The organism is Streptomyces sp. NPDC021356 (assembly GCF_040641015.1).
Lineage (GTDB): Bacteria > Actinomycetota > Actinomycetes > Streptomycetales > Streptomycetaceae > Streptomyces.
The window spans coordinates 1-57,671 of sequence record NZ_JBFACU010000005.1 but is presented as its reverse complement, the minus strand read 5'-3'; the positions used below and the strand labels follow the sequence as shown (position 1 = coordinate 57,671).

The 57,671-nt window shown below is 71.6% G+C and carries 53 protein-coding genes (1 of these 53 running past the window's edge); 46 read left to right on the top strand and 7 right to left on the bottom strand.

The genetic code is table 11. The features are described 5' to 3' along the window. Together AB0G56_RS08015 and AB0G56_RS08010 are read right to left on the bottom strand one after the other, a co-directional pair. On the bottom strand, window positions 1–903 hold the 5' portion of the coding sequence (locus tag AB0G56_RS08015; protein ID WP_360965374.1) for a hypothetical protein. 753 nt of this gene lie to the left of the window's left edge; the window shows 903 of its 1,656 coding nt (coding positions 1–903); its start codon is at window positions 901–903; the stop codon falls past the left edge of the window. Between the two features lie 195 nt (window positions 904–1,098). After that, a complete protein-coding gene (locus AB0G56_RS08010) occupies window positions 1,099–3,297 on the bottom strand; it encodes an elongation factor G-like protein EF-G2 (RefSeq protein WP_360965371.1) in 2,199 nt (732 codons plus the stop codon). Between the two features lie 228 nt (window positions 3,298–3,525). Here AB0G56_RS08010 and pgsA point away from each other — a divergent pair, with 228 nt between their 5' ends. The 15 genes from pgsA (at window position 3,526) to AB0G56_RS07935 (ending at window position 19,359) form a co-directional block, all read left to right on the top strand. After that, a complete protein-coding gene (gene pgsA, locus AB0G56_RS08005) occupies window positions 3,526–4,257 on the top strand; it encodes a phosphatidylinositol phosphate synthase (RefSeq protein WP_360966035.1) in 732 nt (243 codons plus the stop codon). Next, window positions 4,254–5,171 carry a phosphatidylinositol mannoside acyltransferase gene (locus AB0G56_RS08000; protein WP_360965368.1) on the top strand — a complete coding sequence of 306 codons (918 nt, stop codon included), beginning with the start codon at window positions 4,254–4,256 and terminating at the stop codon, window positions 5,169–5,171. The genes pgsA and AB0G56_RS08000 overlap by 4 nt, the downstream gene beginning before the upstream one ends. Further along, window positions 5,168–6,331: a glycosyltransferase family 4 protein gene (locus tag AB0G56_RS07995; RefSeq protein ID WP_360965365.1), complete on the top strand. Its 1,164-nt coding sequence runs from the start codon at window positions 5,168–5,170 to the stop codon at window positions 6,329–6,331. Before AB0G56_RS08000 ends, AB0G56_RS07995 begins: the two co-directional genes overlap by 4 nt. A gap of 516 nt (window positions 6,332–6,847) precedes the next feature. Further along, the gene (locus AB0G56_RS07990; RefSeq protein ID WP_360965362.1) at window positions 6,848–7,390 is read left to right on the top strand and encodes a hypothetical protein; all 543 of its coding nucleotides are present in this window, start codon (window positions 6,848–6,850) and stop codon (window positions 7,388–7,390) included. Between the two features lie 141 nt (window positions 7,391–7,531). Further along, window positions 7,532–8,446, top strand: coding sequence for a pyridoxal 5'-phosphate synthase lyase subunit PdxS (gene pdxS / locus AB0G56_RS07985; RefSeq protein WP_360965359.1), 915 nt, complete (start codon window positions 7,532–7,534; stop codon window positions 8,444–8,446). Between the two features lie 7 nt (window positions 8,447–8,453). Beyond that, window positions 8,454–9,065: a pyridoxal 5'-phosphate synthase glutaminase subunit PdxT gene (gene pdxT / locus AB0G56_RS07980; RefSeq protein ID WP_360965357.1), complete on the top strand. Its 612-nt coding sequence runs from the start codon at window positions 8,454–8,456 to the stop codon at window positions 9,063–9,065. Window positions 9,066–9,144: 79 nt separating this feature from the next. Further along, on the top strand, window positions 9,145–9,897 hold the full coding sequence (locus AB0G56_RS07975; protein ID WP_360965355.1) for a YebC/PmpR family DNA-binding transcriptional regulator: 753 nt from the start codon (window positions 9,145–9,147) through the stop codon (window positions 9,895–9,897). Window positions 9,898–10,011: 114 nt separating this feature from the next. After that, a complete protein-coding gene (gene ruvC / locus AB0G56_RS07970; RefSeq protein ID WP_360965352.1) occupies window positions 10,012–10,605 on the top strand; it encodes a crossover junction endodeoxyribonuclease RuvC in 594 nt (197 codons plus the stop codon). Beyond that, complete coding sequence (ruvA, locus tag AB0G56_RS07965; RefSeq protein ID WP_360965350.1) at window positions 10,602–11,207, top strand: Holliday junction branch migration protein RuvA; 606 nt, start codon at window positions 10,602–10,604, stop codon at window positions 11,205–11,207. Before ruvC ends, ruvA begins: the two co-directional genes overlap by 4 nt. A 31-nt stretch (window positions 11,208–11,238) precedes the next feature. Further along, window positions 11,239–12,333, top strand: coding sequence for a Holliday junction branch migration DNA helicase RuvB (gene ruvB, locus AB0G56_RS07960; protein ID WP_360965347.1), 1,095 nt, complete (start codon window positions 11,239–11,241; stop codon window positions 12,331–12,333). Between the two features lie 163 nt (window positions 12,334–12,496). Continuing rightward, window positions 12,497–13,000 (top strand): preprotein translocase subunit YajC, encoded by a 504-nt coding sequence (gene yajC / locus AB0G56_RS07955; protein ID WP_360965344.1) that lies wholly within the window; start codon window positions 12,497–12,499, stop codon window positions 12,998–13,000. 131 nt (window positions 13,001–13,131) lie between these two features. Beyond that, window positions 13,132–14,949 (top strand): protein translocase subunit SecD, encoded by a 1,818-nt coding sequence (gene secD / locus AB0G56_RS07950; RefSeq protein WP_360965341.1) that lies wholly within the window; start codon window positions 13,132–13,134, stop codon window positions 14,947–14,949. A gap of 1 nt (window position 14,950) precedes the next feature. Then, entirely contained in the window at window positions 14,951–16,072 is a 1,122-nt protein-coding gene (gene secF, locus AB0G56_RS07945) for a protein translocase subunit SecF (RefSeq protein WP_360965339.1), read from the top strand. A 5-nt stretch (window positions 16,073–16,077) separates the two neighbouring features. Then, entirely contained in the window at window positions 16,078–16,617 is a 540-nt protein-coding gene (locus tag AB0G56_RS07940; RefSeq protein ID WP_360965336.1) for an adenine phosphoribosyltransferase, read from the top strand. A gap of 195 nt (window positions 16,618–16,812) precedes the next feature. Then, on the top strand, window positions 16,813–19,359 hold the full coding sequence (locus AB0G56_RS07935) for a bifunctional (p)ppGpp synthetase/guanosine-3',5'-bis(diphosphate) 3'-pyrophosphohydrolase (RefSeq protein WP_360965333.1): 2,547 nt from the start codon (window positions 16,813–16,815) through the stop codon (window positions 19,357–19,359). Between the two features lie 82 nt (window positions 19,360–19,441). Here the strand turns inward: AB0G56_RS07935 and AB0G56_RS07930 are convergent, their stop codons facing one another. Then, complete coding sequence (locus AB0G56_RS07930; protein WP_360965330.1) at window positions 19,442–20,671, bottom strand: DUF349 domain-containing protein; 1,230 nt, start codon at window positions 20,669–20,671, stop codon at window positions 19,442–19,444. A gap of 138 nt (window positions 20,672–20,809) precedes the next feature. Further along, window positions 20,810–21,637 (bottom strand): peptidylprolyl isomerase, encoded by an 828-nt coding sequence (locus AB0G56_RS07925; protein WP_360965328.1) that lies wholly within the window; start codon window positions 21,635–21,637, stop codon window positions 20,810–20,812. Window positions 21,638–21,815: 178 nt separating this feature from the next. On the opposite strand from AB0G56_RS07925, the gene AB0G56_RS07920 reads away from it, so the two are divergent. After that, window positions 21,816–22,532, top strand: coding sequence for an MBL fold metallo-hydrolase (locus AB0G56_RS07920; RefSeq protein ID WP_360965326.1), 717 nt, complete (start codon window positions 21,816–21,818; stop codon window positions 22,530–22,532). Window positions 22,533–22,543: 11 nt separating this feature from the next. Then, window positions 22,544–23,806: a histidine--tRNA ligase gene (gene hisS, locus AB0G56_RS07915; RefSeq protein ID WP_360965324.1), complete on the top strand. Its 1,263-nt coding sequence runs from the start codon at window positions 22,544–22,546 to the stop codon at window positions 23,804–23,806. 193 nt (window positions 23,807–23,999) lie between these two features. On the opposite strand, the gene AB0G56_RS07910 is transcribed toward hisS, so the two are convergent. Beyond that, a complete protein-coding gene (locus AB0G56_RS07910) occupies window positions 24,000–24,212 on the bottom strand; it encodes an ATP-binding cassette domain-containing protein (protein ID WP_360965321.1) in 213 nt (70 codons plus the stop codon). 163 nt (window positions 24,213–24,375) lie between these two features. Here AB0G56_RS07910 and AB0G56_RS07905 point away from each other — a divergent pair, with 163 nt between their 5' ends. The 3 genes from AB0G56_RS07905 to rpsD all read left to right on the top strand — a co-directional run bounded on the left by AB0G56_RS07905 (window position 24,376) and on the right by rpsD (window position 27,369). Next, a complete protein-coding gene (locus tag AB0G56_RS07905; protein WP_360965318.1) occupies window positions 24,376–25,032 on the top strand; it encodes a vitamin K epoxide reductase family protein in 657 nt (218 codons plus the stop codon). 70 nt (window positions 25,033–25,102) lie between these two features. Further along, entirely contained in the window at window positions 25,103–26,458 is a 1,356-nt protein-coding gene (locus AB0G56_RS07900) for a replication-associated recombination protein A (protein ID WP_360965316.1), read from the top strand. 296 nt (window positions 26,459–26,754) lie between these two features. Continuing rightward, window positions 26,755–27,369 carry a 30S ribosomal protein S4 gene (gene rpsD, locus AB0G56_RS07895; RefSeq protein ID WP_018570215.1) on the top strand — a complete coding sequence of 205 codons (615 nt, stop codon included), beginning with the start codon at window positions 26,755–26,757 and terminating at the stop codon, window positions 27,367–27,369. Between the two features lie 21 nt (window positions 27,370–27,390). Here rpsD and AB0G56_RS07890 read toward each other — a convergent pair whose 3' ends face one another. Further along, entirely contained in the window at window positions 27,391–29,655 is a 2,265-nt protein-coding gene (locus tag AB0G56_RS07890; RefSeq protein WP_360965313.1) for an AAA family ATPase, read from the bottom strand. A gap of 173 nt (window positions 29,656–29,828) precedes the next feature. Here AB0G56_RS07890 and AB0G56_RS07885 point away from each other — a divergent pair, with 173 nt between their 5' ends. The 13 genes from AB0G56_RS07885 (at window position 29,829) to nusB (ending at window position 43,111) form a co-directional block, all read left to right on the top strand. Further along, window positions 29,829–30,278 carry a DUF948 domain-containing protein gene (locus tag AB0G56_RS07885; RefSeq protein ID WP_360965310.1) on the top strand — a complete coding sequence of 150 codons (450 nt, stop codon included), beginning with the start codon at window positions 29,829–29,831 and terminating at the stop codon, window positions 30,276–30,278. Between the two features lie 9 nt (window positions 30,279–30,287). Further along, entirely contained in the window at window positions 30,288–30,647 is a 360-nt protein-coding gene (locus tag AB0G56_RS07880; protein ID WP_360965307.1) for a hypothetical protein, read from the top strand. Beyond that, entirely contained in the window at window positions 30,647–33,319 is a 2,673-nt protein-coding gene (gene alaS, locus AB0G56_RS07875) for an alanine--tRNA ligase (protein ID WP_360965304.1), read from the top strand. The genes AB0G56_RS07880 and alaS overlap by 1 nt, the downstream gene beginning before the upstream one ends. 14 nt (window positions 33,320–33,333) lie before the next feature. Then, the gene (gene ruvX, locus AB0G56_RS07870) at window positions 33,334–33,798 is read left to right on the top strand and encodes a Holliday junction resolvase RuvX (protein ID WP_360965301.1); all 465 of its coding nucleotides are present in this window, start codon (window positions 33,334–33,336) and stop codon (window positions 33,796–33,798) included. Between the two features lie 120 nt (window positions 33,799–33,918). After that, complete coding sequence (gene mltG, locus AB0G56_RS07865; RefSeq protein WP_360965298.1) at window positions 33,919–35,712, top strand: endolytic transglycosylase MltG; 1,794 nt, start codon at window positions 33,919–33,921, stop codon at window positions 35,710–35,712. Then, the gene (locus AB0G56_RS07860; RefSeq protein ID WP_360965295.1) at window positions 35,712–36,539 is read left to right on the top strand and encodes a shikimate dehydrogenase; all 828 of its coding nucleotides are present in this window, start codon (window positions 35,712–35,714) and stop codon (window positions 36,537–36,539) included. The genes mltG and AB0G56_RS07860 overlap by 1 nt, the downstream gene beginning before the upstream one ends. A gap of 257 nt (window positions 36,540–36,796) precedes the next feature. Next, on the top strand, window positions 36,797–37,981 hold the full coding sequence (aroC, locus tag AB0G56_RS07855; RefSeq protein WP_360965292.1) for a chorismate synthase: 1,185 nt from the start codon (window positions 36,797–36,799) through the stop codon (window positions 37,979–37,981). Beyond that, window positions 37,978–38,496, top strand: coding sequence for a shikimate kinase (locus AB0G56_RS07850; protein ID WP_360965289.1), 519 nt, complete (start codon window positions 37,978–37,980; stop codon window positions 38,494–38,496). Before aroC ends, AB0G56_RS07850 begins: the two co-directional genes overlap by 4 nt. Continuing rightward, window positions 38,493–39,584: a 3-dehydroquinate synthase gene (gene aroB, locus AB0G56_RS07845; protein ID WP_360965286.1), complete on the top strand. Its 1,092-nt coding sequence runs from the start codon at window positions 38,493–38,495 to the stop codon at window positions 39,582–39,584. Before AB0G56_RS07850 ends, aroB begins: the two co-directional genes overlap by 4 nt. A gap of 329 nt (window positions 39,585–39,913) precedes the next feature. Further along, the gene (locus tag AB0G56_RS07840; RefSeq protein WP_360965283.1) at window positions 39,914–40,798 is read left to right on the top strand and encodes a Pro-rich N-terminal domain-containing protein; all 885 of its coding nucleotides are present in this window, start codon (window positions 39,914–39,916) and stop codon (window positions 40,796–40,798) included. Between the two features lie 146 nt (window positions 40,799–40,944). Then, a complete protein-coding gene (locus tag AB0G56_RS07835; protein ID WP_360965280.1) occupies window positions 40,945–42,051 on the top strand; it encodes an aminopeptidase P family protein in 1,107 nt (368 codons plus the stop codon). Window positions 42,052–42,098: 47 nt separating this feature from the next. Then, entirely contained in the window at window positions 42,099–42,665 is a 567-nt protein-coding gene (gene efp, locus AB0G56_RS07830) for an elongation factor P (RefSeq protein ID WP_018570203.1), read from the top strand. Between the two features lie 2 nt (window positions 42,666–42,667). Continuing rightward, on the top strand, window positions 42,668–43,111 hold the full coding sequence (gene nusB / locus AB0G56_RS07825; protein WP_360965277.1) for a transcription antitermination factor NusB: 444 nt from the start codon (window positions 42,668–42,670) through the stop codon (window positions 43,109–43,111). Window positions 43,112–43,333: 222 nt separating this feature from the next. On the opposite strand, the gene bldD is transcribed toward nusB, so the two are convergent. Then, window positions 43,334–43,837: a transcriptional regulator BldD gene (gene bldD / locus AB0G56_RS07820; RefSeq protein ID WP_006131213.1), complete on the bottom strand. Its 504-nt coding sequence runs from the start codon at window positions 43,835–43,837 to the stop codon at window positions 43,334–43,336. Between the two features lie 276 nt (window positions 43,838–44,113). On the opposite strand from bldD, the gene pyrR reads away from it, so the two are divergent. From pyrR to AB0G56_RS07755, 13 genes are all read left to right on the top strand, one after another. Beyond that, window positions 44,114–44,710 carry a bifunctional pyr operon transcriptional regulator/uracil phosphoribosyltransferase PyrR gene (pyrR, locus tag AB0G56_RS07815; protein ID WP_360965274.1) on the top strand — a complete coding sequence of 199 codons (597 nt, stop codon included), beginning with the start codon at window positions 44,114–44,116 and terminating at the stop codon, window positions 44,708–44,710. 135 nt (window positions 44,711–44,845) lie between these two features. Then, complete coding sequence (locus AB0G56_RS07810; protein WP_360965271.1) at window positions 44,846–45,880, top strand: aspartate carbamoyltransferase catalytic subunit; 1,035 nt, start codon at window positions 44,846–44,848, stop codon at window positions 45,878–45,880. A gap of 6 nt (window positions 45,881–45,886) precedes the next feature. Next, window positions 45,887–47,200, top strand: coding sequence for a dihydroorotase (locus AB0G56_RS07805; protein WP_360965268.1), 1,314 nt, complete (start codon window positions 45,887–45,889; stop codon window positions 47,198–47,200). Continuing rightward, a complete protein-coding gene (locus tag AB0G56_RS07800) occupies window positions 47,197–47,802 on the top strand; it encodes a hypothetical protein (RefSeq protein ID WP_360965265.1) in 606 nt (201 codons plus the stop codon). The genes AB0G56_RS07805 and AB0G56_RS07800 overlap by 4 nt, the downstream gene beginning before the upstream one ends. After that, window positions 47,799–48,971 carry a glutamine-hydrolyzing carbamoyl-phosphate synthase small subunit gene (carA, locus tag AB0G56_RS07795; RefSeq protein WP_360965262.1) on the top strand — a complete coding sequence of 391 codons (1,173 nt, stop codon included), beginning with the start codon at window positions 47,799–47,801 and terminating at the stop codon, window positions 48,969–48,971. Before AB0G56_RS07800 ends, carA begins: the two co-directional genes overlap by 4 nt. Beyond that, on the top strand, window positions 48,964–52,272 hold the full coding sequence (gene carB, locus AB0G56_RS07790; protein WP_360965259.1) for a carbamoyl-phosphate synthase large subunit: 3,309 nt from the start codon (window positions 48,964–48,966) through the stop codon (window positions 52,270–52,272). The genes carA and carB overlap by 8 nt, the downstream gene beginning before the upstream one ends. A 102-nt stretch (window positions 52,273–52,374) precedes the next feature. Continuing rightward, entirely contained in the window at window positions 52,375–53,481 is a 1,107-nt protein-coding gene (locus AB0G56_RS07785; RefSeq protein ID WP_360966032.1) for a quinone-dependent dihydroorotate dehydrogenase, read from the top strand. Next, complete coding sequence (gene pyrF, locus AB0G56_RS07780) at window positions 53,478–54,323, top strand: orotidine-5'-phosphate decarboxylase (RefSeq protein ID WP_360965256.1); 846 nt, start codon at window positions 53,478–53,480, stop codon at window positions 54,321–54,323. Before AB0G56_RS07785 ends, pyrF begins: the two co-directional genes overlap by 4 nt. A 288-nt stretch (window positions 54,324–54,611) precedes the next feature. Beyond that, the gene (locus AB0G56_RS07775) at window positions 54,612–54,935 is read left to right on the top strand and encodes an integration host factor (RefSeq protein ID WP_003977346.1); all 324 of its coding nucleotides are present in this window, start codon (window positions 54,612–54,614) and stop codon (window positions 54,933–54,935) included. A 59-nt stretch (window positions 54,936–54,994) separates the two neighbouring features. Then, the gene (gmk, locus tag AB0G56_RS07770) at window positions 54,995–55,588 is read left to right on the top strand and encodes a guanylate kinase (RefSeq protein ID WP_360965253.1); all 594 of its coding nucleotides are present in this window, start codon (window positions 54,995–54,997) and stop codon (window positions 55,586–55,588) included. A 51-nt stretch (window positions 55,589–55,639) separates the two neighbouring features. Beyond that, a complete protein-coding gene (rpoZ, locus tag AB0G56_RS07765; protein WP_067025681.1) occupies window positions 55,640–55,912 on the top strand; it encodes a DNA-directed RNA polymerase subunit omega in 273 nt (90 codons plus the stop codon). Between the two features lie 140 nt (window positions 55,913–56,052). After that, window positions 56,053–57,255, top strand: coding sequence for a bifunctional phosphopantothenoylcysteine decarboxylase/phosphopantothenate--cysteine ligase CoaBC (gene coaBC, locus AB0G56_RS07760; RefSeq protein WP_360965250.1), 1,203 nt, complete (start codon window positions 56,053–56,055; stop codon window positions 57,253–57,255). A gap of 240 nt (window positions 57,256–57,495) precedes the next feature. Further along, window positions 57,496–57,671, top strand: a 176-nt coding sequence (locus AB0G56_RS07755; RefSeq protein ID WP_360966029.1) for an S-adenosylmethionine synthetase N-terminal domain-containing protein, incomplete at its 3' end; no start/stop codon positions are given.

Genomic DNA, 57,671 nt, shown 5'->3' with positions numbered 1-57,671 from the left:
GGCGGTGATCACGTCCCAGCTGCGGAACGGGTGGAACTCCTTGCCCGGTTCGGCCGACACCAGGTCTTCGGCCAGCTGCCAGCTGCCCCAGCGGGTGCCCATGCCGAGTATGCCCTTGGGGCCGGCGTAGAAGACGGAGTTGGACCGCTGCTCGGCGCTGAGCCGGGCGAGTTCCTTGCGCACCTGCTCGGCGGCGTCGCCCGGGTTGCCGGGGACCGCCTCCGGGATCTTGGCGCCGACGCCGCCGCCGGAGAGCAGGCCCTCCCAGCGCTCGCGCAGGTCGCGCGCGGTGCGTTCACAGATCTGCTTGGCCCAGAACCAGCCGACGACCGGCATGACGACGGCCGCGCGGGCGTACCACGCCCAGAAGCCGTGGAACGGCATCTTGACCACGAAGAGCACGGCGAGCGCGCCCATGGCGACCAGCAGGGTGGTGGCGAGCACCCCGGCGCGCCTGTCCTCCCGGCGGCTCATCGTGGTGCGCAGCACGAACACCAGCAGCCACACCAGGAAGCCGGGCAGGAACAGCACCCCGCACAGCACGGTCACCGCCGCGAGCCAGTTGTCGCGCTCGCGGCGGATGCGGTGGGCCGCCAGGCAGTGCTCCACGACCACCTGGGGCTCCAGGCCGAAGGACTGGATCAGCGGCTTGCGGCCGGCGCCGAGCATGCGGTCGATGACCGCCCGGGAGAACGCCTCGCCGAGCCGCGGCCGCAAGATCCTCGCCCACCGGCGGGGCGGCTTGACCGTGGACTGGTGCCACTCGTTGTCGGCTTCCTTGATCTTGTCCACTTCGTCGTCCCGGTAGGCCGCGGCGGCCAGCGCGAACGTCGCCGCCGTCTGCCCCGCCGCACCCGACAGGGGAATCTGAGCCCCTGGACTGAAATCGAATCCGTCCGTCACCGCCGCCCCCACTGCCGCCGCCTCTGCACCTGCGGCCTTCCCGACTTCCCTGCCCCGCACACCTGTTGATCAGGTCATCAGCGTATCGGCACCCGCCGGCGCGCGGAGGTGGACGGCCGAAGCCGTCCACCTGTTCGGAGCGAAGCGTCCCGTACGAGCCTGTGGCGTCGCTCCGTTGTGCGCCCGGCGCGCCGACTAGGAGGCCTCACGCTCCTGTTGGCGCCACCGGTCGGCGACCTGCGGCGGCATCGGCTCGTGCCGGGCGTAGCGGCGGTCGAAACGGGCCGTGCCGTGCGACAGGGACCGCAGGTCGATCGCGTACCGGCCGATCTCGATCTCCGGCACCTCGGCCCGCACCAGCGTGCGCCCGCCGCTGACCTGCTCGGTGCCCAGCACCCGGCCGCGCCGTCCGGACAGGTCGCTCATCACGGCGCCCACGTAGTCGTCGCCGACCAGGACGCTCACCTCGGCCACCGGTTCCAGCAGATGGATCTTCGCGTCGGCCGCCGCCTCCCGCAGCGCCAGCGCGCCCGCCGTCTGGAACGCGGCGTCCGAGGAGTCCACCGAGTGCGCCTTGCCGTCCAGGAGCGTGACCCGGACGTCGATCAGCGGATGGCCGGCGGCCACCCCCTTGGCGGCCTGGGCCCGTACGCCCTTCTCCACGGAGGGGATGAACTGCCGGGGCACGGCGCCGCCGACGACCTTGTCGACGAACTCGATGCCCGAGCCGCCCGGCAGCGGCTCCACCTCGATCTCGCAGATCGCGTACTGTCCGTGGCCGCCGGACTGCTTGACGTGCCGGCCCCGGCCCGCCGACCGGTTCGCGAACGTCTCCCGCAGGGAGACCCGGTGCGGGACGACGTCGACCTGGACGCCGTAGCGGCTGCGCAGCCGTTCCAGGGCGACGTCGGCGTGGGCCTCGCCCAGGCACCACAGCACCACCTGGTGAGTGTCCTGGTTCTGCTCCAGGCGCATCGTCGGGTCCTCGGCGACCAGCCGGGCCAGGCCCTGGGAGAGCTTGTCCTCGTCCGCCTTGCTGTGCGCCTGGATGGCGAGGGGCAGCAGCGGGTCGGGCATCTCCCACGGGGCCATCAGCAGCGGGTCGCCCTTGGCGGAGAGCGTGTCGCCGGTCTCGGCACGGCTCAGCCTGGCCACGGAGACCAGGTCGCCCGCGACGGCGTGGGACACGGGGCGCTGCTGTTTGCCGAACGGCGTGGACAGGGCGCCGATCCGCTCGTCGACGTCGTGGTCCTCGTGTCCCCGGTCGGCCAGGCCGTGCCCGGAGACGTGCACCGTCTCGTCCGGGCGCAGGGTGCCGGAGAAGACGCGCACCAAGGAGACCCGGCCGACGTACGGGTCGGAGGAGGTCTTCACGACCTCCGCGACCAGTGGCCCGTCCGGGGCGCACGGCGTCAGCTCGCGCGGGCGGCCGTCGACCGTGGTCACCCCGGGCGCCTCGCGCTCCAGGGGCGTGGGGAAGCCGCGGACGATCAGCTCCAGCAGTTCCACCGTGCCGATGCCCTGCCGGGCGCCCTCCGCGGCCGGGGCGGCGGCGAGCACGGGGAAGAACACCCCGCGTGCGACGGCCCGCTCCAGGTCCTTGATCAGGGTCTCGACGTCGACCGGCTCGCCGCCGAGGTAGCGGTCCATGAGGGTCTCGTCCTCGCTCTCGGCGATGATCCCCTCGATGAGCCGGCCGCGCGCCTCGTCCATGCGCGGCAGCTCGTCCTCGCCCGGCTCGGACTCCTTGCGCTCCCCGGTCGAGTAGTCGAACAGCTTCTGCGTCAGCAGCCCGACCAGGCCGGTGACCGGCGCGTGCCCGTCGGGGCCCTCGGGGCCGTGCAGCGGCAGGTAGAGCGGCAGGACCGCGTCGGGGTCGTCCGCGCCGAACGCCTCGGCGCACACCCGGGTCATCTCCTCGAAGTCCGCGCGGGCGGCCTCCAGGTGCGTGATCACGATGGCCCGCGGCATGCCCACGGCCGCGCACTCCTCCCACACCATGCGGGTCGAGCCGTCCACGCCGTCGGAGGCGGAGACGACGAAGAGCGCCGCGTCCGCGGCCCGCAGACCGGCCCGCAGCTCCCCGACGAAGTCGGCGTAGCCGGGCGTGTCCAGAAGGTTGATCTTGATGCCGTCCCATTCGACGGGCACCAGGGAGAGCTGCACCGAGCGCTGCTGCCGGTGCTCGATCTCGTCGTGGTCCGAGACACAGCCGCCGTCCTCGACGCGCCCCGCCCGGTTCACCGCTCCCGCTGTCAGCGCGAGAGCCTCCACCAGGGTCGTCTTGCCCGCTCCGGAGTGGCCGACCAGCACCACGTTCCGTAGGGACGCGGGTCGGTCGACCGCCGCTGCCCTGCCGGCGGCCCCGGGATGTGTGTGCGCCTTGTCGCCCATGGTCCTGCCTCCCGTGCACGGTGAGGTCACTGTGGGCGCGGACACGCGGCACCGCGTCACTGGCGGCTCCTGCGACGCCCGCGGTCATTCGAGCTTTCCACTCCCGTCACGCCGCGTCCATACGAAGGACCCGATCCCGCCTCCCGGGCGTGCTCCGGCACCCCTCGGCAGGCGCCCGGCGGGGGCCCGCGGGTGCCCGGGCACCGCCCACGCGCGCGCGTGACTACGATGGGCCAGCCGGTGGCCAGCAGGGGCCGCCCGCCGACAGCGACCCTCGGGAAGGCCATGCTGAACAAGTACGCGCGTGCATTCTTCACGCGTGTCCTCACACCGTTCGCCGCGTTTCTCATCCGCCGGGGAGTGAGCCCCGACACGGTCACGCTCCTGGGCACCGCCGGGGTGATCGCGGGCGCGCTGGTCTTCTACCCCCGGGGCGAGTTCTTCTGGGGCACGGTCGTGATCACGCTCTTCGTCTTCTCCGACCTGGTCGACGGGAACATGGCCCGCCAGCTCGGCCGCTCCAGCCGCTGGGGCGCCTTCCTGGACTCCACGCTGGACCGGGTCGCCGACGGAGCCATCTTCGGCGGCTTCGCCCTGTGGTACGCCGGGCGGGGCGACGACAACATGCTGTGCGCGGTGTCGATCTTCTGTCTGGCCAGCGGCCAGGTGGTGTCGTACACCAAGGCGCGCGGCGAGTCGATCGGGCTGCCCGTCGCCGTCAACGGGCTCGTCGAGCGCGCCGAGCGGCTGGTGATCTCCCTGGTCGCGGCCGGTTTCGCGGGCCTGCACAAGTTCGGCGTCCCCGGCATCCAGTACCTGCTGCCGATCGCCCTGTGGGTCGTCGCCGCCGGCAGCCTGGTCACCCTCGTCCAGCGCGTCGTCACCGTGCGCCGTGAGTCGGCCGAGGCGGACGCCGAGGCCGCCCGGCAGGAGAACCAGGGGAGCGGGGCGTCGGCATGAGCGCCCGCGAGCGGCTCGCCGACACCCTCTACGGCCTGGGCTGGAGCACCGTCAAGAAGCTCCCCGAACCCGCCGCCGTACGGCTCGGCCACACCATCGCCGACCTCGCCTGGAAGCGGCGCGGCAAGGGCGTCCTGCGGCTGGAGGGCAACTACGCGCGCGTGGTGCCCGACGCGTCCCCCGAGCGGCTGGCCGAGCTGTCCCGCGCGGGCATGCGCTCTTACCTGCGCTACTGGATGGAGTCCTTCCGGCTGCCCGCCTGGAGCCCCGAGCGGGTGCGCGGCGGCTTCGCCCCCAAGGACGTGCACCACCTGACCGACGGCCTCGCCTCCGGCCAGGGCGTCGTCCTCGCCCTGCCCCACCTGGCCAACTGGGACCTGGCGGGCGCCTGGGTCACCACCGAACTGGACACGCCCTTCACCACCGTCGCCGAACGCCTCAAGCCCGAGACGCTCTACGACCGGTTCGTCGCCTACCGCGAGGGCCTCGGCATGGAGGTCCTGCCGCACAGCGGCGGTTCCGCCTTCGGCACGCTCGCCCGGCGGCTGCGCGACGGCGGCCTGGTCTGCCTGGTCGCCGACCGCGACCTGTCCGCCTCCGGCGTCGAGGTCGAGTTCTTCGGCGAGACGGCCCGCATGCCGGCCGGGCCCGCCCTGCTCGCCCAGCAGACCGGCGCCCTGCTCCTGCCCGTCACCCTCTGGTACGACGACTCGTCCGTCATGCAGGGGCGCGTCCATCCCCCGATCGAGGTACCCGAGACAGGTACGCGGTCCGAGAAGACGTCTGTCATGACACAGGCGCTGGCCGATGCCTTCGCCTCGGGGATCGCCGACCATCCGGAGGACTGGCACATGCTGCAGCGACTGTGGCTCGCGGACCTGGAACCCCGGCCCGGGGACGGGGAGCGCGCGTGAGGATCGGCATCGTCTGCCCGTACTCCTGGGACGTCCCCGGGGGCGTGCAGTTCCACATCCGCGACCTCGCCGAGTACTTCGTCCGCCTCGGCCACGAGGTGTCCGTCCTCGCCCCCGCCGACGACGAGACCCCGCTGCCGCCCTACGTCGTCTCGGCCGGCCGCGCGGTCCCGGTGCCGTACAACGGGTCCGTGGCCCGCCTGAACTTCGGCTTCCTCTCGGCGGCCCGGGTACGGCGCTGGCTGCACGAGGGCCGCTTCGACGTGATCCACATCCACGAGCCCACCTCGCCGTCCCTGGGCCTGCTGACCTGCTGGGCGGCGCAGGGGCCGATCGTGGCCACCTTCCACACCTCCAACCCCCGGTCCAGGGCGATGGTCGCCGCGTACGCCATCCTCCAGGCCGCCCTGGAGAAGATCAGTGCCCGCATCGCCGTGAGCGAGTACGCCCGGCGCACCCTGGTCGAGCACCTCGGCGGGGACGCGGTGGTCATCCCCAACGGCGTCGACGTCGACTTCTTCGCGCGGGCCGAGCCCCGCCCCGAGTGGCAGGGGCGGACGATCGGCTTCATGGGCCGCATCGACGAGCCCCGCAAGGGCCTGCCGGTGCTGATGCGGGCCCTGCCGAAGATCCTCGCCGCCCACCCGGGAGCCCGGCTGCTGGTCGCCGGCCGCGGCGACGAGGAGGAGGCCGTGGCGAGCCTGCCGCGGGAACTGCACGCGCGCGTGCAGTTCCTCGGCATGATCAGCGACGAGGACAAGGCGCGCTTCCTGCGCAGCGTCGACCTGTACGTGGCCCCCAACACCGGGGGAGAGAGCTTCGGCATCATCCTCGTCGAGGCGATGTCCGCCGGTGCGCCGGTCCTCGCCTCCGACCTCGACGCCTTCGCCCAGGTCCTCGACCAGGGCAAGGCAGGCGAGCTGTTCGCCAACGAGGACGCGGACGCGCTCGCCGACGCGGCCGTACGCCTGCTCGCCGACCCGGCCCGCCGGGCCGAACTGCGCGCCCGCGGCAGCGCCCACGTCCGCCGCTTCGACTGGTCGACGGTCGGCGCGGACATCCTCTCCGTCTACGAGACGGTCACCGCGGGCGCCGCGGCGGTGGCCGCCGACGACCGCACCACGGGCCTGCGCGCCCGCCTGGGGCTGGCCCGCGACTGAGCCGGCGTCCGACGGGCTCCGGCCGGGTGACCCGGCGGTCCGGCGGGCTCCGGCCGGAGGTGCAGCGTGGGCGGCGTCGCCGGGGTCCGCCGGGCGCGGCGGGTGCGGGCCGGGGGCGCCCGCCAGGTGCGTGAGGGGCACGGCTCCGGGGCGAACACGGGGATGCACGCGAGGGACCGGCGCATGCCCCGCTGACCGGGGGCCGGCGCGCCCCTCAGCAGTGCGCGCCCCCGGAAACGTCCTCCGGTGTGCGCGGGGCACGTTGCCCGTACGACCGAGGGCGCGCACGCTGGGGAATGGGCCCCGCGCCGGGCGGGCACACCTTCCGAGCGGGACCAGGGCAAGCTCTATGCCGGCCGGCGCACCATCCGCTGCGGGACCAGCACACACCCGTACGGGACCGCACACCCCCGGGACAGGCGCCCCGTCGTACGGGACCAGCGCCACCCCCCGCCCGCGACGAGCCGCCCCCACCGGCGGCAGCCGCCCCTCCCCGCCCCGGTAGCCTTGCCGCCCGTGACCGCAACGCTCATCTGGATCCTTGTCGCGCTCGTCGCCGTCGGGCTGTACCTGAGCTGGACGGCGGGACGACTGGACCGGCTGCACGCACGGATCGACGCCGCCCGGGCCGCGCTCGACGCCCAGTTGCTGCGCCGTGCCTCCGTGGCCCAGGAACTGGCCACCTCGGGAGTGCTCGACCCGGCCGCCTCGATCGTGCTCTACGAGGCCGCGCACGCCGCCCGGCAGACCGAGGAGGACCAGCGGGAGGTCGCCGAGAGCGAGCTGAGCCAGGCACTGCGGGTGGTGTTCGCCGAGACGCAGCAGGTGGAGGCGGTCCGTGCCGCGCCCGGCGGCGAGGCGGCGGCGCGTGAACTGGCCGAGGCGGTGCGCCGCGTGCCGATGGCCCGCCGCTTCCACAACGACGCCGTCGGCGCGGCCCGCAGACTGCGCCAGCACCGCAAGGTCCGCTGGTTCCGCCTGGCCGGGCACGCCCCGTTCCCCCTGGCCTTCGAGATGGACGACGAACCGCCGCAGGCACTGGTCGAGCGCGTCGCCTAGCGGCCGCCCGCCCGGCGCCCCGCCGAAGGGCAGCGCCGAAAAGGATCCACCCACTCACCATTGGCCCTTGCCGTGGACTGGTCCACTCGCGTTTCCTCTGGGGTGCATCAACCCCCTCTTTCCACCCGAGTGAGGTCACCCGTGTCCACCACGCTTCCCGAATCCGCCCAGACTCCCGAGACCGGCACCGCGCGCGTCAAGCGCGGCATGGCCGAGCAGCTCAAGGGCGGCGTGATCATGGACGTCGTCACGCCGGAGCAGGCGAAGATCGCCGAGGACGCGGGCGCCGTCGCCGTCATGGCCCTGGAGCGGGTCCCGGCCGACATCCGCAAGGACGGCGGCGTGGCCCGCATGTCCGACCCGGACATGATCGAGGGCATCATCGAGGCCGTCTCGATCCCGGTCATGGCCAAGTCCCGCATCGGCCACTTCGTCGAGGCCCAGGTCCTGCAGTCCCTCGGCGTGGACTACATCGACGAGTCCGAGGTCCTCACCCCGGCCGACGAGGTCAACCACTCCGACAAGTGGGCCTTCACCACCCCCTTCGTCTGCGGCGCCACCAACCTCGGTGAGGCCCTGCGCCGCATCGCCGAGGGCGCGGCCATGATCCGCTCCAAGGGCGAGGCCGGCACCGGCAACGTCGTCGAGGCGGTCCGCCACCTGCGCCAGATCAAGGGCGAGATCGCCAAGCTGCGCGGCTGCGACAACAACGAGCTGTACGCCGCCGCCAAGGAGCTGCGCGCCCCCTACGAGCTGGTCAAGGAGGTCGCCGAGCTGGGCAAGCTCCCGGTGGTCCTCTTCTCGGCCGGCGGTGTGGCCACCCCCGCCGACGCCGCGCTGATGCGCCAGCTCGGCGCCGAGGGCGTCTTCGTCGGCTCCGGCATCTTCAAGTCCGGCGACCCGGCCAAGCGCGCCGCCGCCATCGTGAAGGCCACCACCTTCTACGACGACCCGAAGATCATCGCGGACGCGTCCCGCAACCTGGGCGAGGCCATGGTCGGCATCAACTGCGACACCCTCCCCGAGGCCGAGCGCTACGCCAACCGCGGCTGGTAACCACCCCATGAGCAGCGAAGCCCCTGTCATCGGCGTCCTGGCCCTCCAGGGCGACGTACGGGAGCACCTCATCGCCCTGGCCGCGGCCGACGCCGTGGCCAGGGCGGTCAGGCGCCCCGAAGAACTCGCCGAGGTGGACGGTCTGGTCCTGCCCGGCGGCGAGTCCACCACCATCTCCAAACTGGCCGTCCTCTTCGGCGTGATGGAGCCCCTACGCGCGCGCGTGCGGGACGGCATGCCCGTCTACGGCACCTGCGCCGGCATGATCATGCTGGCCGACAAGATCCTCGACCCGCGCTCCGGGCAGGAGACCGTCGGCGGCATCGACATGATCGTGCGCCGCAACGCCTTCGGCAGGCAGAACGAGTCCTTCGAGGCCGCCGTGGACGTCCAGGGCATCGAGGGCGATCCTGTGGAGGGCGTCTTCATCCGCGCCCCCTGGGTCGAGTCCGTCGGCGCCGGGGCCGAGGTGCTCGCCGAGCACGGCGGCCACATCGTCGCGGTCCGCCAGGGCAACGCGCTGGCCACGTCGTTCCACCCGGAGCTGACCGGCGACCACCGCGTGCACGCCCTGTTCGTCGACATGGTGCGCGAGATGCGGGCGGCGGAGTCCTTGTAGGATCTCCGGGGGTACCTCCCGGCTGCTTCAGACCCGGGGGCGTTCGTACAGGATGGGTTTACGCGAAGGAGACAGGCAGATGTCCGGCCACTCTAAATGGGCCACGACGAAGCACAAGAAGGCCGTCATCGATGCCAAGCGCGGCAAGCTCTTCGCGAAGCTGATCAAGAACATCGAGGTCGCGGCGCGCATGGGCGGCGTCGACCTGGACGGCAACCCGACGCTCTACGACGCCGTGCAGAAGGCCAAGAAGCAGTCGGTCCCGAACAAGAACATCGACTCCGCGATCAAGCGCGGTGGCGGTCTCGAGGCCGGCGGTGCCGACTACGAGACGATCATGTACGAAGGCTACGGTCCGAACGGCGTCGCGGTGCTCATCGAGTGCCTCACCGACAACCGCAACCGCGCCGCCTCCGACGTCCGCGTCGCCATGACCCGCAACGGCGGCTCCATGGCCGACCCGGGCTCGGTGTCGTACCTGTTCAACCGCAAGGGCGTCGTGATCGTCCCCAAGGGCGAGCTGACCGAGGACGACGTCCTGACGGCCGTCCTGGACGCGGGTGCCGAGGAGGTCAACGACCTCGGTGAGAGCTTCGAGGTGCTCAGCGAGGCCACCGACCTGGTCGCGGTCCGCACCGCCCTCCAGGACGCCGGAATCGACTACGACTCCGCCGACGCCAACTTCGTCCCGACCATGCAGGTCGAGCTGGACGAGGAGGGCGCCAAGAAGATCTTCAAGCTGATCGACGCCCTGGAGGACAGCGACGACGTGCAGAACGTCTTCGCCAACTTCGACGTCAGCGACGAGGTCATGGAGAAGGTCGACGCCTGACGCCCCGCACGCACGGCGGTCCCGGCGGGCCGGAGGGACACGTCCCCCGGCCCGCCGCCGTTGTCAGTGGCACCCGATAGCCTGCGCGGACAGGAGATCGAAGGGAAAGATCGCGTGCGCGTACTGGGGGTGGACCCGGGGCTGACCCGCTGCGGGGTCGGTGTCGTGGAGGGCGTGGCGGGCCGGCCGCTGGTCATGGTCGGCGTAGGCGTCGTCCGCACGCCCGCGGACGCCGACCTCGGCCACCGCCTGGTCGCCGTCGAGCAGGGCATCGAGCAGTGGCTGGACGAGCACCGCCCGGAGTACGTCGCGGTGGAGCGCGTCTTCAGCCAGCACAACGTCCGTACGGTCATGGGCACCGCCCAGGCCAGCGCCGTCGCCATCCTGTGCGCCTCCCGCCGCGGCATCCCCGTCGCCCTGCACACCCCCAGCGAGGTCAAGGCCGCCGTCACCGGCAGTGGCCGGGCCGACAAGGCCCAGGTCGGCGCCATGGTCACCCGCCTGCTCCGGCTCGCCGCGCCCCCGAGACCCGCCGACGCCGCGGACGCGCTCGCGCTCGCCATCTGCCACATCTGGCGCGCCCCCGCGCAGAACCGGCTCCAGCGTGCCGTGGCCCTGCACACCGCCGCAGCGCGCACGAGCGCCCCGCCGCGCAAGACAGCACCGTCCCCGAAGACAGCTCCGCACACGAAAGGCCGGACGGCATGATCGCCTTCGTCAGCGGCACGGTCGCCGCCCTCGCCCCCGACACCGCGGTGATCGAGGTCGGCGGCGTCGGGATGGCCGTTCTGTGCACCCCGAACACCCTCTCCACGCTCCGCACGGGACAGCCCGCCAAGCTGCACACCTCCCTGGTCGTCCGCGAGGACTCGCTGACCCTGTACGGCTTCGCGGACGACGACGAGCGCCAGGTCTTCGAACTGCTCCAGACCGCCAGCGGCGTCGGCCCCCGCCTCGCCCAGGCCATGCTCGCCGTGCACGCCCCCGACGCCCTGCGCCGCGCCGTCGCCACCGGCGACGAGAAGGCCCTCACCGCCGTTCCCGGCATCGGCAAGAAGGGCGCCCAGAAGCTGCTCCTCGAACTGAAGGACCGCCTCGGCGAACCGGTCGGCGCGCCCGCGGTCGGCGCACCCGTCACGCAGGGCTGGCGCGACCAGCTGCACGCCGCCCTCATCGGACTCGGCTACGCCACCCGGGAGGCCGACGAGGCCGTCACGGCCGTCGCACCGCAGGCCGAGGCCGCCGGGGGCACCCCCCAGGTGGGGCAGCTCCTGAAGGCGGCCCTGCAGACCCTGAACCGAGCCCGCTGACGCACCGGGCCCCCGCTAGGAGACATCCGCAGTGAACTGGGACGACACGCCCGACACCGACGCCGCCGAGCGGCCCGCCGGACCCCCCGCCGAGCGGCTGGTGGGCTCTGTCGCCGACCACGAGGACCAGGCCGTCGAGGCCGCCCTGCGCCCCAAGGACCTGGGCGAGTTCATCGGCCAGGAGAAGGTCCGCGAACAGCTCGACCTCGTGCTGCGCGCCGCACGCGCGCGCGGCGCCACCGCCGACCACGTGCTGCTCTCCGGCGCCCCCGGCCTCGGCAAGACCACCCTGTCGATGATCATCGCGGCGGAGATGGGCGCGCCCATCCGCATCACCTCGGGCCCCGCCATCCAGCACGCCGGCGACCTCGCCGCCATCCTCTCCTCCCTCCAGGAGGGCGAGGTGCTCTTCCTCGACGAGATCCACCGCATGTCGCGGCCCGCCGAGGAGATGCTGTACATGGCGATGGAGGACTTCCGCGTCGACGTGATCGTCGGCAAGGGTCCCGGCGCCACCGCCATCCCGCTCGAACTGCCCCCCTTCACCCTGGTCGGCGCCACCACCCGGGCCGGACTGCTGCCGCCCCCGCTGCGCGACCGCTTCGGCTTCACCGCGCACATGGAGTTCTACGAGCCCGCCGAACTGGAGCGTGTCGTGCACCGTTCGGCGCAACTGCTCGACGTGGAGATCGAGGCCGACGGCGCCGCCGAGATCGCCGGCCGCTCCCGGGGCACGCCCCGCATCGCCAACCGCCTGCTGCGCAGGGTGCGGGACTACGCGCAGGTCAAGGCCGACGGGATCATCACCCGCGAGATCGCCGGGGCGGCCCTCGCCGTCTACGAGGTCGACGCCCGCGGCCTCGACCGGCTCGACCGGGCGGTCCTCCAGGCGCTGCTGAAGCTGTTCGGCGGCGGCCCGGTCGGCCTGTCGACGCTCGCCGTCGCGGTGGGGGAGGAGCGCGAGACCGTCGAGGAGGTCGCCGAGCCCTTCCTCGTCCGCGAGGGCCTGCTGGCCCGCACCCCCCGCGGCCGGGTGGCCACCCCGGCGGCCTGGGCGCATCTCGGCCTCACCCCGCCCGGTGCGCCGGGCAGGGGAAACGGACAACAAGACCTGTTCGGGGCGTGACGGCGATCCATTGGCCCGGGGAGGAACCCAGGTGCCATGCTGAGCGTTGTTCCTTGCGCGCGGACTCCCTTAGACTCCGCCGATGCCGCCCTTGTCGGCACCATGCACACCCCCAACCATCAGGCCGCTCCCCATCGCGGTCGTGTGAAGGAAGTTCCGACCCGTGAGTCTCGTGACCCTCCTCCCGTTCATCGTGCTCATCGGGGCCATGTTCCTGATGACCCGGTCGGCCAAGCGCAAGCAGCAGCAGGCCGCCACCATGCGGAACCAGATGCAGCCCGGTAGTGGAATCCGCACCATCGGGGGCATGTACGCGACGGTCAAGGAGGTCAACGACGACACGGTCCTCGTCGACGCCGGGCCGGGCGTCGAACTGCTCTTCGCCAAGAACGCGATCGCGACCGTCCTGTCCGACGACGAGTACAACCGCATCGTCCACGGCATCGAGCACGACCTGAAGTCCGACGCCGACATCGTCCCCGACGACGCCTCCTCCCTCACCGAGACCGACGAGCCCGCCGCCGACGCTTCCGCCGCCTCCGACGACAAGCCCATCGACCTCGGCAAGAAGGACGCGGTCGAGGCGGAGGAGCCCGCCGACGCCCCCACCGAGGCGAAGACGGACGCAGAGCCGAAGAAGACCGACGGCGACTCCGAGGCGAAGTAGTCACCACCCAGGGCGCGCGGCACCGCCCGCGCGCCCTGGGACGTGTTCACTTCGCGCGGGATCCCGACACCATGTCATGGCCGCCCACCGGGCCCACCGGCGCGGAGCGGCCCGAGAGGGAGTACGAGAAGGTGGCAGCACCTAAGAAGGGCCGGAGCGCGAGCGCCCAGAGCAAGCCATGGCGCTCGCTGGCCCTCATCCTGATCGCCATCGTGGCGCTCACCGGAGGCATGTTCGCCTCAGGGCACACCACCCCGCGCCTCGGCATCGACCTGGCCGGCGGTACGAGCATCACCCTGCGGGCGGTCCCCGAGCGCGGTCAGGAATCCGCGATCAACAAGACCAACATGGACACCGCGGTCGACATCATGAACCGCCGTGTCAACGGTCTCGGTGTCTCGGAGGCCGAGGTCCAGACCCAGGGCGATCGCAACATCATCGTCAACATCCCCAAGGGCACGAACTCCCAGCAGGCCCGGGAGCAGGTCGGTACCACCGCGAAGCTGTACTTCCGCCCGGTGCTGGCCACCGAGCCCTCCGGTGCGCAGGCCCCGCCCAGCCCGACGCCGAACCCCTCCTCCAGCGCCTCCGGCAAGCCCGGTGCCGCTGGTGACAAGGCCACGGACAAGACCGGCGGCAAGGACAAGGCGCCCTCCGGCTCCGGCAGCCCCTCGGCGACCAAGCAGGGCCGCGCCGTCACCGACGGCCTGAAGGCCGACGCCACCCCCTCCAACGGTGCCACGGGGAGCCCGGACCCGAAGACGTCAACCACCTCGAAGGGGTCCACGCCCCCGAAGGGCTCCGCCTCCCCGTCGGCGGGCGGCGACGCCAACGCCAAGCTCCAGGCCCAGTACGCCGCCCTGGACTGCTCCAAGGAGTCGGTCCGCGCCACGGCCGGCAAGGGCGTCAAGCCCGCCGAGTCGACCGTCGCCTGCGGCAAGGACTCGCAGGGCCTGTGGTCGAAGTTCCTCCTCGGCCCCGCCGCCGTGGACGGCACCGACGTCAAGAAGGCCCAGGCCGTCTTCAACACGCAGAACGGCTCGGGCTGGACCGTCACCATGGAGTTCACCTCCAAGGGCGCCAAGAAGTTCGCGGACGTCACCGGCAAGCTGGCCCAGAACCAGACGCCGCAGAACGAGTTCGCCATCGTCCTGGACGGCAACGTCGTCTCCAACCCGTACGTCCAGCAGGCGCTGACCGGCGGCAACGCGGAGATCTCGGGCCGCTTCACCCAGTCAGAGGCCCAGGGCCTGTCCAACATGCTGTCCTACGGTGCGCTGCCGCTGACCTTCAAGGAGGACAGCGTCACCACCGTCACCGCCGCGCTCGGCGGAGACCAGCTGCACGCCGGCCTCATCGCGGGTGCCATCGGCCTCGCCCTGGTCGTCATCTACCTGCTGATCTTCTACCGCGGTCTGTCGGTCATCGCGATCCCCTCGCTGCTGGTCTCGGCGATCCTCACCTACGTGATCATGGCGCTGCTCGGCCCCGCCATCGGCTTCGCGCTGAACCTGCCGGCCGTGTGCGGTGCCATCGTGGCGATCGGCATCACGGCGGACTCGTTCATCGTGTTCTTCGAACGCATCCGGGACGAGATCCGCGAGGGCCGGTCGCTGCGGCCCTCCGTGGAGCGCGCCTGGCCGCGCGCCCGCCGCACCATCCTCGTCTCCGACTTCGTGTCCTTCCTCGCCGCCGCGGTGCTCTTCATCGTCACCGTCGGCAAGGTGCAGGGCTTCGCGTTCACCCTCGGGCTCACCACCGTGCTCGACGTGGTGGTCGTGTTCCTGTTCACCAAGCCGCTGATGACGATCCTCGCCCGCAGGAAGTTCTTCGCGAACGGCCACAAGTGGTCCGGCCTCGACCCCAAGGCCCTGGGTGCCAAGCCTCCGCTGCGCCGCACCCGCCGCCCCAACCGTCCCACCGGCCCCGTCGACCCGAAGGAGGCGTGAGATGTCGAAGATCGGCAGCATCGGCGCCCGACTCCACCGTGGCGAGGTCGGCTACGACTTCGTCAAGAACCGCAAGATCTGGTACGGCATCTCCATCCTGATCACCATCACGGCCATCCTCGGCCTGGCGGTGCGCGGCCTGAACATGGGCATCGAGTTCCAGGGCGGAGCGGTCTTCACCACGCCGAAGCACATGAGCGCCTCGGTCGCCGACACCGAGACGTTCGCGCAGGACGCCTCCGGCCACGACGCGATCGTGCAGAAACTCGGCGACGGCAGCCTGCGCATCCAGATCGCCGGCATCGACACCGGCAAGTCCGACCAGATCAAGGACGCGCTCTCCAAGGACCTGAAGGTCAACGCCGAGCAGATCAACGCCGACCTGGTCGGCCCCAGCTGGGGTGAGCAGATCGCCAGCAAGGCCTGGGAGGGCCTGGCGATCTTCATGGTCCTCGTCGTGATCTACCTGGCCATCGCCTTCGAGTGGCGCATGGCGCTGGCCGCGCTGGTCGCCCTGATCCACGACATCACGATCACCACCGGCATCTACGCCCTCGTCGGCTTCGAGGTCACGCCCGGCACGGTGATCGGTCTGCTGACGATCCTCGGTTACTCGCTCTACGACACGGTCGTCGTCTTCGACAGCCTCAAGGAGCAGACGAAGGACATCACCAAGCAGAGCCGCTGGACCTACAGCGACCTGGCCAACCGCTCCATCAACGGCACGCTGATGCGCTCCATCAACACCACCGTGGTCGCGCTGCTGCCGGTGGCGGGCCTGCTGTTCATCGGCGGCGGCGCGCTCGGCGCGGGCATGCTCAACGACATCTCGCTCTCCCTGTTCGTCGGCCTGGCCGCCGGTGCGTACTCCTCGATCTTCATCGCCACGCCGCTCGTCGCCGACCTCAAGGAGCGCGAGCCGCAGATGAAGGCGCTCAAGAAGCGCGTACTGGCCAAGCGGGCGCAGGCCGGCACCGAAGGCGCCCCGATGGCTGACGCGCCCGAGGACGCCCCGGACTTCGACGACGAGCCCGAGGACACCGCAGCCGCCGTGGTCGGCCCGCGCAACCAGCCCGCCTCCCGCGGCCGCGGCCGTGGCCGTCCCTCCGGCAAGCGCAGGTGACCGCGGTGACCGACATCGAGGAACTCCTGCTCAGCCGCATCCGCGACGTGGCCGACTACCCGGAGCCCGGGGTGATGTTCAAGGACATCACCCCGCTCCTGGCGGACCCGGCGGCGTTCACCGCCCTCACCGACGCCCTCGCGGAGATCGCCCAGCGGACCGGCGCGACGAAGATCGTCGGCCTGGAGGCCCGCGGCTTCATCCTCGGCGCACCGGTCGCCCTGCGCGCGGGGCTCGGCTTCATCCCCGTGCGCAAGGCCGGCAAGCTCCCCGGCGCGACGCTCCGCCAGGCCTACGACCTGGAGTACGGCTCCGCCGAGATCGAGGTGCACGCCGAGGACCTGACCGCCGCCGACCGGATCCTGGTCGTCGACGACGTCCTCGCCACCGGCGGCACCGCCGAGGCGTCCCTCCAGCTGATCCGCCGCGCCGGCGCCGAGGTCGCCGGCGTCGCGGTCCTGATGGAGCTGGGGTTCCTGGCCGGGCGTGCCCGCCTGGAAGCAGTCCTGGACGGCGCCCTGCTGGAGGCGCTGTTGCGGGTCTGAGCACCCCGCGCACCCGGGCCGCACACATACAGCACAGCGCACGAGACGGGCCCGGAGGAATCCGGTGCCCGTCTCCCGCGTTTCACAGGTGAACGGCCCGCACAGCGGGCTGGAGGCGATCCGGCAGCCCGGGATCGCTACCATGGGACCTCCGGAGCCTGACCGGGGGACCCGGACCGCGCACGAGGAGTCCTCTTGCCAGACGAGGCCCAGCCACTGACCGCCGCCAAGCCCGAGTCCGCCTCGGCAGCCGCGGCGAAGCCCGCGCCGAACGCGAAGAACGCGAAGAACGCGAAGAACGCGAAGAACGCGACGAACGACGCCCGCGGGCCGGTCGAGCGCGCCTCCTCCGCCCCCGTCGAGAAGGCTGCCGAGTCCGTGCGCCCCAAGCCGGCCCCTCCCGTGCGCCCGGCCACCGGTCAGAGCGCCCGCTCCGGCTCCTCCAACCGCGTCCGCGCCCGCCTCGCCCGGCTCGGCGTCCAGCGCGCCAACCCGTACAACCCGGTCCTGGAGCCGCTGCTGCGGATAGTGCGCAGCAACGACCCGAAGATCGAGACGGCCACGCTGCGCCAGATCGAGCGCGCCTACCAGGTCGCCGAGCGCTGGCACCGCGGCCAGAAGCGCAAGAGCGGCGACCCGTACATCACGCACCCGCTCGCCGTCACCACCATCCTCGCCGAGCTGGGCATGGACCCGGCCACCCTCATGGCCGGCCTGCTGCACGACACCGTCGAGGACACCGAGTACGGCCTGGAGGACCTGCGCCGTGACTTCGGCGACGTCGTCGCCCTGCTCGTCGACGGCGTCACCAAGCTGGACAAGGTCAAGTTCGGCGAGGCCGCGCAGGCCGAGACCGTGCGCAAGATGGTCGTCGCCATGGCCAAGGACCCGCGCGTCCTGGTCATCAAGCTCGCCGACCGCCTGCACAACATGCGCACCATGCGCTACCTCAAGCGCGAGAAGCAGGAGAAGAAGGCGCGCGAGACCCTGGAGATCTACGCGCCGCTCGCCCACCGCCTGGGCATGAACACCATCAAGTGGGAGCTGGAGGACCTCGCCTTCGCGATCCTCTACCCCAAGATGTACGACGAGATCGTCCGCCTGGTCGCCGAGCGCGCCCCCAAGCGGGACGAGTACCTCGCCATCGTCACCGACGAGGTCCAGTCCGACCTGCGCGCCGCCCGCATCAAGGCGACCGTCACCGGCCGCCCCAAGCACTACTACAGCGTCTACCAGAAGATGATCGTCCGCGGTCGCGACTTCGCGGAGATCTACGACCTGGTCGGCATCCGTGTCCTGGTCGACACGGTCCGCGACTGCTACGCGGCCCTCGGTACCGTGCACGCGCGATGGAACCCGGTCCCCGGCCGGTTCAAGGACTACATCGCGATGCCCAAGTTCAACATGTACCAGTCGCTGCACACCACGGTCATCGGCCCCAACGGCAAGCCCGTCGAGCTGCAGATCCGCACGTTCGACATGCACCGCCGCGCCGAGTACGGCATCGCCGCGCACTGGAAGTACAAGCAGGAGGCCGTCGCCGGCGCCTCCAAGGTCCGCACCGACGCGCCCCGCTCCACCGGCAAGGCCGGCAAGGACGCCGCCATCAACGACATGGCGTGGCTGCGTCAGCTCCTCGACTGGCAGAAGGAGACCGAGGACCCCAGCGAGTTCCTGGAGTCGCTGCGCTTCGACCTCTCCCGCAACGAGGTCTTCGTCTTCACGCCCAAGGGCGACGTCATAGCGCTTCCGGCCGGCGCCACCCCCGTGGACTTCGCCTACGCCGTCCACACCGAGGTCGGCCACCGCACCATAGGCGCCCGGGTCAACGGCCGCCTCGTGCCGCTGGAGTCCACCCTGGACAACGGCGACCTGGTGGAGGTCTTCACCTCCAAGGCGGCGGGCGCCGCCCCCTCCCGCGACTGGCTCGGCTTCGTCAAGTCGCCGCGCGCCCGCAACAAGATCCGGGCCTGGTTCTCCAAGGAGCGCCGCGACGAGGCGATCGAACAGGGCAAGGACGCCATCGTCCGCGCCATGCGCAAGCAGAACCTGCCGATCCAGCGCATCCTGACCGGGGACTCGCTCGTCACGCTCGCGCACGAGATGCGCTACTCGGACATCTCCGCGCTGTACGCGGCGATCGGCGAGGGCCACGTCTCGGCGCAGAACATCGTGCAGAAACTCGTACAGGCCCTCGGCGGCGAGGAGGCGGCCACCGAGGAGATCGACGAGAGCGTGCCGCCCGCGCGCGGGCGGGGCCGCAAGCGCCGCTCCAGCGCCGACCCGGGCGTCGTCGTCAAGGGCGTCGACGACGTGTGGGTCAAACTGGCCCGCTGCTGCACCCCCGTCCCCGGCGACCCGATCATCGGCTTCGTCACGCGCGGCAGCGGCGTCTCGGTCCACCGCAGCGACTGCGTCAACGTGGAGTCGCTCTCCCGCGAACCCGAGCGCATCCTCGACGTCGAATGGGCGCCCACCCAGTCCTCGGTCTTCCTGGTCGCCATCCAGGTCGAGGCGCTGGACCGGTCCCGGCTGCTCTCGGACGTCACCCGGGTGCTGTCCGACCAGCACGTCAACATCCTCTCCGCGGCCGTCCAGACCTCCCGCGACCGCGTCGCCACCTCCCGTTTCACCTTCGAGATGGGCGACCCCAAGCACCTCGGCCACGTCCTGCGCGCCGTCCGCGGCGTGGAGGGCGTCTACGACGTGTACCGGGTCACGTCGGCACGCAGCCGCGCCTGAGCACCAGAAGACGCCGAGAGGGCCCCGTACGCGCCGTACGGGGCCCTCTCGGCTTCTGCGCGTTCCTCCTTCGGGGGCTTGCTCAGCCCCCGAACTCCTGGAGGCCCTTGAGTGCCTGGTCCAGGAGCGCCTGGCGGCCCTCCAGCTCCCTCTCCAGCTTGTCGGCCCTGCCGGTGTTGCCCTGGGCCCGCGCCTGCTCGATCTGGCCCCGCAGCTTGTCCACGGCGGCCTGGAGCTGACCGGTCAGACCCGCGGCACGCGCGCGTGCCTCCGGGTTGGTCCGGCGCCACTCGGTCTCCTCGGCCTCCTGCAGAGCCCGCTCGACCGTGTGCATCCGGCCCTCGACACGGGGACGGGCGTCCCGCGGTACATGGCCGATCGCCTCCCAGCGCTCGTTGATCGAACGGAAGGCGGCCCGGGCGGCCTTCAGATCACCGATCGGCAGGAGCTTCTCGGCCTCCTCGGCCAGCTCCTCCTTCAGCTTCAGGTTCTCCGCCTGCTCGGCGTCCCGCTCCGCGAACACCGAACCGCGCGCGGCGAAGAACACGTCCTGGGCACCCCGGAAACGGTTCCACAGGTCGTCCTCGTGCTCGCGCTGCGCGCGGCCCGCGGCCTTCCACTCGGCCATCAGCTCGCGGTAGCGCGCCGCCGTCGCACCCCAGTCCGTCGAGTCCGACAGCGCCTCGGCCTCGGCGACCAGCCGCTCCTTGGCCTTGCGGGCCTCCTCGCGCTGCGCGTCGAGCTGCGCGAAGTGCGCCTTGCGCCGCTTGGAGAACGCCGACCGGGCGTGCGAGAAACGGTGCCACAGCTCGTCGTCCGACTTGCGGTCCAGCCGCGGCAGGCCCTTCCAGGTGTCCACCAGGGCGCGCAGCCGCTCACCGGCCGCCCGCCACTGGTCCGACGCGGCCAGCTCCTCCGCCTCGGTGACCAGGGCCTCCTTGGCGTGCCGGGCGTCGTCCGCCTGCCGGGCGCGCTGCGCCTTGCGCTCCTCGCGCCGCGACTCGACCGTCTCCACCAGCTTGTCCAGGCGGATGCGCAGGGCGGCCAGGTCGCCGACCGCGTGATGCGCGTCCACCTGCTCGCGCAGGTGGCCGATCGCGGCCTGGGCGTCCTTCGCCGACAGGTCGGTGGTCCGCACGCGCTTCTCGAGGAGGCCGATCTCGACCACCAGGCCCTCGTACTTGCGCTCGAAGTAGGCCAGCGCCTCCTCGGGGGAGCCGGCCTGCCAGGAGCCGACGACCTGCTCGCCGTCGGCCGTACGCACGTACACGGTCCCCGTCTCGTCGACGCGGCCCCACGGGTCGCTGCTCACAGCGCCTCCTCCACATGATGCCTGCGAGGGGCTTCGAAGGCTCCCCCGGGCATCGTCCACAGTTTCGTCACGGCCAACATAGGCGACCAGCAGGTTTCCTGTCCGCATCCAGCGAGACCGAAATCAGGCAGTTGACGGTCAGGACTTCGCGACCGTCGCCTTGTCGATCACGACCGTCGCGTTCGGCGCCCCGTCGCCGGCGCCCGTGCTCTCGCCCGCGGCGGCGATCTTCTTCAGTACCGTCATCCCGGACGCGGAAATCGTACCGAACGGTGTGTAGTTGGGCGGCAACTGACTGTTCTGGTAGACCAGGAAGAACTGGCTGCCGCCGGTGTGCTTCTGCCCGGTGTTCGCCATCGCCACCGTGCCCGCCGGATAGACGTTGCCCTTGAGGCTCTTGTCCGAAAGGTTCTCGTCCGGGATCGTGTACCCCGGTCCGCCGGTGCCCGTTCCGGTCGGGTCGCCGCACTGGAGCACGTAGATGCCGTTCGTGGTGAGCCGGTGGCACTTGGTGTGGTCGAAGAAGCCCTTTCCGGCCAGGTAGTCGAACGAGTTCACGGTGTGCGGCGCGGCGGCCGCCTTCAGCGACACGTCTATGTCACCGCACGTGGTCGCGAGCTTCATCGTGTACTTCGCCGACGTGTCGATCGACATCGCCGGCTCCTTCTTCCAGCTCTGCTTCTTCACCGATCCCGCGGCGGGCTTCGCGCACGGGTCGGGCAGCTTGGACGGGGCCGACGCGCTGGGTGTGGCGTCCGCGCTCGCGTTGGCCTTGTCGTCCTTCTTGTCGCTCTTCAGGGCCCCGGTCGTGTACAGCGCGACACCACCGATGACGACCACGCCGAGGACCGACGCGATCACCGAGTTGCGCGTGCGCGCCTTGCGCCGTGCGGCGGTGCGCCGCTGCTGCTGCCGCAAGAACTTCTCCCGGGCGAGCTGACGCCGCCGCTGCTCCTGGCTGACCACCGGGTTCTCTCCTCATGCGTCTCGTGTGTCGACCGGCACCCGCGCGCCAGGTGAACCGGGCGCCCGTGTGTGCCCCGTACCGTATATGGGTTCGCTGAGGATCCGGCAGCGCCGGTAGTCTCTGACCACAGGCGCAGCCACCCGATGCCTCCCGTATCGACACAAACGAAGGACGATCGTGCTCATTGCCGGGTTCCCCGCCGGGGCCTGGGGGACGAACTGCTACCTCGTCGCCCCCGCCGCCGGTGAGGAGTGCGTGATCATCGACCCCGGCCACCAGGCCGCCCAGGGCGTCGAGGAAGCACTGCGGAAGCATCGGCTCAAGCCCGTCGCCGTCGTCCTCACCCACGGCCACATCGACCACGTGGCCTCGGTCGTCCCGGTGTGCGGCGCGCACGGCGTACCGGCCTGGATCCACCCGGCCGACCGGTACATGATGAGCGACCCCGAGAAGGCCCTCGGCCGTTCCGTCGGGGCGCAGCTGATGGGCGAGCTGACCGTGGGGGAGCCCGACGACGTCGAGGAACTGACCGACGGCGCGCGGCTGGAGCTGGCCGGTCTGGAGTTCTCCGTCGCGCACGCGCCCGGCCATACCAAGGGGTCGGTGACGTTCCGGATGCCCGAGACCGCGGACATCCCGCAGGTCTTCTTCTCCGGGGATCTGCTCTTCGCCGGCTCCATCGGACGCACCGACCTGCCCGGCGGTGACATGGCCGAGATGCTCGACTCGCTGGCCCGCGTGTGCCTGCCGCTCGACGACTCGACCGTGGTGCTGTCGGGCCACGGCCCCCAGACGACCATCGGCCAGGAGCGCGCCACCAACCCCTACCTGCGGCAGCTGGCCGCGGGCAGCCGCGAACACGGCGCCGGTGAGGCTCCCCGACGAGGAATGTGACGAGAGACTTCGTGAGCACCTTCAAGGCCCCCAAGGGCACGTACGACCTGATCCCGCCGGACTCCGCGACCTACCTGGCGGTCCGCGAGGCCATCGCCGCCCCGCTGCGCAACTCCGGCTACGGCTACATCGAGACCCCCGGCTTCGAGAACGTCGAGCTGTTCGCCCGCGGTGTCGGCGAGTCCACGGACATCGTGACCAAGGAGATGTACGCCTTCGAGACCAAGGGCGGCGACAGGCTCGCGCTGCGCCCGGAGGGCACCGCGTCCGTGCTGCGCGCCGCCCTGGAGGCCAACCTCCACAAGGCGGGCAACCTCCCCGTCAAGCTCTGGTACTCCGGCTCCTACTACCGCTACGAGCGCCCGCAGAAGGGCCGCTACCGCCACTTCTCCCAGGTCGGCGCGGAGGCCATCGGTGCCGAGGACCCGGCCCTGGACGCCGAGCTGATCATCCTGGCCGACCAGGCCTACCGCTCGCTGGGGCTGAGCGACTTCCGCATCCTGCTCAACAGCCTCGGCGACAAGGAGTGCCGCCCCCTCTACCGGGCCGCCCTCCAGGACTTCCTGCGCGGCCTGGACCTGGACGAGGACACCCGCCGCCGGATCGACATCAACCCGCTGCGGGTCCTCGACGACAAGCGCGAGACGGTGCAGAAGCAGCTGACCGGCGCCCCGCTGCTGCGCGACTACCTGTGCGACGCCTGCAAGGCCTACCACGAGGAGGTCCGCGAACTGATCAGCGCGGCGGGCGTCTCCTTCGAGGACGACCCCAAGCTGGTGCGCGGCCTGGACTACTACACGCGCACCACCTTCGAGTTCGTCCACGACGGCCTCGGCTCGCAGTCCGCGGTCGGCGGCGGTGGCCGCTACGACGGCCTGTCCGAGATGATCGGCGGCCCCGCGCTGCCCTCGGTGGGCTGGGCCCTCGGCGTGGACCGCACCGTGCTGGCCCTGCAGGCGGAGGGCGTCGAACTCCGACTCCCCGCGGCCACCAGCGTGTTCGCCGTCCCGCTGGGCGAAGAGGCCCGCCGCGTCCTGTTCGCGAAGGTCACCGAGCTGCGCAAGGTGGGCATCGCCGCGGACTTCTCGTACGGCCACAAGGGCCTCAAGGGCGCGATGAAGAACGCCAACCGCAGCGGCGCCCGCTACACCCTCGTCGCCGGTGAACGCGACCTCGCCGAGGGAATCGTCCAGCTCAAGGACATGGAGTCCGGCGAGCAGGCGCCGATCGGCGTCAACGAGATCGTGGCGGAACTGGAGTCACGGCTCGGCTGAGCGCGGGGCCCGAAGGCGTCGGGCACCCCGAAGGCGCCGGACACCCCCCGAGGGTGCCCCCGGCGCCTTCTCCCGTCTCAGGGGCGGCCCAGGCCCTCGTCCTGCCGTGCGTACGGTCACGCGGACCGTCAATTCGACGGGCGCGGATTCGTCCTGCCGGACGATTCCCACGCGTGATCCCCACACGCGAGCGTCACGCGCGCGGGGCGGTGGCCGGGGCGCGGCCGAGGACCGAGACCTCTCCCGGGTCCCGGGAGCGGCTGCCCCGGAGGATCTCCACCGTGGTGCTCCTGCCCGCTCCGTCGGTCCCGAGCAGGCCGAAGACCTCGCCTTTCTCGATGCGGAGGTCGCTCGCGTCGCCGGCGGTGACGTCTGCGTGGCGCTCGCGCAGCCCCCGCACGCTCACCACGGGTCCGTTCGCCGTCGCGTCCCGAGCGCCCCCGGGGCCGCGCCTTCAAAGGCGGCCGCGTGCGCTTCCTTATGTGCAACGAACGGTGGACACACACGCGCGTGCGGCACAATGGCCCTGCCCGAAGAAGGTCCAACTCTCAAGTGACGGAATCGGCGTGATGAGCAAGACGACAGTCAGGGACGTCTCCACGGAGCCCGGACCGGAACCCGCGGCCCCCGGACAGCGGACCGTGGGCGGCAGCCGCGCCTTCGCGCTGCTGCTGGTGATCACCGGCGCGGCCGGACTGCTCGCGGCCTGGGTCATCACGATCGACAAGCAGAAGATCCTTGAGGGCAAGCTCAGCGGCAAGACCTTCACGCCGAGCTGCAGCCTCAACCCGATCGTGTCCTGCGGCAGCGTCATGGAGAGCAAGCAGGCCGCCGTCTTCGGGTTCCCCAACCCGATGCTCGGCCTGGTCTGCTACGGCATCGTCATCTGCGTCGGCATGAGCCTGCTCGCCCGCGCCCGCTTCCCCCGCTGGTACTGGCTGACCTTCAACTTCGGCACGCTGTTCGGCGTGTGCTTCGTCACCTGGCTCCAGTTCGAGTCGCTGTACCGGATCAACGCGCTGTGCCTGTGGTGCTCGCTGGCCTGGGTCGCCACGCTGACCGCGTTCTGGTACACGACCTCCTTCAACATCCGCAACGACTTCCTGCCCGCCCCGCGCGCGGTGAAGAACTTCCTCGCCGAGTTCACCTGGGTCATCCCGGTCACGCACAGCGGCGTCATCGCCATGCTGATCCTGACCCGCTGGGGCAGCAGCCTCTGGGCCTGAGCCTTCCGGGCCCGGGTCCACGGGGCCGGGGCCCGGCCGCGTTGTCAGTGGTGTGCCATAGGGTTTCAGCGTGGAGCCCGACCTGTTCACCGCCGCAGCAGAAGAACGCCAGGAGAAGGACCCGGCCGCCAGCCCCCTCGCGGTCCGGATGCGCCCGCGCACCCTCGACGAGGTGGTGGGCCAGCAGCACCTGCTCAAACCCGGCTCGCCGCTGCGCCGGCTCGTGGGCGAGGGCGCGGGCGGCCCCGCGGGACCGTCGTCGGTGATCCTGTGGGGGCCGCCCGGCACCGGCAAGACCACCCTCGCCTACGTCGTCTCCAAGGCCACCAACAAACGTTTCGTGGAGCTGTCGGCGATCACCGCGGGCGTCAAGGAGGTCCGCGCGGTCATCGACGGCGCCCGCCGCGCCTCCGGCGGGTACGGCCAGGAGACCGTCCTCTTCCTCGACGAGATCCACCGCTTCAGCAAGGCCCAGCAGGACTCCCTGCTCCCCGCGGTGGAGAACCGCTGGGTGACGTTGATCGCCGCCACCACGGAGAACCCGTACTTCTCGGTGATCTCCCCGCTGCTCTCCCGCTCCCTGCTGCTCACCCTCGAACCCCTCACCGACGACGACGTGCGCGGCCTGCTGCGCCGTGCCCTCACCGACGAACGCGGCCTGAAGTCCGCCGTCGCCCTGCCCGGGGACACCGAGGACCACCTGCTGCGCATCGCGGGCGGCGACGCGCGCCGCGCGCTGACCGCCCTGGAGGCCGCCGCCGGTGCCGCCCTGGACAAGGGCGAGGCCGAGATCGGCCTGACCACGCTGGAGGAGACCGTCGACCGGGCCGCGGTGACGTACGACCGCGACGGCGACCAGCACTACGACGTGGCCAGCGCCCTGATCAAGTCCATCCGCGGCTCCGACGTCGACGCCGCGCTGCACTACCTGGCCAGGATGATCGAGGCCGGCGAGGACCCCCGGTTCATCGCCCGCCGCCTGATGATCTCCGCGAGCGAGGACATCGGCCTCGCCGATCCGAACGCGCTGCCGACAGCCGTCGCCGCCGCCCAGGCCGTCGCGATGATCGGCTTCCCCGAGGCCGCCCTCACCCTCAGCCACGCCACCATCGCCCTGGCCCTCGCCCCCAAGTCCAACGCCGCGACGACGGCGATCGGCGCCGCCCTGGAGGACGTACGCAAGGGACTGGCCGGCCCCGTGCCGCCCCACCTGCGGGACGGCCACTACAAGGGCGCCGCCAAGCTCGGCCACGCCCAGGGGTACGTCTACCCGCACGACCTGCCCGAGGGCATCGCCGCCCAGCAGTACGCGCCGGACGCCCTCAAGGACCGCGAGTACTACAGCCCGAGCAGACACGGCGCCGAGGCGCGGTACGCGGACGCCGTGGAGTGGACCCGCAAGCACCTCGGTCGGAGGCGGCCCTGAGCACCCTGTAGACTGCCCGGAGCGCTGAGTCCCGTGCCGTCAGAGCGGGACAGTCAGCCGGAGCCCGGTCCGTCGAGGACCGGCTCCAGGAGCGTCGCGCACCGTCGAACGGTGTCGCGGGCAGCCCACCACCACCCGGTGCCCGGGACGGTCGGTGGGCCACTCGCGTGCTGCACGTATGTGCCCAGACCAGGGAAGCGGCTGCCCGGCGGGTCCCTCGCGGACCAGCGGGTTCTCCCGGCTGCGGATGCGACCTCCGTAACCCTGACAAGCCGAGAACTACGAAATGAGAGACAGTGGCGAACCAGTCCCGCCCCAAGGTCAAGAAGTCGCGTGCCCTCGGCATCGCGCTGACCCCGAAGGCCGTCAAGTACTTCGAGGCCCGCCCCTACCCGCCGGGCGAGCACGGCCGCGGCCGCAAGCAGAACTCGGACTACAAGGTCCGTCTGCTGGAGAAGCAGCGTCTGCGCGCGCAGTACGACGTGTCCGAGCGCCAGCTCGTCCGCGCCTACGAGCGTGCCTCCAAGGTCCAGGGCAAGACCGGTGAGGCCCTGATCATCGAGCTGGAGCGCCGCCTCGACGCGCTGGTCCTGCGTTCGGGCATCGCCCGCACGATCTACCAGGCCCGCCAGATGGTCGTCCACGGCCACATCCAGGTCAACGGCCAGAAGGTCGACAAGCCGTCCTTCCGGGTCCGCCCCGACGACGTCGTGCAGGTCCGCGACCGCTCCAAGGAGAAGACGCTCTTCACGATCGCCCGTGAGGGTGGCTTCGCCCCCGAGGGCGAGACCCCGCGCTACCTCCAGGTGAACCTCAAGGCCCTGGCGTTCCGCCTGGACCGCGAGCCGAACCGCAAGGAGATCCCGGTGATCTGCGACGAGCAGCTCGTCGTCGAGTACTACGCCCGCTGATCACCAGCAGGCCGTAGCACCTCAGCCCGCCGTCTCCCCGCCCTTCCGGGTGGGCGAGGCGGCGGGCTCGCGCATGTCCGGGGTCTCCCTCCGCCTCTGCCCCCGCGGCCCCGGCAGCGCCCGCAGCGACCGGGCACCCGCCCGCCCCAGGGCCCGCGACACGGCCGCCTCCCGGCCCAGCCCGGCCCCCTCGCGCACACACTCCTCGTAGCGCTCGTCGCCCAGCCGCTCACGGGCCCGCGCCTCGCACAGCTCGTGCGGCGCGTTGTAGTAAGCCGACCCGAACAGCCGCAGCCCCACCGACGCCCACATCCCGCCCGCCGCGCCCTGCAGCACCGCCGCCTCGGCCGCGTCGCCCTCGCTCACCGTCACCAGCGCCAGCAGCTCCACCGCCAGCACCGAACCGAGCAGGTCGTGGAAGCCGTGCGCGTCGGCGAGGCAGTCGGCGAGCAGGTCGCGGGCGCGGCCCGGATTCCCCTCCTGCCAGGCCGCGTACGCCAGCACGTACAGCGCGTACGCCCGCGACCAGCGCTCCCCGTGGTCGTCGCAGACGCGGCGGACGTCCTCGCACAACCGGACCGCGTCCGGCAGATCGCCCTGGAAGGCGCGCGTCATCGCCAGCTCGACCTGGCCCATCAGCACCGTGCTGTTCAGCTCGCCGAGCTCCCGGTAGCGTTCCAGCGCCGAACGCAGCAGCGCCTCCGCGCGTTCCATGTCGTCCGTGACCAGCGCCAGGCAGCCCGCGCGGTGCTCCGCGTACGCCAGCGCCGTCGCACTCGCCGAGGACCGCGCCGCACGGCGGCACTCCTCCAGCGCGGCCAGCGCCGGCACCGTGTCGCCCTGCAGGATCGTCACGTACCCCAGCACCCACAGCGCCTTCAGCCGGGACTGCTCGTGGCCGCCGTCCAGCGCGACGGCGCGCTCCAGCCAGTGCCGGCCCTCCGTCAGCCGGCCGCACCCCGCCCAGCAGAACCACAGGCAGCCCGCGAGGTACTGGCCCAGATGCGCCTCGTCCGGACCGCTCATGCAGTACTCCAGGGCGCTGCGCAGGTTCGGCAGTTCCGTCTCGATGCGCGTCGCCACCTCCGCCTGCCGCGGCGAGAACCACTCCAGCTCGCACCAGGTGGCCAGACCGACGTACCAGTCGCGGTGGCGCCGCCGCAGCCGGTCGGCGTCCCCCGCCGCGGCCAGCCAGTCGGCGCCGTAGGCACGCACCGCCTCCAGCATCCGGAAGCGCACGCCCGACGGCGTCTCCTCCCGCGCCACCACGGACTGGGCCAGCAACTCGCCCAGCACGTCCAGGACATCGGCGGCGGCCAGCCCGCCGCCACTGCACACGTACTCGACGGCCTCCAGGTCGAACGGCCCGGTGAAGACCGAGAGCCGCGCCCACAGCAGGCGCTGCTCGGGGGTGCACAGCTCGTGGCTCCAGCCGATCGCGGTGCGCAGTGTCCGGTGCCGGGGCAGGACGTCGCGCGGGCCGCCGGTCAGCAGCCGGAACCGGTCGTCGAGCCGTTCCAGCAGCCGCGCCGGCGACAGCGTCCGCAGCCGCCCCGCGGCCAGCTCGACGGCCAGCGGCAGACCCTCCAGCCGGCGGCACAGCTCCCGCACCGCGGGATCCGCGCCGCACACCGGCACGCCGTGCTGGGCGGCCCGCGTGACCAGCAGCCGGACCGCCTCCTCCTCGGCCGGCGGGGCCAGCGGGAACAGCCACTCGCCCGTCACGCCGAGCGGGCGGCGGCCCACGGCGAGCACCCGCACCTGAGGTACCCCCCGCAGCAGTTCGGTCACCAGGTCGGCACAGGCCTCGGCCAGGTGCTCGACGCCGTCGAGCACCAGCAGCAGCCGGTCCCCGGCACCGGACGAGCGGTGCGGCGCGGCAAGGCCCAGGACCCGGGGGAGGTCGAGCAGCGTCTCGCGGGGCGTGCGCGGGGTGTGGTCCGTGAGCCCCAGGGCCTCCACCACGGCATGGTCGACGAACTCCGCATCCCGCAGGGGCGCCAGGTCCACGCGCGCCCAGATCGCCGCCCGTGCCGGGCCGAGGCAGCCGCCCGGCCCCCCGCCGGCTGCCGCCCACCGTGCCGCCGCGTGGGCCGCCGCCCGTGCCGCGAGCCGCGACTTGCCGACCCCGCCGGCCCCCGTCACCGTCACCAGCCGGGCGGCGTCCAGCGTCCGCGCCAGCGCGCCGAGTTCGGCCGCGCGGCCCACGAACGCGTCGAGCTCGGCGGGCGGACCGGCCGCCGTGCCGCATCCCCACAGCGGCGGGTCTGGGGTCGGTTCAGGCATGGCGTCTCGCATGGAACACGGAGCGTACTGAAACGTAATCACTGCGTACAACCGCCCGGAGGCACTCCCCACGCGCGCGCGGTAATCCGGTACGGAGCCCCGCCCGTGGCGCGATAGGCTCGGTCCACGACTTTCTCGATGTTCTCGATGTTCAGGCACGTTTCAGGGAGCGGGTGCGCACAGTGTCCGGTGGTGAGGTGGCCGGGATCCTGGTGGCCGTGTTCTGGGCGATCCTGGTCTCCTTCCTCGCCGTCGCGCTGGCAAGGGTGGCCCAGACGCTCAAGGCGACCACCAAACTCGTGGCGGACGTGACCGACCAGGCGGTTCCACTGCTGGCCGACGCCTCCCAGGCGGTGCGCTCCGCGCAGACCCAGATCGACCGCGTCGACGCGATCGCCTCCGACGTCCAGGAGGTCACGTCGAACGCGTCCGCGCTGTCGACCACCGTGGCCTCCACCTTCGGCGGCCCGCTGGTCAAGGTCGCCGCCTTCGGCTACGGCGTGCGGCGCGCGCTCGGCGGCCGCAAGGAGGACGTGCCCGCCAAGGCGTCGAGGCGTACGGTGATCGTGGGCCGCACCGTCCCGGCCGCCCGGCGGGGGAAGCGGAACAACCGGGAGAAGTAAGGACTAGCGATGTTCCGCCGTTCGTTCTGGTTCAGCACAGGTGTCGCCGCCGGTGTCTGGGCCACCACCAAGGTCAACCGCAAGCTCAGGCAGCTGACCCCCGAGAGCGTCGCCGCGACGGCGGCGAACAAGGCCCTGGAGACCGGTCACCGGCTCAAGGACCGCGCGGTGGGTTTCGCGCTCGACGTCCGCGACAACATGGCGCGGCGGGAGGCCGAACTCGGCGAGGCGCTCGGGATCAACGCCCCTGTCGACCACGGACTCCCTGCGCCCCGGCGGCTCGCCGCCATCGAGAACCACACCAACCCGACGTACGTCGAGGGGTCGACGTACCCGACGTACTCGTACAACCGGAATGAGGACCACTGATGGAGTCGGCTGAGATCCGCCGCCGCTGGCTGAGCTTCTTCGAGGAGCGCGGGCACACCGTCGTCCCTTCGGCGTCGCTCATCGCGGACGACCCGACTCTGCTCCTCGTCCCGGCCGGCATGGTGCCCTTCAAGCCCTACTTCCTCGGCGAGGTCAAGCCGCCGTTCCAGCGCGCCACCAGCGTGCAGAAGTGCGTGCGCACGCCCGACATCGAAGAGGTCGGCAAGACCACCCGCCACGGCACGTTCTTCCAGATGTGCGGCAACTTCTCCTTCGGTGACTACTTCAAGGAAGGCGCCATCAAGTACGCCTGGGAGCTGCTCACCACGCCCCAGGACAAGGGTGGTTACGGCCTCGACCCCGAGCGCCTGTGGATCACCGTCTACAAGGACGACGACGAGGCCGAGCGCATCTGGCACGAGGTCGTCGGCGTGCCGCGCGAGCGCATCCAGCGCCTGGGCATGAAGGACAACTACTGGTCCATGGGCGTGCCCGGCCCGTGCGGCCCGTGCTCCGAGATCAACTACGACCGCGGCCCCGAGTTCGGCGCCGAGGGCGGCCCCGCCGTCAACGACGAGCGGTACGTGGAGATCTGGAACCTCGTCTTCATGCAGTACGAGCGCGGCGAGGGCATCGGCAAGGACAACTTCGAGATCCTCGGGGACCTGCCCAGCCAGAACATCGACACGGGCCTCGGCCTGGAGCGGCTCGCCATGATTCTGCAGGGCGTGCAGAACATGTACGAGATCGACACCTCCATGGCCGTCATCAAGAAGGCCACCGAGCTGACCGGCGTGGCCTACGGCGAGGCCCACGCCTCGGACGTCTCGCTGCGTGTCGTGACCGACCACATGCGCACCGCCACGATGCTCATCGGTGACGGCGTCACCCCGGGCAACGAGGGCCGCGGCTACGTGCTGCGCCGCATCATGCGCCGCGCCATCCGCAACATGCGCCTGCTGGGCGCCACCGGTCCGGTCGTCAAGGACCTGATCGACGTCGTCATCGGCATGATGGGCCGGCAGTACCCGGAGCTGGTCACCGACCGCGAGCGCATCGAGAAGGTCGCCCTCGCCGAGGAGAACGCCTTCCTGAAGACGCTGAAGGCCGGTACCAACATCCTCGACACCGCGGTCACCGAGACCAAGCAGTCCGGCGGCACGGTCCTCTCCGGCGACAAGGCGTTCCTGCTCCACGACACCTGGGGCTTCCCGATCGACCTCACCCTGGAGATGGCTTCCGAGCAGGGCCTCTCCGTGGACGAGGACGGGTTCCGCCGCCTGATGAAGGAGCAGCGGGAGCGCGCCAAGGCCGACGCCCGGGCCAAGAAGACCGGCCACGCCGACATGGGCGCCTACCGCGAGATCGCGGACCGCGCCGGCGAGACCGACTTCATCGGCTACAGCGACACCGAGGGCGAGTCCCGGGTCGTCGGCATCCTCGTCGACGGTGTCTCCTCCCCGGCCGCCTCCGAGGGCGACGAGGTCGAGATCGTCCTCGACCGCACCCCTTTCTACGCCGAGGGCGGCGGCCAGATCGGCGACACCGGCCGCATCAAGGTGGACACCGGAGCCGTCATCGAGGTCCGCGACTGCCAGAAGCCGGTCCCGGGCGTCTACGTCCACAAGGGCGTCGTCCAGGTCGGCGAGGTCACCGTCGGTGCCACGGCCCACGCCTCCATCGACAACCGCCGCCGCAAGGCCATCGCCCGCGCCCACTCGGCCACCCACCTGACGCACCAGGCGCTGCGCGACGCCCTGGGCCCGACGGCCGCCCAGGCCGGTTCGGAGAACCAGCCGGGCCGCTTCCGCTTCGACTTCGGCTCCCCGTCCGCCGTCCCGACGGCCGTGATGACCGACGTCGAGCAGAAGATCAACGAGGTGCTCGCCCGCGATCTGGACGTGCACGCCGAGGTCATGGGCATCGACGACGCCAAGAAGCAGGGCGCCATCGCCGAGTTCGGCGAGAAGTACGGCGAGCGGGTCCGGGTGGTCACCATCGGTGACTTCTCCAAGGAGCTGTGCGGCGGCACGCACGTGCACAACACCGCCCAGCTCGGCCTGGTCAAGCTGCTCGGCGAGTCGTCGATCGGCTCGGGTGTGCGCCGTATCGAGGCCCTCGTCGGCGTCGACGCCTACAACTTCCTCGCCCGTGAGCACACGGTGGTCGCCCAGCTCCAGGAGCTGGTCAAGGGCCGTCCCGAGGAGCTTCCGGAGAAGGTCTCCGCCATGCTCGGCAAGCTGAAGGACGCCGAGAAGGAGATCGAGAAGTTCCGTGCGGAGAAGGTCCTCCAGGCCGCCGCCGGGCTCGCCGGCTCCGCCAAGGACGTGCGCGGCGTGGCCCTGGCCACCGGGCAGGTCCCGGACGGGACGACCCCGGACGACCTGCGCAAGCTGGTCCTCGACGTCCGTGGGCGCATCCAGGGCGGCCGGGCCGCCGTGGTCGCCCTGTTCACGGTGAACAACGGCAAGCCGCTCACGGTCATCGCCACCAACGAGGCCGCCCGTGAGCGCGGCCTCAAGGCCGGTGACCTGGTCCGTACCGCCGCCAAGACGCTCGGCGGCGGCGGTGGCGGCAAGCCGGACGTCGCCCAGGGCGGCGGCCAGAACCCGGCCGCGGTCGGCGAGGCCGTGGACGCCGTCGAGCGACTCGTCGCCGATACCGCCAAGTAAGGAAACGGTCGGAAATGCGCAGAGGCCGTCGGCTCGCGATCGACGTCGGGGACGCCCGGATCGGGGTCGCCTCGTGCGATCCCGACGGGATCCTCGCCACACCGGTGGAGACGGTTCCCGGCCGGGACGTCCCGGCGGCCCACCGCCGTCTGCGGCAGCTCGTCGAGGAGTACGAACCGATCGAGGTCGTCGTCGGCCTCCCTCGCTCCCTCAAGGGGGGCGAGGGCCCGGCGGCCGTCAAGGTCCGTGCTTTCGCGGGGGAGTTGGCCAAGGGTGTCGCCCCGGTGCCGGTCCGGCTGGTGGACGAGCGGATGACGACGGTGACGGCCAGTCAGGGGCTGCGGGCCTCCGGAGTGAAGTCCAAGAAGGGACGCTCCGTGATCGACCAGGCAGCCGCCGTCATCATCCTGCAGCAGGCCCTGGAATCCGAACGGGTGTCAGGCGCAGCACCAGGAGAGGGCGTCGAAGTGGTCATCTGATCGCGATACGGTAACGTTCCGCGCGATGCGGCGGCCCTCGAACAGCCGCCGCACAGCAAGAGGCGGGACGGCAGCGGTCGTCACGCAACGTGACCACCGTCTCGCGGCGCTAGGGGATCGATGACTGAGTATGGCCGGGGCCCAGGCCACGAACCGTGGCATCCGCAGGACCCGTTGTACGGGGACGGCGGATGGTCGGGACAGCAGACCCCCGCGGACCCGCAGTCCTCCTACGGCGGCATGCAGCAGCAGCACCCGCAGCAGCCGCACCCGGATCAGCACCAGCCGCATCCGCAGCAGTACGGCGGCTGGGGTCACGAGCCGCAGCCCGGCTACGGCGACCCCTACCAGCACTACGGCGAGCAGGGCGCCGGGCAGTCCCCGCACCACGACCCGCAGGGCGGCCACCCGTACGGCGACCAGCACCAGGGCCTGCCCCCGGAGCCGTACCAGCAGGCGGGCCAGGAGCAGTACCGGCAGCAGGCGGGCTGGGACGGCACCGGTGCCCACGCGCAGCCGCCCTACGGCGGCGACCCGGGCGACCCCTACGGCGGTGGCCCGTCCCCGGCGTACGGCCCTGACCAGCCCGATCACTACGGCACCCCCGAGGCCTACCCGCCACCCGAACCGCCCAACCGCCGCAGCCCCGAACCGGAGCCGCGCCCCGACTGGGAGCCGGAGCCCGAGCCCGCCCAGGAGGAGGACCACGCCTTCTTCGCGGGCGGCGGTGACGACGCCGACGAGGGCCCCGACGCCGACGCCCCCGGGGCGGGCCGGGGTCGCGGCGAGCGCACGGGGCGCGGAGGCAAGGGCCGCGCGGGCAAGGCCGGCAGGAAAAGACGCAACGGCTGTGCCTGCCTGGTCGTCGTGCTGGTGTTCGGCGGTGGCATCGCCGGCGTCGGCTACTACGGCTACCAGTTCTACCAAGATCGCTTCGGCGCCGCCCCCGACTACGCGGGCAGCGGCAACGGCGAGCAGGTCACGGTCGTCATCCCCAAGGACGCCGGCGGATACGTGATCGGGCAGGTGCTGAAGAAGGCGGGTGTCGTCGAGAGCGTCGACGCGTTCGTCTCCGCACAGACGGCGAACCCCAACGGCAAGCAGATCCAGGACGGCGTCTACACGCTGCAGAAGCACATGTCCGCCGCCAGCGCCGTGCAGCTGATGCTCAGCCCGAGGAGCCGCAGCAACCTGATCATCGCCGAGGGCTCGCGCAACTCGGCCGTCTACACCCTGATCGACAAGCGCCTCGGGGTGCCGGAGGGCACCACCGCGAGCGCCGCGAAGAAGAACTACAAGAAGCTGGGGCTGCCCTCCTGGGCGCTGAACCACCCCGACCTCAAGGACCCGCTCGAAGGGTTCCTCTACCCCTCCAGCTACGCCGTCGCCAAGGGGCAGAAACCCGAGGACGTCCTGAAGGACATGGTCTCCCGGGCCACCGAGACCTACACGCAGCTAGGCCTCGCCAAGAAGGCCCAGAGCCTCGGGCTCGACGGCCCCTGGCAACTGCTCACCGTGGCGAGTCTCGCTCAGGCCGAGGGCACGAGCCACGACGACTTCCGCAAGATGGCCGAGGTCGTCTACAACCGCCTCAAGCCCGGCAACGCGCAGACCAACGGCAAGCTGGAGTTCGACTCCACGTACAACTACGTGAAGAACCAGAGCAAGATCGACCTGAGCATCGCCGAGCTGCGCAAGTACGCCAACCCGTACAACACGTACTACGCGACCGGCCTGCCCCCCGGGCCCATCGACAACCCCGGTGAGGAGGCCCTCAAGGGCGCCCTCGACCCGACGGACGACGGCTGGTACTACTTCATCTCGATGGACGGCAAGACCAGCAAGTTCACCAAGACACTCGCCGAGCACGAGAAACTGGTCGACGAGTGGAACCTCTCCAAGAAGAAGTCCTGATGACGTCATCCCGCCGGGCGGCCGTGCTCGGTTCGCCGATCGCCCACTCGCTCTCCCCGGTGCTGCACCGCGCGGCCTACGCGGAGCTGGGTCTCGCCCACTGGTCCTACGACCGGTTCGAGGTCGACGAGGCCGCTCTGCCCGGCTTCCTGGACGGGCTCGGGTCCGAGTGGGCCGGCCTGTCGCTGACCATGCCGCTGAAGCGGGCCGTGATCCCGCTGCTCGACACGGTCAGCGACACGGCGGCCTCCGTGGAGGCGGTCAACACGGTCGTCCTCGCCGACGACGGCCGGCGCACCGGCGACAACACCGACATCCCGGGCATGGTCGCCGCGCTGCGCGAGCACGGCATCGAGCAGGTCGACTCCGCGGCGATCCTCGGCGCGGGCGCCACCGCGTCCTCCGCGCTGGCCGCGCTCGCCCGTGTCTGCACCGGCGAGGTCGTCGCCTACGTCCGCAGCGCCGCCCGCGCCGCCGAGATGCGCCAGTGGGGCGAACGGCTGGGCGTACAGGTCCGTACGGCTGACTGGGCCCGCGCCGAGCAGGCGCTGGCGGCGCCCCTGGTGATCGCCACCACCCCGGCCGGTACGACGGACGCGCTGGCCGGCGCCGTGCCCGAGCGCCCTGCCGCTCTCTTCGACGTCCTCTACGACCCCTGGCCGACCCCGCTCGCCGCCCGCTGGTCCCTGGCCGGCGGCGCCGTCGTCAGCGGCCTCGACCTCCTGGTGCACCAGGCCGTCCTCCAGGTCGAGCAGATGACCGGACGCTCCCCGGCCCCGCTCGGCGTCATGCGCCGGGCGGGCGAGAAGGCCCTGGCCGACCGCTGACGTCCCCGCCGGGCGGAGCCCGGGCCGCCCGTCCCCCGGCCGAAGCCCCACCGGGAACCCCGGATTCCCCTGAGGGCAACGCCCCTTCCGCGTACGGACAGGACGCTCCGTCCGGTCCGGGTGCCGTCCGGCGGCGTCCGCCTGCTGGACCGGCGGCCGGACTCCGGGCCCGGACGTGGGAGGATCTGAGGTGGCGGGCCAGGGCCGCGCACCCGGTCGCGCCGTCGCAGTTCCAGGCGCGAGCATGAGGAGCATCGTTGAGCAGGTTGCGTTGGCTGACCGCGGGGGAGTCCCACGGACCCGCACTTGTCGCGACGCTGGAGGGCCTTCCCGCCGGCGTGCCCATCACCACCGACATGGTGGCGGACCACCTCGCGCGCCGGCGCCTGGGGTACGGCCGCGGCGCGCGCATGAAGTTCGAGCGGGACGAGGTCACCTTCCTCGGCGGCGTCCGGCACGGGCTCACCCTCGGATCCCCGGTGGCCGTCATGGTGGGCAACACCGAGTGGCCGAAGTGGGAAAAGGTCATGGCGGCCGACCCGGTGGACCCCGCCGAACTGGCCGAGCTGGCGCGCAACGCGCCGCTGACCCGCCCCCGCCCCGGCCACGCGGACCTGGCCGGCATGCAGAAGTACGGCTTCGACGAGGCGCGCCCGATCCTGGAGCGGGCCTCCGCCCGCGAGACCGCCGCGCGTGTCGCCCTGGGCGCGGTGGCGCGGTCGTACCTGAAGGAGACGGCCGGCCTCGAGATCGTCTCCCACGTGGTGGAGCTGGCGTCGGCGAAAGCGCCCTACGGGGTGTACCCGACCCCGGCCGACGTGGAGAAGCTGGACGCCGACCCGGTGCGCTGCCTGGACGCGGACGCCTCCGAGGCTATGGTCGCCGAGATCGACCAGGCCCACAAGGACGGCGACACGCTCGGCGGTGTCGTGGAGGTCCTGGCCTACGGCGTCCCCGTCGGCCTCGGCTCGCACGTGCACTGGGACCGGCGTCTTGACGCCCGGCTCGCCGCCGCCCTCATGGGCATCCAGGCGATCAAGGGCGTCGAGGTCGGCGACGGCTTCGACCTCGCCCGGGTGCCCGGCTCGCAGGCGCACGACGAGATCCTGACCACGGCCGAGGGGATCAAGCGCGCCACGGGCCGCTCCGGCGGCACCGAGGGCGGCCTCACCACGGGCGAGCTGCTGCGCGTGCGCGCCGCGATGAAGCCGATCGCCACCGTGCCGCGCGCCCTGCAGACCATCGACGTGGCCACCGGCGAGGCGGCACAGGCCCACCACCAGCGTTCCGACGTGTGCGCGGTGCCTGCGGCCGGGATCGTGGCGGAGGCCATGGTGGCCCTCGTCCTCGCCGACGCCGTCGCCGAGAAGTTCGGCGGTGACAGCGTGCCCGAGACCCGCCGCAACGTGCGCTCCTACCTCGACCACCTGGCGATCCGGTGACCGGGACGCCGCTCGTCGTCCTCGTCGGCCCCATGGGCGTCGGCAAGTCGACCGTCGGGCAGCTGCTGGCCGACCGCCTCGGCGTCGCCTACCGGGACACCGACGACGACATCGTCGCCGAGCAGGGCCGCACCATCGCCGAGATCTTCGTCGACGACGGCGAGAGCGCCTTCCGCGCGCTGGAGAAGCAGGCGGTACGCCGGGCACTGGCCGAACACGACGGCGTGCTGGCGCTGGGCGGCGGGGCCGTCCTCGACCCCGACACACGCGCGCTGCTCGCCAAACTGCCCGTCGTCTACCTGTCGATGGACGTCGAGGAAGCCGTCCGGCGCACCGGTCTGAACGTGGCCCGCCCGCTGCTCGCCGTCAACCCGCGCAAACAGTGGCGCGAGTTGATGCAGGCCCGCCGGCACCTGTACGAGGAGGTCGCCGCGGCGGTCGTGGCGACCGACGGCCGCGCCCCCGAAGAGGTCGCCCAATCCGTCCTGGACGCTGTGGAGTTGAAGGAAGCATGAGTGAGGCAGTGACGCGGGTCCACATCGGCGGCACCGCCGGTACCGAGCCCTACGACGTGCTGGTCGGCCGTCAGCTCCTGGGTGAACTGGCCGGTCTGATCGGCGACAGGGCCCAGCGGGTCGCCGTCGTCCACCCCGAGGCGCTCGCCGAGACCGGGGACGCGCTCCGCGCCGACCTGGCCGGGCAGGGCTACGAGGCCATCGCCGTCCAGGTGCCGAACGCGGAGGAGGCAAAGACCGCCGAGGTCGCCGCCTACTGCTGGAAGGCGCTCGGCCAGTCCGGGTTCACCCGCTCCGACGTGATCGTCGGCGTGGGCGGCGGCGCCACCACGGACCTGGCCGGGTTCGTGGCCGCCACCTGGCTGCGCGGCGTGCGCTGGGTCGCCGTGCCGACGACCGTGCTCGCCATGGTGGACGCGGCCGTCGGCGGCAAGACCGGCATCAACACCGCCGAGGGCAAGAACCTGGTGGGCGCCTTCCACCCGCCCGCGGGCGTGCTGTGCGACCTGGCCGCGCTCGACTCCCTCCCGGTCAACGACTACGTCTCCGGGCTCGCGGAGGTCATCAAGGCGGGCTTCATCGCCGACCCGGTGATCCTGGACCTCGTCGAGGCCGATCCGCAGGCCGCCCGCACCCCGGCCGGGCCGCACACGGCCGAGCTGATCGAACGCTCCATCAGGGTCAAGGCGGACGTCGTCTCCGCGGACCTGAAGGAGTCGGGCCTCAGGGAGATCCTCAACTACGGCCACACGCTCGGCCACGCCATCGAGAAGAACGAGCGGTACAAGTGGCGGCACGGCGCGGCCGTCGCCGTCGGCATGCACTTCGCCGCCGAACTCGGGCGCCTCGCGGGCCGGCTGGACGACGCGACGGCCGACCGCCACCGCAGCGTCCTGGAATCGGTGGGCCTGCCCCTGCACTACCGCTACGACCAGTGGCCCAAGCTGCTGGAGACCATGAAGGTCGACAAGAAGTCCCGGGGCAACCTGCTGCGTTTCATCGTGCTCGACGGCCTCGCCAAGCCCACCGTCCTGGAGGGCCCGGACCCGGCCGTGCTGCTCGCCGCCTACGGCGAGGTGGGGCAGTAAGAGCTGCGAACAAAAGGGGGCCCCGGCGGGCGGCGCCCGGCACGCGCCCTCGCCGCGTTGCCGAAAGGCCCTGGTAGCTCCGCTACAAGGACCTTCCGGCGCCTTGCGATCGCACGCACCGGACACCGCCCGCTGATCGGAACCCACTTTTGTTCGCAGCTCTAAGTCCCGCCGAGCGCGATCCGTCCCATTCGCCTTGCGCGAGCGGGCACTTCGGGCGGGCCCCGGCCGTTCACCACAGGGCGGCCGGGGACGGTACCGTTCGGTAGGGAGCGGGTTTCGGCCCGCTGCCAGCGCCCATTGCCTTGTACGAGACGGAGTGGCACCGGATGCAGCACGCAGTGGGTTCTCCGCTGCCGCCGCCCCACCAGCCGGGGCACGGACCGGCCCTCGGCTGGTCACCGGCCGCACATCACCCGGGACCGCACCCCCCGGGAGCGCACCAGGCCCCGGGCGCCGTGCCGCCCCCGCCTCCCGTGCCGGGCCACCCGGGAGCCCCGGCCGACCGGCATCCGCCGCTGCCACCGGATCAGGCGTCCGCCGCGCCTGTCGCGCCGCCGCCCCCGCCGGACGTCAGCGGCCACGTCCAGCTGCCGCCGGGCGGCCCGGTCGCCAGGCCGGCCCCGCCGCCCGCCCAGGCCGTGCCCGACCCGACGACCACCACGCTCGCGGTGCTGCTCATCGGCCCCGCGGGGGCCGGCAAGACCAGCGTCGCCAAGTACTGGGCCGAGCACCGCCGGGTCCCCACCGCGCACATCAGCCTGGACGACGTCCGCGAGTGGGTGCGCTCCGGCTTCGCCGACCCCCGGTCGGGCTGGAACGACCACTCGGAGGCGCAGTACCGCCTGGCCCGCCGCACCTGCGGCTTCGCCGCGCGCAACTTCCTCGCCAACGGCATCTCCTGCATCCTCGACGACGCCGTCTTCCCGGACCGGCCGGTCGTCGGTCTCGGTGGCTGGAAACGGCATGTGGGGCCGGGGCTGCTCCCCGTGGTCCTCCTGCCCGGACTGGACATCGTCCTGGAACGCAACGCGGAGCGCAGCGGCAACCGCCGCCTCACCGACGAGGAGGTCGCCCGCATCCACGGCCGCATGGCCGGCTGGTACGGCTCCGGCCTGCCCATCATCGACAACTCCCAGCTCGACGTCCCGACCACGGCCCGCGTCCTGGACGAGGTGCTGACCCGCTCGATAGCGAGCCCGCCCGCCTGGTGACGAGGGGCGCGCGGAGGCACCCCGTCGGGCGCTTACACGCCACCGAGCAGGGGGCCGCCCCGGGCGGCACCCGCCCGCACCCGCGCCCGCCGCCCACTCGGCCCTCCCGAACGGCGATATCCGGTCACGGCTCTTACGCTCGGTTCATGTCAGAGGTGTACGCGGCCCGCCGGACCCGGCTACGGGAGCGCTGCAACGCGGGCGGCAGCGCGGCGGCGCTGGTGACTCGTCCCGCCAACGTGCGGTACCTCGCGGGAGCAGCCCCGCACGGTGCCGTCCTGCTCCTCGGAAAGCGCGAGGACCTGCTGGTGTGCCGGAGCACACCGGACGACCGGCCCGGTGAGGGGCGTCCCGACGAAGCCCTGGGGGTGCGGGTCCTGCCCCAGCCCGGTGGCGATGCGGCCGTCGCCGCCGCCGACCTCGCCCGGGCCCAGGGTGCCGACTCGCTCGCGATCGAGGAGCACCACCTCACCGTGGCCCGCCACCGGGCGCTCTCCTCGGTCGCCCCGCACCTGCGCATCGCCGACCTGGGCAGCGCGGTGGAACAGCTGAGGGTGGTCAAGGACGAGGAGGAGATCTCCTGCCTGCGGATCGGCGCCGAGATCGCCGACCAGGCCCTCGGCGAACTGCTGGAGTCCATCCTCGTCGGCCGCACCGAACGCCATCTCGCCCTGGAGCTGGAGCGACGGCTCGTCGACCACGGCGCCGACGGCCCCGCCTTCCCGACCTCGGTGGCCACCGGCCCGAACTCGGGGCGCCGCGGGCACCGGCCCACCGACCGGCGGGTCGAGGAGGGCGACTTCCTCTCCGTGTGCCTGGGCGCCGCCTACCGCGGCTACCGCTGCGAGATCGGCCGTACGTTCGTGATCGGCACGTCCCCCGCGGACTGGCAGATCCAGCTGTACGACCTGGTCTTCGCGGCCCAGCGGGCCGGGCGGGAGGCGCTGACGCCGGGCGCCGCCTACCGCGACGTGGACCGCGCCGCCCGGCAGGTGCTGGACTGCGCCGGGTACGCCGAAGGCCTGCAACCCCTCACGGGGCACGGGGTCGGACTCGAAATCGACGAGGACCCTCAGCTTGCGCCCGCGGCCATGGGTAAACTGGACGCTTGCGTGCCGGTCACCGTCGAACCGGGGGTCCACCTCCCGGGCCGGGGCGGTGTCCGGATCGATGACACGCTCGTCGTACGCCCCGAGGCGGACGGCGGACCCGAGCTACTCACCATCACGACCAAGGAGCTGCTCGCGCTGTAGGAGTGCGCGCGCCGGGGTCGTACGTCAGTCCAGGAGATTCCGCAACCGTGGCTTCCACGAACGACCTCAAGAACGGCCTGGTGCTCAAGCTCGAAGGCGGCCAGCTCTGGTCCGTCGTCGAGTTCCAGCACGTCAAGCCCGGCAAGGGCCCGGCCTTCGTGCGCACCAAGCTCAAGAACGTGCTCTCCGGCAAGGTCGTCGACAAGACCTTCAACGCCGGTGTCAAGGTCGAGACGGCCACCGTCGACAAGCGCGACATGCAGTTCTCGTACATGGACGGCGAGTACTTCGTCTTCATGGACATGGAGACCTACGACCAGCTGATGGTCGACCGCAAGGCCGTCGGCGACGCCGCCAACTTCCTGATCGAGGGCTTCAGCGCCACCGTCGCCCAGCACGAGGGCGAGGTGCTCTTCGTCGAGCTGCCGGCCGCCGTCGAACTGGTCGTCCAGGAGACCGAGCCGGGCGTCCAGGGCGACCGCTCCACCGGCGGCACCAAGCCCGCCACGCTGGAGACCGGCCACCAGATCCAGGTCCCGCTCTTCATCACCACCGGTGAGAAGATCAAGGTCGACACCCGTACGAGCGACTACCTCGGCCGGGTGAACAGCTAACCGTGGCTGCCCGCAACACGGCCCGCAAGCGCGCCTTCCAGATCCTCTTCGAGGGTGACCAGCGCGGCGTCGACGTCCTCACGGTCCTCGCGGACTGGGTCCGGCTCTCCCGGTCCGACACCCGGCAGCCGCCGGTCAGCGAGTACACGATGCAGCTGGTCGAGGGGTACGCCGAGCACGAGCGGCGGATCGACGAGCTGATCGCGCAGTACGCGGTCGGCTGGACGCTGGACCGGATGCCGGTCGTCGACCGCAACATCCTGCGACTCGGTGCCTACGAGCTGATCTGGGTCGACGAGACGCCGGACGCCGTCGTGCTGGACGAGATGGTGCAGCTGGCCAAGGAGTTCTCCACGGACGAGTCGCCCTCCTTCGTCAACGGTCTGCTCGGCCGGCTGAAGGACCTCAAGCCCTCGCTGCGCCGCGACGCGAGCGACGAGGCGTAGCAAGAGGCACGCACACGCCCGAGGGCCCCGCAGCATCGACGCTGCGGGGCCCTCGGGCGTGTGGGGCCGGTGCGGCCCTCGACGTGCGCGGCCGGTCCTCGGGGGCCGCCGAGGACCCGGAGGCCCGCAGAAAGCCGCCGGGGTGGCCGGAACCATGTAGTTCCGGCCACCCCGGCGGCACGTTTCTGCTGGGCCCGGCGGTTCCGTCGGAGCCGGTGGGACTCAGGCGTCCTCGTGGGAGGCGACGGCGCGGCGCGCGTCCGCGTCCAGGACGCCCCAGCTGATCAGCTGCTCGGTGAGGACCGAGGGCGACTGGTCGTAGATCACGGCGAGGGTGCGCAGGTCGTCCTGGCGGATCGAGAGCACCTTGCCGTTGTAGTCACCGCGCTGGGACTGGATGGTCGCCGCGTACCGCTGCAGCGGGCCCGCCTTCTCGGCCGGCACCGTGGCCAGCCGCTCCAGGTCCAGGACCAGCTTCGGCGGGGGCTCGGCGGCACCGCCGGGGGTGGTGCCCGGCAGCAGCTCCTGCACCGGGACCCCGTAGAAGTCCGCCAGCTCGGCGAGGCGCTGCACGGTCACGGCGCGGTCGCCGCGCTCGTACGAACCGACCACGACCGCTTTCCAGCGGCCCTGGCTCTTCTCCTCGACACCGTGGAGGGAAAGGCCCTGCTGGGTGCGGATGGCCCGGAGCTTGGCCCCGAGCTGTTTGGCGTATTCGCTGGACATATGGCTCCCCGGACACTGTGTCGACGCGGCCTGGCTCGGCTGCCACGCCGGGCGGCTGGTAACTCACTGTGAGGTTACGCAGCGTTACTCTGCCGCGTCAAGCCGAATGGTCCACACCGCCCCTTCCGTGCTAACGCCGGTGCATTGCGCCGAACGGGTGACGCGAACGTGGCCGGAGGTGGTCGGTGCGGTCCCCGGCACCTGCTACCGTGGATGGCGCAATTCCGACGTCCTTTAAGGTCCGTCCCGTGAGGCGGAGAAGGAGGTCCGTTTCGTATGGACAAGCAGGACACACACGCCGGTCCGCAGGCGTCCGATGCACGGCCCGTTCTCGAAGGCCCCGACATCGCCCGCGTACTGACCCGCATCGCCCATGAGATCGTCGAGCGCGCCAAGGGCGCCGACGACGTGGTACTCCTCGGCATTCCGACCCGCGGCGTCTTCCTCGCCCAGCGGCTCGCCGCCAAGCTCGAACAGATCACCGAGCGCAAGGTCCCGGTCGGCTCGCTCGACATCACCATGTACCGCGACGACCTGCGCATGCACCCGCCGCGCGCGCTGGCCCGCACGGAGATCCCCGGTGACGGCATCGACGGCCGCCTCGTCGTCCTCGTCGACGACGTCCTCTTCTCGGGCCGCACCATCCGCGCCGCCCTCGACGCGCTGAACGACATCGGGCGCCCCCGCGCGGTGCAGCTCGCCGTCCTCGTCGACCGCGGCCACCGCGAACTGCCCATCCGCGCCGACTACGTCGGCAAGAACCTCCCCACGTCGCTGCGGGAGACGGTCAAGGTCCAGCTCGCCGAGGAGGACGGTCGCGACACCGTGCTGCTCGGTGCCAAGCCGGCCGCCCCGGGCGAGCCGCAGCCGTAGCCCACGCGCGCGTACGTACCGCCCGCCCGCCGTACGTCCCGTGCCGGTGCCCCCGCGCACCCTCGTGCCCGGCTGTGCTCTCCGGGGGCCCAAGACCCCCGTGCCCCCATAGAACTGCCTTACGGAGCCTGACAGATGCAGCGTCATCTCATCTCGGCCGCCGACCTCACCCGCGACGACGCCGTCCTGATCCTCGACACCGCCGAGGAGATGGCCCGGGTCGCCGACCGGCCGATCAAAAAGCTGCCGACCCTGCGCGGCCGCACCGTGGTGAACCTCTTCTTCGAGGACTCCACCCGCACCCGGATCTCCTTCGAGGCCGCCGAGAAGCGCCTCTCCGCCGACGTCATCAACTTCACCGCCAAGGGATCGAGCGTCTCCAAGGGCGAGTCCCTGAAGGACACCGCCCAGACGCTGGAGGCCATGGGCGTCGACGCCGTGGTCATCCGGCACGGCGCCTCCGGAGCCCCCTACCGCCTGGCCAACTCCGGCTGGATCGACGCCGCCGTCATCAACGCGGGCGACGGCACCCACCAGCACCCCACCCAGGCCCTGCTCGACGCGTTCACCATGCGCCGCCGCCTCCTCGGCCGGGACACCGGCCTCGGCCAGGACCTGTCCGGCAGGCGCATCACGATCGTCGGTGACGTCCTGCACAGCCGGGTCGCCCGCTCCAACGTCGACCTCCTGCACACCCTCGGCGCCGAGGTCACCCTCGTGGCCCCGCCCACCCTGGTGCCGGTCGGCGTCGAGACCTGGCCCTGCGAGGTGTCGTACGACCTCGACACCACGCTGGCGAAATCCGACGCGGTGATGATGCTCCGCGTCCAGCGCGAGCGCATGAACGCCGCCTTCTTCCCCACCGAGCGCGAGTACTCGCGGCGCTACGGCCTCGACGGCGACCGCATGGCGAAGATGCCCGAGCACGCCCTCGTGATGCACCCCGGCCCGATGGTCCGCGGCATGGAGATCACCGCCGAGGTCGCCGACTCCCCGCGCTGCACGGTCGTCGAGCAGGTCGCCAACGGCGTCTCCATCCGGATGGCCGTCCTGTACCTGCTGCTCGGAGGCAACGAGCCCGCCGTCACCCACACCCGCCCGCCCGTCTCCCACCACCACCCTTCCAACGAGCGCTCCGCGCACAGCATTACCGCGGACGAGGAGAAGTAAGACAGCATGAGCAAGATCCTGATCCGTGGTGCGAAGGTGCTCGGCGGCGAGCCGCAGGACGTCCTGATCGACGGCGAGGTCATCGAGGCCACCGCCCGGCAGGGCGAGATCGACTGGAGCGGCACCGGCCTGGGCTCCGAAGGAGTCGAGGTCGTCGAGGCCGGCGGCAAGGTGCTCCTGCCGGGCCTGGTCGACCTTCACACCCACCTGCGCGAGCCGGGCCGCGAGGACTCCGAGACCGTCCTCACCGGCACCCGCGCCGCCGCGAGCGGCGGCTACACCGCCGTGTTCGCCATGGCCAACACCTTCCCCGTCGCGGACACCGCCGGCGTGGTCGAGCAGGTGTGGCGGCTCGGCCGCGAGCACGGCTACTGCGACGTGCAGCCCATCGGCGCCGTCACCGTCGGCCTGGAGGGCAGGAAGCTCGCCGAGCTGGGCGCCATGCACGAGTCGGCCGCCGGGGTCACCGTATTCTCCGACGACGGCAAGTGCGTCGACGACGCGGTGATCATGCGCCGGGCCCTGGAGTACGTGAAGGCCTTCGGCGGCGTCGTCGCCCAGCACGCGCAGGAGCCCCGCCTCACCGAGGGCGCCCAGATGAACGAGGGCGTCGTCTCCGCGGAGCTGGGCCTGGGCGGTTGGCCGGCCGTCGCCGAGGAGTCGGTCATCGCCCGCGACGTGCTGCTCGCCGAGCACGTCGGCTCCCGCGTCCACATCTGCCACCTGTCGACCGCCGGCAGCGTCGAGATCGTCCGCTGGGCCAAGTCCCGCGGCATCCAGGTCACCGCCGAGGTCACCCCGCACCACCTCCTCCTCACCGACGAGCTGGTGCGGACGTACAACCCGGTCTACAAGGTCAATCCGCCGCTGCGCACCGAGCACGACGTGCTGGCGCTGCGCGAGGCGCTCGCCGACGGCACGATCGACATCGTCGCCACCGACCACGCCCCGCACCCGCACGAGGACAAGGACTGCGAGTGGGCCGCCGCCGCCATGGGCATGGTCGGCCTGGAGACGGCCCTGTCGGTGGTCCAGGAGACCATGGTCGACACCGGCCTGCTGAGCTGGGCGGGCGTCGCCGACCGCATGTCGATCACGCCGGCCCGGATCGGGCGGGCCGCCGGCCACGGCCGTCCCGTCTCGCCAGGCGAGCCCGCCAACCTCACCCTCGTCGACACGGAATACCGTGGGCAGGTGGACCCCGCGGGCTTCGCCTCGCGCAGCCGCAACACCCCGTACGAGGGACGCGAGCTGCCGGGCCGTGTCACCCACACGTGGCTCCGGGGCAAGGCCACGCTCGTCGACGGGAAGCTCACGTGACACCTGCAACACTGCTCTCAGCCGGGCTCACCACCCACCTCGCCGCCGGGGAGAAGTCGGCGACGGTCACCGACTGGGGCGGACGGATCGGCTGGCTGATCGGCCTCGCCCTCTTCGTCGCCCTCGTCTACTGGCTGATGCGCGAGGGCTGGAAGTGGCGCGGCACGCTCCAGAGCGACCTGCCGGAGCTGCCCGGCGCGCCGCGGGAGCCCGGCCCGGCGAAACTGACGATGACGGGCCGCTACCACGGCTCCACCACGGCCGGTCAGTGGCTCGACCGCATCGTGGCGCACGGCCTGGGCACCCGCAGCCGGGTCGAGCTGACCCTGACCGACGCGGGACTGGACGTCGTGCGCCCCGGCGCGAGCGACTTCTTCGTCCCGGCGGCGCAGCTGCGCGGGGCCCGGCTCGACAAGGGCATCGCCGGCAAGGTCCTCACCGAGGGCGGCCTGCTGGTGGTGACCTGGGAACACGGCGGCAGGCTGCTCGACTCGGGGTTCCGCTCCGACCGGGCGGCCGAGCACACCGAGTGGGTCGCCGCCCTCGGCTCCATGACCGAAACGAAGCTCGAAACGAACACCACGGAAGGCGTCGAACGATGACCACCTCCATCCAGGGGAACGCCTCGCGCAGGCAGAGGGCGCTTCCCGCCGTACTCGTCCTGGAGGACGGCCGGGTCTTCCGGGGCCGCGCCTACGGAGCCGTGGGGGAGACGTTCGGCGAGGCCGTGTTCTCCACCGGCATGACCGGCTACCAGGAGACCCTCACCGACCCGTCGTACCACCGCCAGGTCGTCGTCATGACCGCCCCGCACGTCGGCAACACCGGCGTCAACGACGAGGACCCCGAGTCGCAGCGCATCTGGGTGGCCGGCTACGTCGTCCGCGACCCCGCGCGCGTGCCCTCCAACTGGCGCTCCCGCCGCTCCCTCGACGAGGAGCTGGCCGCGCAGGGCGTCGTCGGCATCAGCGGCATCGACACCCGCGCCCTCACCCGCCACCTGCGCGAGCGCGGCGCCATGCGCGTCGGCATCTTCAGCGGCGACGCCGTCCAGGACGAGGCCGCGCTGCTGGCCCGCGTCCAGGAGGCCCCCGAGATGGCCGGCGCGGACCTGTCCGCGGAGGTCGCCACCAAGGAGGCGTACGTCGTCCCCGCGATCGGCGCGAAGAAGTTCACCGTCGCCGCCGTCGACCTCGGCATCAAGGGCATGACCCCGCACCGTATGGCCGAGCGCGGCATCGAGGTCCACGTGCTGCCCGCCACGGCCACCCTGGAGGACGTGTACGCGGTCCAGCCGGACGGCGTGTTCTTCTCCAACGGCCCCGGCGACCCGGCCACCGCCGACCACCCGGTCTCCGTGATGCGGGGGGTCCTGGAGCGCGGCACGCCGCTGTTCGGCATCTGCTTCGGCAACCAGATCCTCGGCCGCGCGCTCGGCTTCGGCACCTACAAGCTGAAGTACGGCCACCGCGGCATCAACCAGCCCGTGCAGGACCGTACGACCGGCAAGGTCGAGGTCACCGCGCACAACCACGGCTTCGCCGTGGACGCCCCGACCGACAAGGTCTCCGAGACCCCCTTCGGCCGCGCCGAGGTCTCCCACGTCTGCCTGAACGACAACGTGGTGGAGGGCCTCCAGCTCCTCGACAAGCCGGCCTTCAGCGTCCAGTACCACCCCGAAGCGGCGGCCGGCCCGCACGACGCCGCCTACCTGTTCGACCGCTTCACCTCTTTGATGAGCACAGTCCTGATGGAGGGCCAGCGTGCCTAAGCGCACCGATATCCAGTCCGTCCTGGTCATCGGCTCCGGCCCGATCGTCATCGGCCAGGCCGCCGAGTTCGACTACTCCGGCACCCAGGCGTGCCGCGTCCTGAAGGCCGAGGGTCTCAGGGTCGTCCTCGTGAACTCCAACCCGGCGACGATCATGACCGACCCGGAGATCGCCGACGCCACCTACGTCGAACCGATCACCCCCGAGTTCGTCGAGAAGATCATCGCCAAGGAGCGCCCCGACGCCCTGCTGCCCACCCTGGGCGGCCAGACGGCCCTGAACACCGCCATCTCGCTGCACGAGAACGGCGTCCTGGCCAAGTACGGCGTCGAGCTGATCGGCGCCAACGTCGAGGCCATCCACAAGGGCGAGGACCGCGACCAGTTCAAGGAGGTCGTGGAGGAGGTCCGCCGCAAGATCGGGCACGGCGAGTCCGCCCGCTCGGTCATCTGCCACACCATGGACGACGTCCTCGCCGGCGTCGACGAGCTGGGCGGCTATCCGGTCGTCGTCCGCCCCTCCTTCACCATGGGCGGTGCCGGCTCCGGCTTCGCCCACGACGAGGAGGAGCTGCGCCGCATCGCGGGCACCGGCCTCACGCTCTCCCCGACCACCGAGGTCCTCCTGGAGGAGTCCATCCTCGGCTGGAAGGAGTACGAGCTGGAGCTGATGCGCGACAAGAGCGACAACGTCGTGGTCGTCTGCTCCATCGAGAACTTCGACCCGATGGGCGTGCACACCGGCGACTCGATCACCGTCGCCCCGGCGATGACGCTGACCGACCGCGAGTACCAGGTGCTGCGCGACATGGGCATCGCCATCATCCGCGAGGTCGGCGTCGACACCGGCGGCTGCAACATCCAGTTCGCCGTCAACCCCGAGGACGGCCGGGTCATCGTCATCGAGATGAACCCCCGTGTCTCCCGCTCCTCGGCGCTCGCCTCCAAGGCGACCGGCTTCCCGATCGCCAAGATCGCCGCCAAGCTCGCCGTCGGCTACACCCTCGACGAGATCCCCAACGACATCACGCAGGAGACCCCGGCCTCCTTCGAGCCGACCCTCGACTACGTGGTCGTCAAGGCCCCGCGGTTCGCCTTCGAGAAGTTCCCGAGCGCGGACTCCACCCTCACCACCACCATGAAGTCGGTCGGCGAGGCCATGGCCATCGGCCGCAACTTCACCGAGGCCTTCCAGAAGGCGCTGCGCTCCCTGGAGAAGAAGGGCAGCCAGTTCACCTTCACCGGCGAGACGGGTGACAAGCAGGCGCTCCTGGAGCAGGCCGTCCGGCCCACCGACGGCCGGATCAACACGGTCATGCAGGCCGTCCGCGCGGGCGCCACGCCGGAGGAGATCTTCGAGTACACCAAGATCGACCCCTGGTTCGTCGACCAGCTCTTCCTGATCAAGGAGACCGCCGACGAACTGGCCGAGGCCCCCGAGCTGACCGCCGACCTGCTCGCCGAGGCCAAGCGGCACGGCTTCTCCGACCAGCAGATCGCCGAGATCCGCGGTCTGCGCGAGGACGTCGTCCGCGAGGTCCGCCACGCGCTCGGCATCCGCCCGGTCTACAAGACGGTCGACACCTGCGCCGCCGAGTTCGCCGCGCGGACCCCGTACTTCTACTCGTCCTACGACGAGGAGACCGAGGTCGCCCCGCGCGAGAGGCCCGCGGTGATCATCCTGGGCTCCGGCCCCAACCGCATCGGCCAGGGCATCGAGTTCGACTACTCCTGCGTCCACGCCTCCTTCGCGCTGAGCGACGCCGGGTACGAGACCGTGATGGTCAACTGCAACCCGGAGACCGTCTCCACCGACTACGACACCTCCGACCGGCTGTACTTCGAGCCGCTCACCCTGGAGGACGTCCTGGAGATCGTCCACGCCGAGCAGCAGGCCGGACCGGTCGCCGGCGTCGTCGTCCAGCTCGGCGGCCAGACCCCCCTCGGCCTCTCCCAGGCGCTCAAGGACAACGGCGTGCCGATCGTCGGCACCTCGCCCGAGGCGATCCACGCGGCCGAGGACCGCGGCGCCTTCGGCCAGGTCCTCGCGGAGGCCGGCCTGCCCGCCCCCAAGCACGGCACCGCCACCACGTTCGCCCAGGCCAAGACCATCGCCGACGAGATCGGCTACCCGGTCCTCGTCCGCCCCTCGTACGTCCTGGGCGGACGCGGCATGGAGATCGTCTACGACGAGGCCCGCCTGGAGGCCTACATCGCCGAGTCGACCGAGATCAGCCCCTCCCGGCCGGTCCTCGTCGACCGCTTCCTCGACGACGCCATAGAGATCGACGTCGACGCCCTCTACGACGGCGAGGAGCTGTACCTGGGCGGCGTCATGGAGCACATCGAGGAGGCCGGCATCCACTCCGGCGACTCGGCGTGCGCCCTGCCCCCGATCACGCTGGGCGGCTTCGACATCAAGCGGCTGCGCGCCTCCACCGAGGCCATCGCCAAGGGTGTCGGCGTCCGCGGCCTGATCAACATCCAGTTCGCGCTGGCCGGCGACATCCTCTACGTCCTGGAGGCCAACCCGCGCGCCTCCCGCACCGTCCCCTTCACCTCGAAGGCGACCGCGGTGCCACTGGCGAAGGCCGCCGCCCGGATCTCGCTGGGCGCCACCGTCGCCGAGCTGCGCGCCGAGGGACTGCTGCCGAAGAACGGCGACGGCGGCACCATCCCGCTGGACGCGCCGATCTCCGTCAAGGAGGCCGTCATGCCGTGGTCGCGCTTCCGCGACATCCACGGCCGCGGCGTCGACACCGTCCTCGGCCCGGAGATGCGCTCCACCGGCGAGGTCATGGGCATCGACTCCGTCTTCGGCACGGCCTACGCCAAGTCGCAGGCGGGCGCCTACGGACCGCTGCCCACCAAGGGCCGCGCGTTCATCTCGGTCGCCAACCGCGACAAGCGGTCGATGATCTTCCCCGCCCGGGAGCTGGTCGCCCACGGCTTCGAACTGCTCGCCACCTCCGGCACCGCCGAGGTCCTCAAGCGCAACGGCATCAACGCCACGCTCGTGCGCAAGCAGTCCGAGGGCACCGGCCCGAACGGCGAGAAGACCATCGTCCAGCTCATCCACGACGGCGAGGTCGACCTCATCGTCAACACCCCCTACGGCACCGGCGGCCGCCTCGACGGCTACGAGATCCGCACGGCGGCCGTGGCGCGGTCCGTGCCGTGCCTGACGACGGTCCAGGCGCTCGCGGCGGCGGTCCAGGGCATCGACGCCCTCAACCACGGCGACGTGGGCGTGCGATCGCTCCAGGAACACGCCGAGTTCCTGACCGCGGCCCGCGACTAGCCACCCCGAGGGGGACACCGGAAACGGTGTCCCCCTCTTCATGAGGCCCCCTCTTCATGAAGACTCCTGATCTTCATGAGCACCCCCGAGGACTTCTCCACGATGTACAAGCTCTTCTTCCGTCTCGTCTTCCGGCGGATGGACCCGGAACAGGCCCACCACCTCGCCTTCCGCTGGATCCGTCTCGCCGCCCGCGTCCCCGTGCTGCGCACCTTCGTCGCGGCCGTCCTCGCGCCCCGCCACAAGGAGCTGCGCACCGAGGCCCTGGGCCTGCGCATGCACGGCCCCTTCGGGCTCGCCGCCGGCTTCGACAAGAACGCCGTCGCCATCGACGGCATGTCGATGCTGGGCTTCGACCACGTCGAGGTCGGCACCGTGACGGGGGAGCCGCAGCCGGGCAATCCCGGGAAGCGGCTGTTCCGGCTCGTCGCGGACCGCGCGCTCATCAACCGCATGGGCTTCAACAACGACGGCTCGCTGGCCGTCGCGGCCCGCCTGGCCTCCCGTACGCCCGTCTTCCGGACCGTCGTAGGCGTCAACATCGGCAAGACCAAGGTCGTCCCCGAGGAGGAGGCCGTCGGCGACTACGTGAAGTCCGCCGAGCGCCTGGCGCCCCACGCCGACTACCTGGTCGTCAACGTCTCCTCGCCCAACACCCCCGGGCTGCGCAACCTCCAGGCCACCGAGGCGCTGCGCCCGCTGCTGAGCGCGGTGCGCGAGGCCGCCGACCGCGCCGTGCCCGCCCGCCGCGTGCCGCTGCTGGTCAAGATCGCGCCGGACCTCGCCGACGAGGACGTGGACGCGGTCGCCGACCTGGCCGTGGAACTGGGCCTGGACGGCATCATCGCCACGAACACCACCATCGCGCGCGAGGGCCTCGGCCTGCGCTCGAACGCAGCCCTGGTGAAGGAGACCGGCGGACTGTCCGGCGCGCCGCTGAAGGCCCGCTCCCTGGAGGTGCTGCGCCGCCTCTACGCGCGCGTGGGCGACCGCATCACCCTGATCGGCGTCGGCGGCATCGAGAACGCCGAGGACGCCTGGCAGCGCATCCTGGCCGGCGCCACCCTGGTCCAGGGCTACAGCGCCTTCATCTACGAGGGGCCCTTCTGGGGCCGTGCGATCCACAAGGGCCTCGCCGCCCGCCTGCGCACCAGCCCGTACGCCACCCTCGCCGACGCGGTCGGCGCCGACGTGAGGAAGTCCGCATGAGCCCTCTGGAGCCCTTCGGCACGCGCCTGCGCCGCGCGATGGACGAGCGCGGCCCGCTCTGCGTCGGCATCGACCCGCACGCCTCCCTGCTCGCCGAGTGGGGGCTGAACGACGACGTGGCCGGACTGGAGCGCTTCAGCCGCACCGTCGTCGAGGCGGTCGCCGAGCGGGTCGCCGTCCTCAAGCCGCAGAGCGCCTTCTTCGAGCGCTTCGGTTCGCGGGGCGTCGCCGTCCTGGAGAAGACCGTCCAGGAGGCGCGGGCGGCCGGCGCGCTGGTCGTCATGGACGCCAAGCGCGGCGACATCGGGTCGACCATGGCCGCCTACGCCGAGTCGTTCCTGAGCAAGGACGCGCCGCTGTTCTCGGACGCGCTGACCGTCTCGCCCTACCTCGGCTACGGGTCCCTGAAGCCCGCCGTGGACCTGGCTCGGGGCAGCGGCGCGGGCCTGTTCGTGCTGGCGCTGACCTCCAACCCGGAGGGCGGCGAGGTGCAGCACGCCATGCGCTCGGACGGCCGGAACGTGGGCGCGACCATGCTCGCGCACCTGGCGCGGGAGAACGCCGGTGACAGCCCGCTGGGCTCCTTCGGCGCGGTGGTGGGCGCCACGCTCGGTGACCTGTCGTCGTACGACCTGGACATCAACGGGCCGCTGCTGGCGCCCGGGATCGGCGCGCAGGGGGCGACTCCGGCGGATCTCCCCGCGGTCTTCGGGGCGGCGGTGCGCAACGTGGTGCCGAACGTCAGCCGGGGTGTGCTGCGTCACGGTCCCGACGTCGTCGCGCTGCGTGACGCGGCGGACCGTTTCGCGGACCAGATCCGCGGGGCGGTGCCGGCCGCCTGAGGCCCGCACGAACGGTCGGGCGACGTCCTGAGGCTGGATACATTCTCAAATCAGGGGCAGTATGTCCTAAATGTCCGACCTCATCGAGGCTGACCAGGACTTTTCCGCTGTTCTCGCTGACTCTGGCGCCCTTGACCGCTAGTCTCCGTCGAGTGGGGGCACCTCCCACGCCCTTCAAGGCAGTGGGGGACCACGGGCGAGCGTGTTGCTCGTGGCTCCCCAGGTGTGGGGCGACTAGGTTCCTCACCGGTCCGTATCCGACAGTTCGACATCCGAGGTGACGTAGGCGTGGCTCTTCCGCCCCTTACCCCTGAACAGCGCGCAGCCGCGCTCGAAAAGGCCGCCGCGGCTCGCCGGGAGCGGGCCGAGGTCAAGAATCGACTGAAGCACTCCGGCGCCTCCCTGCACGAGGTCATCAAGCAGGGCCAGGAGAACGACGTCATCGGCAAGATGAAGGTGTCCGCTCTCCTGGAGTCCCTGCCCGGCGTGGGCAAGGTCCGCGCCAAGCAGATCATGGAGCGGCTCGGCATCTCCGAGAGCCGTCGTGTGCGCGGCCTCGGCTCCAACCAGATCGCTTCCCTGGAGCGTGAGTTCGGCAGCACCGGTTCCTGACGTCCGGGGCCCCGGGGCTGGAGTCCCGGGCACTCCGGTATTGCTGGAATAATCGCTGCATGGCTGTAACACCCCGGGGGACGACCCCCGTACCCCCGGACGCACGTCCGCGGCTGACCGTGCTCTCCGGCCCCTCCGGGGTCGGCAAGAGCACGGTCGTCGCTCATATGCGCAAGGAACACCCCGAGGTCTGGCTCTCGGTGTCGGCGACGACCCGCAAGCCCCGCCCCGGCGAGCAGCACGGCGTCCAGTACTTCTTCGTCACCGACGAGGAGATGGACAAGCTGATCGCCAACGGTGAGCTGCTGGAGTGGGCCGAGTTCGCCGGCAACCGCTACGGCACGCCGCGTGCGGCCGTGCTGGAGCACCTGGAGGCCGGGGTGCCGGTCCTCCTGGAGATCGACCTCCAGGGCGCCCGGCAGGTCCGCGAGTCCATGCCCGAGGGCCGGCTGGTGTTCCTGGCCCCGCCCTCCTGGGAGGAGCTGGTGCGCAGGCTCACCGGCCGGGGGACCGAACCGCCCGAGGTGATCGAACGCCGGCTGGAGGTCGCGAAGGTCGAGCTGGCCGCCGAGTCCGAGTTCGACGAGACCCTGGTCAACACCTCCGTCGAGGACGTGGCGCGCGAGCTGCTAGCCTTGATGGACGTCGTGTGATCGTCACCGATCATGACGACTGATTCTTTCCCATCCATCGGAAGGTAGAGCGTGTCCTCTTCCATCTCCGCGCCCGAGGGCATCATCAACCCGCCGATCGACGAGCTCCTCGAGGCCACCGACTCGAAGTACAGCCTCGTGATCTACGCGGCCAAGCGGGCCCGCCAGATCAACGCGTACTACTCGCAGCTCGGCGAGGGCCTCCTCGAGTACGTCGGTCCGCTCGTCGACACCCACGTCCACGAGAAGCCGCTCTCCATCTCCCTGCGGGAGATCAACGCCGGTCTGCTGACGTCCGAGGCCATCGAAGGCCCCGCGCAGTAAGAAGGCACCGCGCAGTAAGTCTTATCTTCAGACGGCGGTAGGTTTTTCCACAGGCCCGGCAGCGCGACTGCCGGGCCTGTGGTGTGTCATAGGAGGCGTGCGCCGCACCCGGCGCACCGCGGCCGAGTCAGGGAGAGACGGTGGACAAGCCGAAGGTCGTTCTGGGGGTCAGCGGCGGCATCGCCGCGTACAAGGCCTGTGAGCTGTTGCGCCGGTTCACCGAGTCCGGGCACGAGGTGCGCGTCGTCCCGACCGCCTCCGCGCTGCACTTCGTCGGCGCCGCCACCTGGTCCGCCCTGTCCGGCAACCCCGTCGCCACCGAGGTCTGGGACGACGTCCACGAGGTGCCGCACGTCCGCATCGGCCAGCAGGCGGACCTGGTCGTCGTCGCGCCGGCCACCGCCGACATGCTCGCCAAGGCCGCCCACGGCCTCGCCGACGACCTGCTCACGAACACGCTGCTCACCGCCCGCTGCCCGGTCGTCTTCGCCCCCGCCATGCACACGGAGATGTGGGAGCACCCGGCCACCCGGGAGAACGTGGCGACGCTGCGCCGCCGCGGCGCCCTCGTCGTCGAGCCGGCCGTCGGCCGCCTCACCGGCGTCGACACCGGCAAGGGGCGGCTGCCCGACCCGGCGGAGATCTTCGAGGTCTGCCGCCGCGTCCTCGCCCGGGGCGCGGGCACCCCCGATCTCGCCGGCCGGCACGTCGTCGTCAGCGCCGGCGGCACCCGCGAGCCCCTCGACCCCGTCCGCTTCCTCGGCAACCGCTCCTCCGGCAAGCAGGGCTACGCGCTGGCGCGCACCGCGGCGGCCCGGGGCGCCCGGGTCACCCTGGTCGCCGCCCACACCGACCTGCCCGATCCGGCGGGCGTGGACCTCGTCCGGGTACAGACCGCCGTGCAACTGCGCGAGGCGGTACTGAAGGCGGCGGCGGACGCCGACGCGGTGGTGATGGCCGCCGCCGTCGCCGACTTCCGCCCCGCGGTCTACGCGGCCGGGAAGATCAAGAAGAAGGACGACCAGGAACCCGCGCCCATCGCCCTGGTGCGCAATCCGGACATCCTCGCCGAGATATCGGCCGACCGGGCGCGGGCCGGGCAGGTGATCGTCGGCTTCGCCGCGGAGACCGACGACGTCCTCGCCAACGGCCGCAGGAAGCTGGCGCGCAAGGGCTGCGACCTCCTCGTGGTGAACGAGGTGGGGGAGCGCAGGACCTTCGGCTCCGAGGAGAACGAGGCCGTGGTGCTGGCCGCCGACGGAGGCGAGACCGCTGTGCCCCACGGGCCGAAGGAGGCCCTCGCCGAAACCGTGTGGGACCTGGTCGCCGCCCGACTGGACTGATCGGTTCCGTCGTGGCGCGCACCACTCGAACACCGCACACCCTCACCCAGGGGCCCTGTTCAATGTCCCCGGGCATTGGGCAGAATGCCCGTGCCGCAGGTCACAGGGCTCCCGAGTGGCGAGACAGGTGGGCCGGCGGCCGAGTGCGACCGATAAACTGTTCTCGGACGACGCCGGGCGCAGCCCCCCGCGCCGTCCGCCAATGATCAGCCAGCAGCCGCTGCAACCACAGGGAGCGTTGTGTCCCGTCGCCTGTTCACTTCGGAGTCCGTGACCGAGGGTCACCCCGACAAGATCGCTGACCAGATCAGCGACACCATTCTCGACGCGCTTCTGCGGGAGGACCCGTCCTCGCGGGTCGCCGTCGAGACGCTGATCACCACCGGCCTGGTGCACGTGGCCGGCGAGGTCACCAC

Bases quoted from the DNA above. Each gene is read 5' to 3' on its own strand.
- aroB (WP_360965286.1), top strand. From the start codon at position 38,493: ATGAGTGAGGCAGTGACGCGGGTCCACATCGGCGGCACCGCCGGTACC.
- AB0G56_RS07890 (WP_360965313.1), bottom strand. From the start codon at position 29,655: ATGCCTGAACCGACCCCAGACCCGCCGCTGTGGGGATGCGGCACGGCG.
- AB0G56_RS07975 (WP_360965355.1), top strand. From the start codon at position 9,145: ATGTCCGGCCACTCTAAATGGGCCACGACGAAGCACAAGAAGGCCGTC.
- pyrF (WP_360965256.1), top strand. From the start codon at position 53,478: ATGAGCCCTCTGGAGCCCTTCGGCACGCGCCTGCGCCGCGCGATGGAC.
- bldD (WP_006131213.1), bottom strand. From the start codon at position 43,837: ATGTCCAGCGAATACGCCAAACAGCTCGGGGCCAAGCTCCGGGCCATC.
- pyrR (WP_360965274.1), top strand. From the start codon at position 44,114: ATGGACAAGCAGGACACACACGCCGGTCCGCAGGCGTCCGATGCACGG.
- AB0G56_RS07835 (WP_360965280.1), top strand. From the start codon at position 40,945: ATGTCAGAGGTGTACGCGGCCCGCCGGACCCGGCTACGGGAGCGCTGC.
- ruvA (WP_360965350.1), top strand. From the start codon at position 10,602: ATGATCGCCTTCGTCAGCGGCACGGTCGCCGCCCTCGCCCCCGACACC.
- pgsA (WP_360966035.1), top strand. From the start codon at position 3,526: ATGGGCCAGCCGGTGGCCAGCAGGGGCCGCCCGCCGACAGCGACCCTC.
- ruvX (WP_360965301.1), top strand. From the start codon at position 33,334: ATGCGCAGAGGCCGTCGGCTCGCGATCGACGTCGGGGACGCCCGGATC.
- AB0G56_RS07810 (WP_360965271.1), top strand. From the start codon at position 44,846: ATGCAGCGTCATCTCATCTCGGCCGCCGACCTCACCCGCGACGACGCC.
- pdxT (WP_360965357.1), top strand. From the start codon at position 8,454: ATGAGCAGCGAAGCCCCTGTCATCGGCGTCCTGGCCCTCCAGGGCGAC.
- AB0G56_RS07905 (WP_360965318.1), top strand. From the start codon at position 24,376: ATGAGCAAGACGACAGTCAGGGACGTCTCCACGGAGCCCGGACCGGAA.
- secF (WP_360965339.1), top strand. From the start codon at position 14,951: ATGTCGAAGATCGGCAGCATCGGCGCCCGACTCCACCGTGGCGAGGTC.
- AB0G56_RS07880 (WP_360965307.1), top strand. From the start codon at position 30,288: ATGTTCCGCCGTTCGTTCTGGTTCAGCACAGGTGTCGCCGCCGGTGTC.
- AB0G56_RS07860 (WP_360965295.1), top strand. From the start codon at position 35,712: ATGACGTCATCCCGCCGGGCGGCCGTGCTCGGTTCGCCGATCGCCCAC.
- AB0G56_RS07785 (WP_360966032.1), top strand. From the start codon at position 52,375: ATGTACAAGCTCTTCTTCCGTCTCGTCTTCCGGCGGATGGACCCGGAA.
- mltG (WP_360965298.1), top strand. From the start codon at position 33,919: ATGACTGAGTATGGCCGGGGCCCAGGCCACGAACCGTGGCATCCGCAG.
- carA (WP_360965262.1), top strand. From the start codon at position 47,799: ATGACCACCTCCATCCAGGGGAACGCCTCGCGCAGGCAGAGGGCGCTT.
- AB0G56_RS07805 (WP_360965268.1), top strand. From the start codon at position 45,887: ATGAGCAAGATCCTGATCCGTGGTGCGAAGGTGCTCGGCGGCGAGCCG.
- AB0G56_RS07840 (WP_360965283.1), top strand. From the start codon at position 39,914: ATGCAGCACGCAGTGGGTTCTCCGCTGCCGCCGCCCCACCAGCCGGGG.
- AB0G56_RS08000 (WP_360965368.1), top strand. From the start codon at position 4,254: ATGAGCGCCCGCGAGCGGCTCGCCGACACCCTCTACGGCCTGGGCTGG.
- gmk (WP_360965253.1), top strand. From the start codon at position 54,995: ATGGCTGTAACACCCCGGGGGACGACCCCCGTACCCCCGGACGCACGT.
- alaS (WP_360965304.1), top strand. From the start codon at position 30,647: ATGGAGTCGGCTGAGATCCGCCGCCGCTGGCTGAGCTTCTTCGAGGAG.
- AB0G56_RS08010 (WP_360965371.1), bottom strand. From the start codon at position 3,297: ATGGGCGACAAGGCGCACACACATCCCGGGGCCGCCGGCAGGGCAGCG.